The organism is Streptomyces sp. NRRL WC-3626, from assembly GCF_000718785.1.
Classification (GTDB): Bacteria; Actinomycetota; Actinomycetes; order Streptomycetales; family Streptomycetaceae; genus Streptomyces; species Streptomyces edwardsiae.
This window is the reverse complement of sequence record NZ_JOCA01000004.1, coordinates 1-57,445: the sequence shown is the minus strand read 5'-3', so window position 1 is coordinate 57,445 and position 57,445 is coordinate 1. Positions and strand designations below refer to the sequence as shown.

Annotated in this window: 50 protein-coding genes and 1 pseudogene (1 of these 51 cut by a window edge); 22 read left to right on the top strand and 29 right to left on the bottom strand. The window is 72.4% G+C overall.

The window, feature by feature from the left end; translation table 11 throughout:
* Together IF28_RS0107985 and IF28_RS0107980 are read right to left on the bottom strand one after the other, a co-directional pair.
* On the bottom strand, window positions 1-32 hold the beginning of the coding sequence (locus IF28_RS0107985) for an alpha/beta fold hydrolase (protein WP_030215993.1). The gene continues 847 nt to the left of window position 1, outside the view; the window shows 32 of its 879 coding nt (coding positions 1-32); the start codon lies at window positions 30-32; its stop codon lies off the left edge, out of view.
* Window positions 33-547: 515 nt separating this feature from the next.
* Window positions 548-1,240, bottom strand: a complete 693-nt coding sequence (locus tag IF28_RS0107980; protein ID WP_030215990.1) for a metal-dependent transcriptional regulator — start codon at window positions 1,238-1,240, stop codon at window positions 548-550.
* A gap of 226 nt (window positions 1,241-1,466) precedes the next feature.
* Here IF28_RS0107980 and IF28_RS0107975 point away from each other — a divergent pair, with 226 nt between their 5' ends.
* On the top strand, window positions 1,467-2,222 hold the full coding sequence (locus tag IF28_RS0107975; RefSeq protein WP_030215986.1) for an SIS domain-containing protein: 756 nt from the start codon (window positions 1,467-1,469) through the stop codon (window positions 2,220-2,222).
* Between the two features lie 89 nt (window positions 2,223-2,311).
* On the opposite strand, the gene IF28_RS0107970 is transcribed toward IF28_RS0107975, so the two are convergent.
* The 3 genes from IF28_RS0107970 to IF28_RS0107960 all read right to left on the bottom strand — a co-directional run bounded on the left by IF28_RS0107970 (window position 2,312) and on the right by IF28_RS0107960 (window position 5,734).
* Window positions 2,312-3,706, bottom strand: coding sequence for a PAS domain-containing protein (locus IF28_RS0107970; protein WP_037892882.1), 1,395 nt, complete (start codon window positions 3,704-3,706; stop codon window positions 2,312-2,314).
* A 150-nt stretch (window positions 3,707-3,856) separates the two neighbouring features.
* On the bottom strand, window positions 3,857-4,306 hold the full coding sequence (locus IF28_RS0107965) for a GNAT family N-acetyltransferase (RefSeq protein ID WP_030215982.1): 450 nt from the start codon (window positions 4,304-4,306) through the stop codon (window positions 3,857-3,859).
* A 327-nt stretch (window positions 4,307-4,633) separates the two neighbouring features.
* Window positions 4,634-5,734: a citrate synthase 2 gene (locus tag IF28_RS0107960; protein ID WP_030215980.1), complete on the bottom strand. Its 1,101-nt coding sequence runs from the start codon at window positions 5,732-5,734 to the stop codon at window positions 4,634-4,636.
* 290 nt (window positions 5,735-6,024) lie between these two features.
* Here IF28_RS0107960 and pdxH point away from each other — a divergent pair, with 290 nt between their 5' ends.
* Both pdxH and IF28_RS39145 read left to right on the top strand, forming a co-directional pair.
* Complete coding sequence (gene pdxH / locus IF28_RS0107955; RefSeq protein WP_030215979.1) at window positions 6,025-6,693, top strand: pyridoxamine 5'-phosphate oxidase; 669 nt, start codon at window positions 6,025-6,027, stop codon at window positions 6,691-6,693.
* Entirely contained in the window at window positions 6,690-6,848 is a 159-nt protein-coding gene (locus IF28_RS39145) for a hypothetical protein (protein ID WP_158713668.1), read from the top strand. The genes pdxH and IF28_RS39145 overlap by 4 nt, the downstream gene beginning before the upstream one ends.
* A gap of 12 nt (window positions 6,849-6,860) precedes the next feature.
* Here IF28_RS39145 and IF28_RS0107945 read toward each other — a convergent pair whose 3' ends face one another.
* The 14 genes from IF28_RS0107945 to IF28_RS0107880 form a co-directional block, all read right to left on the bottom strand.
* A complete protein-coding gene (locus IF28_RS0107945; protein WP_030215978.1) occupies window positions 6,861-7,442 on the bottom strand; it encodes a hypothetical protein in 582 nt (193 codons plus the stop codon).
* A 34-nt stretch (window positions 7,443-7,476) separates the two neighbouring features.
* Entirely contained in the window at window positions 7,477-8,091 is a 615-nt protein-coding gene (locus IF28_RS0107940; RefSeq protein ID WP_030215977.1) for a TetR/AcrR family transcriptional regulator, read from the bottom strand.
* Entirely contained in the window at window positions 8,079-8,813 is a 735-nt protein-coding gene (locus IF28_RS0107935) for an enoyl-CoA hydratase family protein (RefSeq protein WP_030215976.1), read from the bottom strand. The genes IF28_RS0107940 and IF28_RS0107935 overlap by 13 nt, the downstream gene beginning before the upstream one ends.
* On the bottom strand, window positions 8,810-10,390 hold the full coding sequence (locus tag IF28_RS0107930) for a 4-coumarate--CoA ligase family protein (RefSeq protein WP_030215974.1): 1,581 nt from the start codon (window positions 10,388-10,390) through the stop codon (window positions 8,810-8,812). Before IF28_RS0107930 ends, IF28_RS0107935 begins: the two co-directional genes overlap by 4 nt.
* Window positions 10,391-10,425: 35 nt before the next feature.
* On the bottom strand, window positions 10,426-11,562 hold the full coding sequence (locus IF28_RS0107925; protein ID WP_030215972.1) for an acyl-CoA dehydrogenase family protein: 1,137 nt from the start codon (window positions 11,560-11,562) through the stop codon (window positions 10,426-10,428).
* 109 nt (window positions 11,563-11,671) lie between these two features.
* Window positions 11,672-13,516 carry an acetyl/propionyl/methylcrotonyl-CoA carboxylase subunit alpha gene (locus tag IF28_RS0107920; protein ID WP_030215970.1) on the bottom strand — a complete coding sequence of 615 codons (1,845 nt, stop codon included), beginning with the start codon at window positions 13,514-13,516 and terminating at the stop codon, window positions 11,672-11,674.
* 7 nt (window positions 13,517-13,523) lie between these two features.
* Window positions 13,524-15,122, bottom strand: coding sequence for an acyl-CoA carboxylase subunit beta (locus IF28_RS0107915; RefSeq protein ID WP_030215968.1), 1,599 nt, complete (start codon window positions 15,120-15,122; stop codon window positions 13,524-13,526).
* Window positions 15,119-16,801 carry an acyclic terpene utilization AtuA family protein gene (locus IF28_RS0107910; RefSeq protein ID WP_030215967.1) on the bottom strand — a complete coding sequence of 561 codons (1,683 nt, stop codon included), beginning with the start codon at window positions 16,799-16,801 and terminating at the stop codon, window positions 15,119-15,121. Before IF28_RS0107910 ends, IF28_RS0107915 begins: the two co-directional genes overlap by 4 nt.
* Complete coding sequence (locus IF28_RS0107905) at window positions 16,798-17,592, bottom strand: TIGR03084 family metal-binding protein (protein ID WP_030215964.1); 795 nt, start codon at window positions 17,590-17,592, stop codon at window positions 16,798-16,800. Before IF28_RS0107905 ends, IF28_RS0107910 begins: the two co-directional genes overlap by 4 nt.
* A gap of 130 nt (window positions 17,593-17,722) precedes the next feature.
* The gene (locus IF28_RS0107900; RefSeq protein ID WP_030215962.1) at window positions 17,723-17,983 is read right to left on the bottom strand and encodes a hypothetical protein; all 261 of its coding nucleotides are present in this window, start codon (window positions 17,981-17,983) and stop codon (window positions 17,723-17,725) included.
* Complete coding sequence (locus IF28_RS0107895) at window positions 17,980-18,342, bottom strand: DUF6247 family protein (RefSeq protein WP_030215960.1); 363 nt, start codon at window positions 18,340-18,342, stop codon at window positions 17,980-17,982. The genes IF28_RS0107900 and IF28_RS0107895 overlap by 4 nt, the downstream gene beginning before the upstream one ends.
* 83 nt (window positions 18,343-18,425) lie before the next feature.
* Window positions 18,426-19,391, bottom strand: coding sequence for an EamA family transporter (locus IF28_RS0107890; RefSeq protein WP_030215957.1), 966 nt, complete (start codon window positions 19,389-19,391; stop codon window positions 18,426-18,428).
* 168 nt (window positions 19,392-19,559) lie between these two features.
* A complete protein-coding gene (locus IF28_RS0107885) occupies window positions 19,560-21,890 on the bottom strand; it encodes a hypothetical protein (protein ID WP_030215955.1) in 2,331 nt (776 codons plus the stop codon).
* A gap of 29 nt (window positions 21,891-21,919) precedes the next feature.
* Complete coding sequence (locus IF28_RS0107880; RefSeq protein ID WP_051713674.1) at window positions 21,920-22,906, bottom strand: STM4015 family protein; 987 nt, start codon at window positions 22,904-22,906, stop codon at window positions 21,920-21,922.
* Window positions 22,907-23,068: 162 nt separating this feature from the next.
* Here IF28_RS0107880 and IF28_RS0107875 point away from each other — a divergent pair, with 162 nt between their 5' ends.
* Window positions 23,069-23,521, top strand: coding sequence for an NUDIX hydrolase (locus tag IF28_RS0107875; protein ID WP_030215946.1), 453 nt, complete (start codon window positions 23,069-23,071; stop codon window positions 23,519-23,521).
* Between the two features lie 114 nt (window positions 23,522-23,635).
* Here IF28_RS0107875 and IF28_RS0107870 read toward each other — a convergent pair whose 3' ends face one another.
* The gene (locus tag IF28_RS0107870; protein WP_030215943.1) at window positions 23,636-26,506 is read right to left on the bottom strand and encodes an FAD-binding and (Fe-S)-binding domain-containing protein; all 2,871 of its coding nucleotides are present in this window, start codon (window positions 26,504-26,506) and stop codon (window positions 23,636-23,638) included.
* 306 nt (window positions 26,507-26,812) lie between these two features.
* Between IF28_RS0107870 and IF28_RS0107865 the strand changes: the two genes are divergently transcribed.
* The 7 genes from IF28_RS0107865 to serC all read left to right on the top strand — a co-directional run bounded on the left by IF28_RS0107865 (window position 26,813) and on the right by serC (window position 33,871).
* A complete protein-coding gene (locus IF28_RS0107865; RefSeq protein WP_030215941.1) occupies window positions 26,813-28,777 on the top strand; it encodes a sensor histidine kinase in 1,965 nt (654 codons plus the stop codon).
* Entirely contained in the window at window positions 28,774-29,181 is a 408-nt protein-coding gene (locus IF28_RS0107860) for a roadblock/LC7 domain-containing protein (protein WP_030215939.1), read from the top strand. Before IF28_RS0107865 ends, IF28_RS0107860 begins: the two co-directional genes overlap by 4 nt.
* Window positions 29,178-29,525 (top strand): DUF742 domain-containing protein, encoded by a 348-nt coding sequence (locus tag IF28_RS0107855; protein WP_030215938.1) that lies wholly within the window; start codon window positions 29,178-29,180, stop codon window positions 29,523-29,525. Before IF28_RS0107860 ends, IF28_RS0107855 begins: the two co-directional genes overlap by 4 nt.
* Window positions 29,506-30,123, top strand: coding sequence for a GTP-binding protein (locus IF28_RS0107850; protein WP_030215937.1), 618 nt, complete (start codon window positions 29,506-29,508; stop codon window positions 30,121-30,123). The genes IF28_RS0107855 and IF28_RS0107850 overlap by 20 nt, the downstream gene beginning before the upstream one ends.
* On the top strand, window positions 30,120-31,355 hold the full coding sequence (locus tag IF28_RS0107845) for a cytochrome P450 (protein WP_030215935.1): 1,236 nt from the start codon (window positions 30,120-30,122) through the stop codon (window positions 31,353-31,355). The genes IF28_RS0107850 and IF28_RS0107845 overlap by 4 nt, the downstream gene beginning before the upstream one ends.
* Entirely contained in the window at window positions 31,352-32,602 is a 1,251-nt protein-coding gene (locus tag IF28_RS0107840; protein ID WP_030215934.1) for a cytochrome P450 family protein, read from the top strand. Before IF28_RS0107845 ends, IF28_RS0107840 begins: the two co-directional genes overlap by 4 nt.
* A gap of 150 nt (window positions 32,603-32,752) precedes the next feature.
* Window positions 32,753-33,871, top strand: a complete 1,119-nt coding sequence (gene serC, locus IF28_RS0107835; RefSeq protein ID WP_030215933.1) for a phosphoserine transaminase — start codon at window positions 32,753-32,755, stop codon at window positions 33,869-33,871.
* A gap of 68 nt (window positions 33,872-33,939) precedes the next feature.
* Here the strand turns inward: serC and IF28_RS0107830 are convergent, their stop codons facing one another.
* The 3 genes from IF28_RS0107830 to IF28_RS0107820 form a co-directional block, all read right to left on the bottom strand.
* Window positions 33,940-35,400: an MFS transporter gene (locus tag IF28_RS0107830; RefSeq protein ID WP_234325023.1), complete on the bottom strand. Its 1,461-nt coding sequence runs from the start codon at window positions 35,398-35,400 to the stop codon at window positions 33,940-33,942.
* 265 nt (window positions 35,401-35,665) lie between these two features.
* Window positions 35,666-36,478, bottom strand: coding sequence for an ABC transporter permease (locus IF28_RS0107825; protein ID WP_030215931.1), 813 nt, complete (start codon window positions 36,476-36,478; stop codon window positions 35,666-35,668).
* Window positions 36,475-37,437, bottom strand: coding sequence for a daunorubicin resistance protein DrrA family ABC transporter ATP-binding protein (locus tag IF28_RS0107820; RefSeq protein WP_030215930.1), 963 nt, complete (start codon window positions 37,435-37,437; stop codon window positions 36,475-36,477). The genes IF28_RS0107825 and IF28_RS0107820 overlap by 4 nt, the downstream gene beginning before the upstream one ends.
* Before the next feature lie 88 nt (window positions 37,438-37,525).
* On the opposite strand from IF28_RS0107820, the gene IF28_RS0107815 reads away from it, so the two are divergent.
* A complete protein-coding gene (locus tag IF28_RS0107815; protein ID WP_030215929.1) occupies window positions 37,526-38,296 on the top strand; it encodes a TetR/AcrR family transcriptional regulator in 771 nt (256 codons plus the stop codon).
* Window positions 38,297-38,311: 15 nt separating this feature from the next.
* Here IF28_RS0107815 and IF28_RS0107810 read toward each other — a convergent pair whose 3' ends face one another.
* Entirely contained in the window at window positions 38,312-39,298 is a 987-nt protein-coding gene (locus IF28_RS0107810) for a hypothetical protein (protein WP_030215928.1), read from the bottom strand.
* Window positions 39,299-39,416: 118 nt separating this feature from the next.
* On the opposite strand from IF28_RS0107810, the gene IF28_RS0107805 reads away from it, so the two are divergent.
* The 3 genes from IF28_RS0107805 (at window position 39,417) to IF28_RS0107795 (ending at window position 41,801) form a co-directional block, all read left to right on the top strand.
* Window positions 39,417-40,064 (top strand): GDSL-type esterase/lipase family protein, encoded by a 648-nt coding sequence (locus IF28_RS0107805; protein ID WP_234325016.1) that lies wholly within the window; start codon window positions 39,417-39,419, stop codon window positions 40,062-40,064.
* A 111-nt stretch (window positions 40,065-40,175) separates the two neighbouring features.
* Window positions 40,176-40,778: a Uma2 family endonuclease gene (locus IF28_RS0107800; protein WP_030215926.1), complete on the top strand. Its 603-nt coding sequence runs from the start codon at window positions 40,176-40,178 to the stop codon at window positions 40,776-40,778.
* Between the two features lie 30 nt (window positions 40,779-40,808).
* Window positions 40,809-41,801, top strand: a complete 993-nt coding sequence (locus IF28_RS0107795; protein WP_030215924.1) for an aldo/keto reductase — start codon at window positions 40,809-40,811, stop codon at window positions 41,799-41,801.
* 126 nt (window positions 41,802-41,927) lie between these two features.
* On the opposite strand, the gene thpR is transcribed toward IF28_RS0107795, so the two are convergent.
* Entirely contained in the window at window positions 41,928-42,500 is a 573-nt protein-coding gene (thpR, locus tag IF28_RS0107785; RefSeq protein WP_030215922.1) for an RNA 2',3'-cyclic phosphodiesterase, read from the bottom strand.
* Between the two features lie 92 nt (window positions 42,501-42,592).
* On the opposite strand from thpR, the gene IF28_RS0107780 reads away from it, so the two are divergent.
* Window positions 42,593-43,150, top strand: a complete 558-nt coding sequence (locus IF28_RS0107780) for a Uma2 family endonuclease (protein ID WP_030215920.1) — start codon at window positions 42,593-42,595, stop codon at window positions 43,148-43,150.
* Here the strand turns inward: IF28_RS0107780 and IF28_RS0107775 are convergent.
* The gene (locus tag IF28_RS0107775) at window positions 43,123-44,487 is read right to left on the bottom strand and encodes an MFS transporter (protein WP_030215917.1); all 1,365 of its coding nucleotides are present in this window, start codon (window positions 44,485-44,487) and stop codon (window positions 43,123-43,125) included. The genes IF28_RS0107780 and IF28_RS0107775 overlap by 28 nt on opposite strands.
* Before the next feature lie 36 nt (window positions 44,488-44,523).
* Entirely contained in the window at window positions 44,524-44,961 is a 438-nt protein-coding gene (locus tag IF28_RS0107770) for a MarR family winged helix-turn-helix transcriptional regulator (protein WP_030215914.1), read from the bottom strand.
* 155 nt (window positions 44,962-45,116) lie between these two features.
* Here IF28_RS0107770 and IF28_RS0107765 point away from each other — a divergent pair, with 155 nt between their 5' ends.
* The gene (locus tag IF28_RS0107765; protein WP_037892877.1) at window positions 45,117-45,299 is read left to right on the top strand and encodes a ribbon-helix-helix protein, CopG family; all 183 of its coding nucleotides are present in this window, start codon (window positions 45,117-45,119) and stop codon (window positions 45,297-45,299) included.
* A 15-nt stretch (window positions 45,300-45,314) separates the two neighbouring features.
* On the opposite strand, the gene IF28_RS0107760 is transcribed toward IF28_RS0107765, so the two are convergent.
* The gene (locus tag IF28_RS0107760) at window positions 45,315-46,766 is read right to left on the bottom strand and encodes an NCS2 family permease (protein WP_030215909.1); all 1,452 of its coding nucleotides are present in this window, start codon (window positions 46,764-46,766) and stop codon (window positions 45,315-45,317) included.
* Between the two features lie 181 nt (window positions 46,767-46,947).
* On the opposite strand from IF28_RS0107760, the gene IF28_RS36230 reads away from it, so the two are divergent.
* From IF28_RS36230 to nhaA, 3 genes are all read left to right on the top strand, one after another.
* Window positions 46,948-47,250 (top strand): DUF2530 domain-containing protein, encoded by a 303-nt coding sequence (locus tag IF28_RS36230; protein WP_030215906.1) that lies wholly within the window; start codon window positions 46,948-46,950, stop codon window positions 47,248-47,250.
* Between the two features lie 175 nt (window positions 47,251-47,425).
* Complete coding sequence (locus IF28_RS0107750) at window positions 47,426-49,831, top strand: HAD-IC family P-type ATPase (protein WP_030215903.1); 2,406 nt, start codon at window positions 47,426-47,428, stop codon at window positions 49,829-49,831.
* Window positions 49,832-50,022: 191 nt separating this feature from the next.
* Complete coding sequence (nhaA, locus tag IF28_RS0107745) at window positions 50,023-51,828, top strand: Na+/H+ antiporter NhaA (RefSeq protein WP_037892817.1); 1,806 nt, start codon at window positions 50,023-50,025, stop codon at window positions 51,826-51,828.
* A gap of 375 nt (window positions 51,829-52,203) precedes the next feature.
* On the opposite strand, the gene IF28_RS0107740 is transcribed toward nhaA, so the two are convergent.
* Window positions 52,204-55,335 (bottom strand): sacsin N-terminal ATP-binding-like domain-containing protein, encoded by a 3,132-nt coding sequence (locus IF28_RS0107740; protein WP_030215896.1) that lies wholly within the window; start codon window positions 55,333-55,335, stop codon window positions 52,204-52,206.
* A gap of 98 nt (window positions 55,336-55,433) precedes the next feature.
* On the opposite strand from IF28_RS0107740, the gene IF28_RS0107735 reads away from it, so the two are divergent.
* On the top strand, window positions 55,434-56,696 hold the full coding sequence (locus tag IF28_RS0107735) for an SLC13 family permease (protein WP_030215893.1): 1,263 nt from the start codon (window positions 55,434-55,436) through the stop codon (window positions 56,694-56,696).
* Between the two features lie 340 nt (window positions 56,697-57,036).
* Window positions 57,037-57,445 (top strand): annotated as a pseudogene (locus IF28_RS0107730) (M23 family peptidase); the annotation flags it as partial.

Here is a 57,445-nt window from a genome sequence, read left to right as displayed (position 1 = left end):
TCCGCCCCGGTCACGTCGATGCGTCGCGCCATGGTCCTGGCACCCCCCAAGCTCGCTGCCTGCCCGCTGCCTGTCGTGCTGGCCCTGCCTGTCACTACTGCCCGCAGATTATCGAAAGAGCATTCGAAAATGGCTTCCCGGCCGGCAATACCCCTCGTTCGAGTGACCCTGTTCGAGGATTGATCGCCGTGGCCCAGGGGAGATCTTCAGCGGGAGGCGGACCGCTCGGGGAAACCGGTCCGAGGGGAATGACCCTGAGAGCTCGGGGCTCCGGGTCAGCACAGGGGAGGACAGGCCCCGGCGCCATGCGGCGCCGGGGCTCCTCACATGGTCACGGCACATTCGTCCCGCCCCTCCCCTGCCGGGGTGACATCGCTGTCGGGCCCGGCCAGAGCCCCTCAGGTCATATGCCTCAGCGACAGCCTCGCACGCGAGCCCGGCGAGCGCTGCCGTTCCGCGCACTGGATCTCGGAATCGGCGCGTTCACACCCGCGGGAGTGAACGCGCCGCGCACGCCCGTACCGGCTCCCCCTCCCGGCCCGCCCGGTCAGGGCTTGGCGACGAACACGTGGGACGCCACCTCCGACTCCAGCTCGGCCGCCTCGCCGCTGCTGCCCACGAGCACCCCGCCCGCCGACTCCGTCACGCTGACCACCGAACCGGGCTGTACGCCCGCCCGGCGCAGCGTGTACATCAGCTGCGCGTCGGTCTGGATGGGCTCGCCGATCCGGCGCACCACGACCGTCTTGCCGCCGGCGCCCGGGTCGAGGTCGGCCAGCGAGACCATGCTGTCGTCCAGGAACGGGTCGGCGCCGTCCTTCTCGCCCAGCTCCTCCAGGCCCGGGATCGGGTTGCCGTACGGCGACTCGGTGGGGTGGCGCAGCAGCTCCAGCACGCGGCGCTCCACGGCCTCGCTCATCACGTGCTCCCAGCGACACGCCTCGGCGTGCACCTGCTCCCACTCCAGGCCGATCACGTCGACCAGGAGACACTCGGCGAGACGGTGCTTGCGCATCACGCGCGTCGCCAGCCGACGGCCCTCCTCGGTGAACTCCAGGTGCCGGTCGGGGGCGACGGACACCAGGCCGTCGCGCTCCATCCGCGCCACCGTCTGGCTGACCGTCGGCCCGCTCTGGTCGAGCCGCTCGGCGATCCGGGCGCGCATGGGGACCACACCTTCCTCCTCCAGCTCGAGGATGGTGCGGAGATACATCTCCGTGGTGTCGATCAGTCCGGACATACATGCCCCTTGATGAGATCTGCGGATGGCTCTGCCGGAGGCCGGCCGGCTCACCGGCGAGTGCGCTGGCCCAGGACTCAATTCTGACCCATACGACCGACAACCGGGCCTCGCTGTGAAAACGACCCGTCCACGCGGGGGATTCCACGCCATCGGACCCCGTATTGACACGGCACTGGTCCAGACCGCACGGTGATCCGCAACACTCTGCCCGAAGGGATGCCGCATGAGCGACCGCACGCCGGCCGGTCAGTTCCTCGACGCCGCGATCGATCTGCTGCGGCGGATCCGGGACGAGGAGGGCGACTCCGTCGCGGCGGCCGGCACGCTGCTCGCCGACACGGTCGCGGACGGCGGCCGGCTCTTCGCCTTCGGCGCCGGGCACTCCTCGCTCGCCGCGCAGGACCTCGTCTACCGGGCGGGCGGACTGGCCCTGATGAACCTGCTCGCCGTCCCCGGGGTCGTCGGCGTCGACGTGATGCCGGCGACGCTGGGGTCCGCGCTGGAGCGCGTCGACGGGCTCGCGGGGGTCGTGCTCGACTCCTCTCCGCTGCGCGCGGGCGACGCGCTGATCATCGTCTCCCTGTCGGGGCGCAACGCGCTGCCGGTGGAGATGGCGATGAAGGCGCGGGAACGGGGCGTGAAGGTGATCGGGGTGACGTCGGTGGCGTACGCGACGCGGACGGCGTCGCGGCACTCTTCGGGGACGTTCCTGAAGGACCACTGCGATGTCGTGCTGGACTCGCGGATCGCGGTCGGTGACGCGGAACTGACGCTGGAGGGGGTGCCGGCGCCGTTCGCTCCCGCGTCGACGGTGGTGACGTCGGCGGTGCTGCAGGCCGTGATGGCCACGGCGGCGGCGGCGCTGGTCGATCGGGGCATCGAGCCGCCACTGCTGCGGTCCGGGAACGTCGACGGGGGCCACGAGTGGAACGCCCGCGTGTTCGAGGAGTACGCGGACCGTATCTATTACCGGCAGTAGAACGTTCTTCCGCCCCCGCCGCCCCTTCCCGTCCCGAAACTGGGGCTCCGCCCCAGACCCCGCTCCTCAAACGCCGGAGGGGCTGGAAGTCAGGCCCGCTCCCCCAGCACCCCCGCCAGGTCCAGCGCGGCGGCGATGTGGACCGCCACATCCTCCGCGTACATCGCGTCCGCCCGCTCGAACGCATGCCGCCCCACCCCCCGCAGAAACGTCACAGCGCCGACCGTGCGCCCCCGGCTCCGCAGCACCGTGCACAGTGCGTGCACCGCGTCCCCCGGCCACTGCCGGTCCACGGCCCACGCGCGCGCCCCCTCCGCCCCCATGGACCCCGCGTCGGCCCGCACCGTCCCGGCCCGCTCGACGCACTGCACGGCCGGATGACCGTCCCCGTACCGCACCGGCAGCCCCGCCCGCCCCGCGAGCCTGCTGGGCCCCGGCGCGCCGGACGGGGTCGCGGCGATCCGTACGAGCCTCACCCGGTCGTCGTCCTTGGCACCCGCGGCCACCCGGTCGATCAGCGCGTGGTCGGCGAATCCGGCGAGCGCGAAGTCCAGATGGACCGTCGCCGCCTCCGCCGGGTCCTCGCACTCCGCCGCCGCACGCGCCGCCCGGTGCAGCTGCTGCGCGCGGAACCGCAGCAGCGACGCCTCCTGCTCGCCCTGCCGGTACTCGGTCACGTCCTGGAACAGCCAGCCCACCCCGAGCGGCACCGGCTCCTCCGTGAGGGGTGACGCCAGTCGCACGAACCCGCTCCGCCAGCAGCGCCGCCGCTCGCCCTCCGGCGCCCGCACACTCACCCACAGCTCGGCCGGCGCGGGCGGCGCGCCCTCCGCGAGGACATGGGTGAGGGCGCTCTCCAGCTCCTGCGCGCCCTGCGTCAGCAGCTCGCCCAGCGGCCGGCCCAGTACGGACGTACGCCCCGCGCCGAGCGCCCGCGCGGCGTGCGCGTTCACCACCGCGGGCCGCAGATCGGCGTCGATCAGGACGACACCCCAGCTCGCGTCCTCCAGCAGCGCCTCGCTCAGCGCGATGGACCGCTCCAGGTCGATCTGCGCGTGCACCTCGCTGAACGCGCAGTACACGCCCGCCGGCTTCCCGTCCGGCCCGCGCACGGCGGCGGACTGCGTGCGCACCAGCACCCGGCCGCCGTCCTTGGTCAGCAGCGCGAACTCGTTGACCTGCCGGCCCGGCGCGCCCATGGCCGACATCAGCCGCGCCTCGACCTCGTCGGCGTCCGCGCTGCGCACGGCCCAGCCGGCGAACCCGGCCCGGCCCACCGCCTCGGCCGCGGTCCAGCCGAGGATGCGCTCGGCCTCACGGTTCCAGTGCGTGACCGTCCCGTCCGCGTCGAACGCGCACAGGGCGGCGTCCATGCCGTCGAGCAGCGCGGCGAGGAGGTCGGAGCCGTCCGATCCCTCCCGCTCGGGCCCGGGCTCGTCCGGCCCCAGCTCGTCGGTGGTCCCACTACGCCTGGAAGCACTCACCTGGACCCCCTGCAGGCTGCGTCCGCACGTACGGCACGACGGTTCGCTCACTTGCAATCATTCAACTTGAACGTGACTCAGCGCACATCGAGTTCCCGCAAGATTGAGAGAATCGTTGTACGCGGCCGATTTCCCGCCCCGCTGCCGCCTTCACCCGGCACCCAGCCGCAGGTCGACCCACTCGTCGCGCTCGCCGTCGAGCACGTACCGCTCGCGTTCGGTGAAGCCCCGCGCGGCGGCGAACCGCAGTCCCTCGGCGTTGGCCGCCAGCACCACGGTCTCGATCTCCGCGGCGCCGAGCCCGCGCGCGTGCGCCAGCCCTGCCTCGTAGAGCGCCCTCCCGTGCCCCCGGCCCCGGTGCCCGGGCAGCACGCGGGCGATGACCGTCGCCACGGCCTCCTCCCCCTGCGGGGGCCGCACCGTGGAGCAGCCGACGAGCACGTCACCGGCGTACGCGTTGTCCAGCCGGAATCCGCGCGCGAGGCGTTCGCGCACGTCGTCGGGGGTCATGGCGGCGGGCGGCACGATCACGTTGTGGACGTGCCGCCACTGCTCGAGCATGGCGTCCCCGGCCACCGCCTCGATACGAAGATCATTCATCCGGCCAGCCAATCGTGCCCCCGCGCGGGGGTCAACGAAAAAAGCGGTTGATCCGACGGAAGCCCGTTCCTAAGGTGGGTGGTACTTCGGAAAGGAGGTGGTTCGGCAGATGTATGCAGACCGGACGGAAGAGGTGGCTGCGGGCCGGTAGCCCGCCGCCGTACTCGGTTCGGCGCCGGACCGGCGTGTGCGCGATACACGCAACCGGCCCAATCCACATGCAGTCACCCGACCCGCGAGTCGCCGGTACGTCCGGCCGGCTCCTCCCGAGGGAGGAACCCGACTCGCGGGTCGCCTGCGTTCTCCGAAGCCTTCGGCGCCTTCCGCTCAGCGGGCGATGTCCCCGTACCCCTCGATCTCGCGCGGGTCGCGCGTGCCCGGACCCACATAGCGGGCCGAGGGGCGGACCAGACGGCCCGTGCGCTTCTGCTCCAGGATGTGCGCCGACCAGCCGGCCGTACGGGCGCAGGTGAACATCGACGTGAACATGTGCGCCGGGACCTCGGCGAAGTCCAGCACGATGGCCGCCCAGAACTCGACGTTGGTGGCGAGCACCCGGTCGGGGCGGCGGGCGTGCAGCTCGGCCAGGGCGGCCTTCTCCAGGGCCTCGGCGACCTCGAAGCGCGGCGCGGCCAGTTCGCGCGCGGTGCGGCGCAGGACGCGGGCGCGGGGGTCCTCCGCGCGGTAGACGCGGTGGCCGAAGCCCATCAGCCGCTCGCCCTTGTCGAGGGTCTGCCTGACGTACGCCTCGGCGTCCCCGGTGCGCTCGATCTCCTCGATCATGTGCAGCACGCGCGAGGGGGCGCCGCCGTGCAGCGGGCCGGACATGGCGCCGACGGCACCGGAGAGGGCGGCGGCGACGTCCGCGCCGGTCGAGGCGATGACCCGCGCGGTGAACGTGGAGGCGTTCATGCCGTGCTCGGCGGCCGACGTCCAGTAGGCGTCGACGGCCGCGACATGCTTGGGGTCGGGCTCGCCGCGCCAGCGGATCATGAAGCGTTCGACGATGGACTCGGCCTTGTCGATCTCCCCCTGCGGCACCATGGGCACGCCCTGGCCGCGCGCGGACTGGGCGACGTAGGACAGGGCCATGACGGCGGCGCGCGCGAGGTCGTCGCGGGCCTGCTCGGCATCGATGTCGAGGAGCGGTTTCAGGCCCCAGACGGGCGCCAGCATGGCGAGCGCGGACTGCACGTCGACACGGATGTCACCGGAGTGCACGGGGATCGGGAAGGGCTCGGCCGGCGGCAGTCCGGGGTTGAACGCCCCGTCGACGAGCAGCCCCCAGACGTTGCCGAAGGAGACGTGACCGACCAGGTCCTCGATGTCGACGCCCCGGTACCGCAGGGCGCCGCCCTCCTTGTCCGGTTCGGCGATCTCCGTCTCGAACGCGACGACTCCTTCGAGCCCGGGTACGAAGTCGGACATCTGGCGGCTCCTTGTGAGGTGGGTCACAGATGGTGTTGTGGGGTGGGACGACCATGTGTCGGAGGTCGGCGCGGCTGGGCGCCCGTCCGGTGGATCCACGGTCCGTTCGAACGGGCTCGCGGTCCTGGACGTCACCCCTGTGATGCCCGGCTGGCGGTCACCCAACCGGAACAGTGGCAGCACGATATCCCCGAGTGCCATCTTTGGGGAGGGTTCGCGGCACTCAGTGCCACCACGTGACGAAGGACACCGCCCGCCCGTGGGCCGGACGCATACGGCAGGATGACGGCGTGACCGACCGAGACGCCGTTCCCCTCGATCTCGCCTCGATGCGCAAGCAGTACCGCAGCGAAGGGCTGTCCGAGGCCGACCTGGCCGCCACGCCCGTGGAGCAGTTCGCGCGCTGGTTCAAACAGGCCGCGACGGACGGCGGGCTGTTCGAGCCGAACGCCATGATCGTCTCGACGGTGGACGGGGAGGGCCGGCCCAGTTCACGCACGGTGCTGCTGAAGCACTTCGACGACGACGGGTTCGTCTTCTACACGAACTACGACTCCCGCAAGGGCCGCGACCTGGCCGGGAACCCGCACGTCGCGCTCCTCTTCCCCTGGCATCCGATGGCCCGGCAGGTCATCGTCACCGGCACCGCGCGCCGCACCGGCCGCGACGAGACGGCCGCGTACTTCCGCACCCGCCCGCACGGCTCCCAACTGGGCGCCTGGGCCAGCGGCCAGTCCACGGTGATCACCGGCCGCGCCTCCCTCGACGCGACGTACGCGGAGCTCGCGGCCCGCTACCCGGAGCACGAGCAGGTACCGGTACCACCCCACTGGGGCGGCTTCCGGGTGGTCCCGGAGACGGTGGAGTTCTGGCAGGGCAGAGAGAACCGGCTGCACGACCGCCTGCGGTACGCCGCGCAGGCGGGCGAGGGCTGGCGGGTGGAGCGGCTGAGCCCGTGAACGGGCGGGAACCCCGCGTGCGGGACGAGGAGGCGGTGCTGTCGCCGGCCGAGGCGGCGGTCGAGGCCGGCGCCCTCGCCGCGCGCGGTGATGTCACGGCGGACGACGTCGTCGACGTCATCCGCGAGGCGCGCGAGGCGCGCGAGCGGGCGTGATCGCGCGCGTTCTCACAGCTTGCCCCACACGTGCCTGATGCGGTGGCCGTCGAGGGCGCGGGAGAACCGGGTCAGGAACTCCGGCGTGAACTCGGGCCAGTTCCAGAACTCGAAGCCGAGGTGGGCGAAGGCGAAGTAGTCGTCGGCCCACCGCCACTCCGGCAGCGGGACGGACTCGGCGCAGGCGGGGCAGACGACCTGCGCCTCCCCGGTCTCGTCCCAGTCCTCCATGGCCTCGCGGAAGGGCGCCCAGGCGTCGTCGATCGTGTCCCAGGTCTCCGTGACCAGCCGCGTGGTGGCCGCGCACCGCGGGCAGGTCACCGCCTCGGGATCGCCCTGGCCGGCGTCGAAGACGGTGCGCCCCACCTCCACGGCCAGTCCGTCCCACGGCTCCCGGTCGGCGTCGTCCTCCGCCACGGCGCGGTGCCAGTTCGGGCCGGGCGGATGCCCGAGCGGCTGCCCGAGGACGCAGTCGGTCCGCTCGGCGAGGACGACGCCCTCGTCCACCAGCCACGCCACCACGCGGTCCGCGAGTTCCGCCGCCTCGTCGGGGCCGGCGTCGAGGTCGACGATCGTCTGGAAGTAGTCACCCATGCGGAAACCGTAGACCGCGCCACCGACAACGCCCTCAGCCCAGCGCCTCGTCCAGCAGGGCCGCCCACTGCGCCACGACCCGCTCCCGGCGTGCCCCGTCGTCGCTGAGGAGGTTGGCGAGGCCCAGGCCTCGGGCCATGTCCAGGAGGCCCTGGACGGTTTCCCGGGTGCCGGGGCGGGACTCGTCCGCGCCGAGGAGGTCCACGGCGATGCGGTGGCTCTCGCGGCCTACGCGCAGTTCCAGTTCGGTCACGCGCGGGCGCAGCTGTTCCTCGTTGGAGGCGGCGACCCAGAGGTGGAGCGCCGCGCGGAAGAGGGGTCCGGTGTAGAGGTCCACGAGGCCGGCGACGACCGCGCGGCGGTCGCCGGCCGCGGCGCCGTCCGGGAAGAGGGCGCGCAGGGCGGTGGAGCGTTCCTCCGCGACGTACTCGACGGCGGCCGTGAACAGGTCCTCGCGGGTGGGGAAGTGGTGCTGGGCGGCCCCCCGGGAGACTCCCGCGCGTTCGGCGACGACGGAGACCGTGGAGCCCGCCCAGCCGTGTTCGGCGAGGCAGGCCACGGCGGCCTCCAGGAGCCGCTGCCGGGTGGCCCGGCTGCGGTCCTGCTTGGGGACTCGTTCCGCACGGTCGGCCGTGCTCACACCACCCATTCCGGATCCCGTCGTTCGAAGAAGGCCGTCATTCCCTCACGCGCGTGCGCGGAGGCGAAGAGGCGTGCCGAGAGCGCGGTCAGGTCGGCCGCGTCCCGGTCGAAGGTCTCCAGCACCATAGCCGTGAGCAGCCGTTTCGTCTCGGCCAGGGCTTCGGGGGCGGATCTGCGAAGCCCGTCGAGGATGGGCGCGAGGACCTCGTCCACGTCCTCGCCGGCGGCGGTGAGCAGCCCGATACGAGCCGCCTCGGCGGAGTCGAGACGCTCCCCGGTGAGGTAGTAGCGGGCCAGCGCGCGCGGGTCGGTGCGGGGCAGCAGCGGCAGCGAGATGACGGCGGGCGCGACCCCGATCCGTACCTCGGTGAACGCGAACGTCGCCGCGTGGGAGGCGGCGGCGATGTCACAGGCGGCGAGCAGGCCGAGGCCGCCCGCGCGGACGTGTCCGGTGACCCGCGCGACGACCGGTTTCGGCAGCTCCACGATCCCCCGCAGCAGAGCCACCAGCGCCTCGGGCGCGGGCGGGTCGCGCAGGTCCGCCCCCGCGCTGAACGTGTTTCCGGTGTGGGTGAGGACCACCGCGCGCACACCGCTGTCCTTGCCGGCGTCGGTGAGCGCGTCGGCGAGTTCGCCGACGAGGGCGGCGGACAGGGCGTTGCGGCGCTCCGGGGCGTCGAGGGAGAGCGTTTCGACGCCCCGCGCGCGGGTGCGGCCGATCAGGGTCACGAGGGCTCCTTGTGCGCCGCGCGGAGTTCGCGGCGCAGGATCTTTCCGGAGGCGGCGCGCGGGACGCCGTCGATGAAGGTGACGTTCCGGACCCGCTTGTAGGGGGCGACGTGCTCGGCGACGTACATCATGATCTCGCCCGCGGAGAGCTCCGGGGCGGACGGCTGACGGACGACGTACGCGTGCGGGGCCTCGTTGCCGTCCTCGTTGTAGACGCCGATGACGGCGGCGTCGGCGACCCCGGGGTGGGTGAGGAGCAGTGCCTCGAGTTCGGCGGGGGCGACCTGGAAGCCCTTGTACTTGATGAGTTCCTTCACGCGGTCGACGACGAAGAGCCAGCCGGCCTCGTCGACGTGGCCGATGTCGCCGGTGTGCAGCCAGCCGTCCTCGTCGATCATGGCGGCGGTGGCGTCGGGGCGGCCGAGGTAGCCCTTCATGACCTGGGGGCCGCGGATGAGGATCTCGCCGGACGCGCCGGGGCCGAGGTCCTCGCCGGGGTCGTCCAGGGAGACGATACGCATCTCGGTACCGGCGATCAGCTTGCCCACGGTCCCCGCGGGCGCCTGCGCCATGGCCTCCAGGGGGACGACGTGGGTGCCGGGCGACAGCTCCGTCATGCCGTACGCCTGCCCGACGGGCGGCAGTCCGAGCCGCCGCGAGCAGGCGGCGGCGAGGGCCGCGTCCAGGGGTGCGGCGGCGCTGACGACGTACTTCAGCGACGACAGGTCGTACTGGGCGACCAACGGGTGCTTGGCGAGGGCCAGGACGATCGGCGGGGCGACGTACAGGCCGGTGATGCGGTGGTTCTGGATGGCGGCGAGGAACGTCTCCAGGTCGAAGCGCGGCAGGACGACCACGGTCGCGCCCTTCCGCAGGGGGGCGTTCATCAGGGCCGTCAGGCCGTAGATGTGGAAGAACGGCAGCACCGCGAGGATGCGGTCGCCGGGGCCCGCCGTGATCAGCGGCTCGAGCTGCGCGAGGTTGGTGGCGATCTGGCGGTGGGTGAGCATCACCCCCTTGGGGATGCCGGTCGTACCGGAGGAGTACGGCAGCGCGGCCACGTCCTCGACGGGGTCGATGTCGACCATCGGCTCGGGCGCGGCGGAGGCCAGCATGTCGATCAGGGAGCGGTGTCCGGCCGCGCTGTCGCAGACGAATATCTCCTCGACCCCGCCCGCCAGTTCGGCGGCCCTCCGCGCGGTCTCCAGCAGCGGTGACACGGTGACGATCCAGCGGGCGGCGCTGTCCTTCAGCTGCTTGCCGAACTCCTCCGCGGTGGCGAGCGGGTGCACGGTGGTGACGGAGGCGCCCGCGCGGGTGGCCGCGTAGAAGGCGGTGGGGAAGGCGATCGTGTTGGGGCTGTGCAGGGCGAGCACGTCGCCCTTGCGCACGCCGGCCTCGGCGAGGGCGGCGGCGACCCGCCGGTGGAACCGGTCCACCTGCTCGTAGGTGAGGGTGGTGCCGTCGGTGCCGTCGATCAGCGCCGGGGTGCTGCCGTACTCGGCGGCGCGGGCCAGTACGGCCTCGTGGATGGGCAGTTCGAGGGGCGGGACGTCTGCGTACTCGCTGCGGAACATGGTTCCTCCAAACGGCCGGGACGGCTCGTGAGGGCCTAGTACGACTTGGGCAGGCCCAGGGTCTGGTGGGAGACGTAGTTGAGAATCATCTCCCTGCTGACCGGTGCGATACGAGACACGCGCGCGGCCGTTATCAGCCGGGCGAGTCCGAACTCGCGTGTGAGGCCGTTTCCGCCGAGGGTGTGCACGGCCTGGTCGACCGCCTTCACACAGGCCTCGCCGGCCGCGTACTTGGCCATGTTGGCGGCCTCGCCCGCGCCCACGTCGTCCCCGGCGTCGTACAGGTGGGCTGCCTTCTGCGTCATCAGGCGGGCGAGTTCGAGTTCGATGTGCGCCTGGGCGAGGGGGTGGGCGATCGCCTGGTGGGAGCCGATGGGGGCCTTCCACACCGTGCGCTCACGCGCGTACTCGACGGCGCGGGCGAGCGCGAAGCGGCCCATGCCGATCGCGAACGCGGCCGTCATGACGCGTTCGGGGTTGAGTCCGGCGAACAGCTGCAGCAGTCCGGCGTCCTCGTCGCCGACGAGCGAGTCGGCGGGCAGCCGTACGTCGTCCAAAGTCAGCTCGAACTGCTTCTCGGCGGAGTCGAGTTCCATGTCGATCTGCCGGCGCTCGAAACCCGGTGCGTCGCGCGGGACGATGAACAGGCAGGGCTTGAGGCCTCCGGTGCGGGCGTCCTCCGTGCGGCCGACGACGAGGGTGGCGTCGGCGATGTCGACACCGCTGACGAACACCTTGCGGCCGGTGAGGATCCAGTCGGTGCCGTCCCTGCGGGCGGTGGTGGTGATGCGGTGGCTGTTGGAGCCGGCGTCGGGTTCGGTGATGCCGAAGGCCATCATGCGGCTGCCGTCGGCGAGGGCGGGGAGCCAGGCCCGCTTCTGCGTCTCGGTGCCGAAGCGGGAGATGACGGTGCCGCAGATCGCCGGGGAGACGATCATCATGAGGAGGGGATTTCCCGCGGCGCCCATCTCTTCGAGGATCAGGGAGAGTTCGGTGATGCCGGCGCCGCCGCCACCGTATGCCTCCGGCAGGTTGACGCCGATGTAGCCGAGCTTGGCGGCGTCCTGCCAGAACAGGCGGTTGTCGGCACCGGGGGTGCCGGGGTGGTTCTTCGCGAACGTGGCGACTGCTTCGCGGAGGGCCTTGTGCTCTTCTGATTCGATCACCGGCATGAACGCTCCTGAGAGAGAAGGGCTTCGGGTCGTCGGGAGGGCGCGGGTTCGTCGTGGTTACTCGCGCTCGTGCGGCGGCAGCCGCATATCGGCACAGTCCCGCGCCCCTTCAGGGGGTTTCCTCCACGACCGCCAACAGGGTGCCGGGCTCCACTTGCTGTCCCGGGATCGCGTGGAGGGCGCTCAAGACTCCCCTGGCCGGGGCGGTGATCTTGTGTTGCATCTTCATCGCCTCCAGCCACAGGAGGGGCTGGCCGGCTTCCACCTCGGACCCCTCCGTCAGGCCCTCCGCCACGCGGACGACCGTGCCCGGCATGGGGGCCAGGAGGGAGCCGGGGGCGTGCTGGGCGGTGGGGGCGGGGAAGCGGGGCAGGGCGGTGAGCGGGGTGCGGCCGGCGTGGACGTGGTCGCCGTAGCGGGTGATCTCGTAGCGGTGCCGTACGCCGTCCACCTCGAGGACGACCAGGCCGGCGTCCACGTGGGTCACGCGGGCGGTGTCCGTCTCGAAGCCGTCGCGTGTGTGGCGGTAGCGGACCTCGTGTTCCTCGCCCGCCATCGCGTACCGCTTCGTCTGCGGCTGTGAGGGCAGGTTGCGCCAGCCGCCGAAGCGCGAGCGGCCGTACGCGTCGGCCAGGGCGGCCGCGAGCGGGGCGTGCGGGTCCGGGGCCGGGGTGGTGAGGGCGGGCAGATGGCGGTCGTAGAAGCCGGTGTCCATACGGGCTTGCGTGAACTCCTCGTGCCGCAGGGAGCGGACGAGGAGGTCCCGGTTGGTGACGGGACCGTGGATCACCGCGCGGTCGAGGGCGGACGCCAGCTTGCGGACCGCCTCCGCGCGGGTGGGCGCGTGGGCGACGACCTTGGCGAGCATGGGGTCGTAGTGGACGCCGATGGCGTCGCCGTCGGTGTAACCGGTGTCCAGGCGCACTGCGTCGGGCACGGCCAGGCGGTGCAGCCGGCCGGTCTGCGGGGCCCACTCCCGCGCGGGGTCCTCCGCGTAGAGGCGGGCCTCGACGGCGTGCCCGCGCGCGGGCGGAGGGCCGGCCGGGAGGGCGTGCCCCTCGGCGAGGCGGATCTGCTCGGCGACGAGATCGACCCCGAACACGGCCTCCGTCACCGGGTGTTCCACCTGGAGCCGGGTGTTCATCTCCAGGAAGTGCGCCCGCTCCCCCGCGACCAGGAACTCGACGGTCCCGGCGCCGACGTAGTCGACGGCCCGCGCGGCGCGTACGGCGAGGGCGTGCAGTTCCTCGGTGAGCTCCGCCGTCAGCCCCGGCGCCGGGGCCTCCTCGATCACCTTCTGGTGCCGGCGCTGGAGGGAACAGTCACGCGTGCCGAGCGCCCACACCGTGCCGTGGGTGTCGGCGAGCACCTGCACCTCGACATGCCGGCCGCCCTCGACATACGGCTCGACGAACACTTCCCCGTCGCCGAAGGCGCTCGCTGCCTCCGCGCGGGCGGCGGCCAGTTCGGCGTCCAGGTCCGCGAGGCGCCGTACGACGCGCATCCCGCGTCCGCCGCCGCCCGCCGCCGCCTTCACCAGCACCGGCAGGTCGGCCTCGGTGACCTCGCGCAGGGGCTCGACGCCCATCAGTTCCTTGGCGCGCGTCTTGGACGCCATCGCCTCGATCGCCGCCGGGGGCGGCCCGATCCACACGAGGCCCGCGTCCTGGACGGCCCGCGCGAAGCCGGCGTTCTCGGAGAGGAATCCGTAGCCGGGGTGCACGGCGTCGGCGCCCGCCGCGAGGGCGGCCTTCACGATCAGATCGTCGCGCAGGTAGGTGTCGGCGGGCGCCGACCCCGGCAGGCGTACGGCGCTGTCGGCCACCCGCGTGTGGAGGGCGTTCTCGTCGGCGTCCGAGTGCACGGCGACGGTTCGGATTCCCAACTCACTGCAGGTGCGGGCGATCCGGCAGGCGATCTCGCCCCGGTTCGCGATCAGCAGGGAAGTGATCATCGGTCCCTCACATCCGGAAGACGCCGAAGCCACCGCGCGCGCCCTCGTAGGGCGCGGTGTGGACGGCCGACAGGCACAGGCCGAGGACGGTGCGGGTGTCGCGCGGGTCGATGACGCCGTCGTCGTACAGCCGCCCGGACAGGAACATCGGCAGGGACTCGGACTCGATCTGCTGCTCCACCATGGCGCGCAGCGCCGCGTCCGCCTCGTCGTCGTACGGCCGTCCCTTCGCCGCCGCCGACTGGCGGGCGACGATGGACAGCACGCCGGCGAGCTGCTGCGGGCCCATGACGGCGGACTTGGCGCTGGGCCAGGAGAAGAGGAAGCGCGGGTCGTAGGCGCGGCCGCACATGCCGTAGTGCCCGGCGCCGTAGGAGGCGCCCATCAGGACGGACAGGTGGGGGACCCTCGAGTTGGCGACCGCGTTGATCATCATCGCGCCGTGTTTGATGATGCCGCCCTGTTCGTACTCCTTGCCGACCATGTAGCCGGTGGTGTTGTGCAGGAACAGCAGCGGGATGTCGCGCTGGTTGGCGAGCTGGATGAACTGGGCGGCCTTCTGGGACTCCTCGCTGAAGAGCACCCCCCGGGCGTTGGCGAGGATGCCGACGGGATAGCCGTGGAGAGTCGCCCAGCCGGTGGTGAGGCTGGTGCCGTAGAGCGGTTTGAACTCGTCGAAGTCGGAGGAGTCGACGATCCGTGCGATGACCTCGCGCGGGTCGAAGGGGATCCTGAGGTCGCCCGGGACGATGCCGAGCAGCTCGTCCGCGTCGTACTCGGGCGGGGCGGCCGGACCCGGATCGGCGTACGCCTTGCGGTGGTTGAGGCGGGCGACGACCCTGCGGGCCTGGCGCAGCGCGTCCGGTTCGTCGACGGCGAAGTAGTCGGCGAGGCCCGACACGCGCGCATGCATCTCGGCGCCGCCGAGGGACTCGTCGTCGCTCTCCTCCCCGGTGGCCATCTTCACCAGCGGCGGCCCGCCGAGGAACACCTTCGCCCGCTCCTTGACCATGATCACGTGGTCGGACATGCCGGGGATGTACGCGCCCCCGGCGGTGGAGTTGCCGAAGACGACGGCGACGGTGGGGATGCCGGCCGCCGACAGCCGGGTGAGGTCCCGGAAGATCGCGCCGCCGGGGATGAATATCTCCTTCTGGGAGGGCAGATCGGCGCCGCCGGACTCGACGAGGCTGATGCAGGGGAGCCGGTTGGCGAGCGCGATGTCGTTGGCGCGCAGGGCCTTCCTCAGGCTCCAGGGGTTGCTGGCGCCGCCGCGCACGGTCGGGTCGTTGGCGGTGATCAGGCACTCCACGCCCTCGACGACCCCGATGCCGGTGACGAGCGAGGCGCCCACGGTGTATTCGCTGCCCCAGGCGGCCAGCGGGGACAGCTCCAGGAAGGGCGTGTCGGGGTCGAGGAGCAGCTCGATGCGCTCACGCGCGAGGAGCTTGCCGCGCTTTTGGTGCCGTTCGACGTACTTGTCGCCGCCGCCCGCGAGGGCCTTGGCGTGCTCGGCGTCGAGTGCGGTGAGCTTGGCGAGCATGGTGTCGCGGTGCGCCCGGTACTCCGGGTCGGCCGTGTTCAGGGCGGATGCGAGGACCGTCACAGGAGGGCCTCCGGGATGTCGAGGTGCCGGGAGCGCAGCCATTCGCCGAGCGCCTTGGCCTGCGGGTCGAAACGGGCCTGCGCGGCGACGCCCTCGCCGAGGATGCCCTCGACGAGGAAGTTGAGGGCGCGCAGGTGGGGCAGGACGTGCCGGGTGACGGGCAGGTCGCGGGCCTCCGGGATCAGCTCCCGCAGCCGCTCGACGGTCAGCTCGTGCGCGAGCCACCGCCAGGCGTCGTCGGAGCGGACCCAGACGCCGACGTTGGCGTTCCCGCCCTTGTCTCCGCTGCGGGCGCCGGCGACGAGGCCGAGGGGGGCTCTCGTCGTGGGTCCCGTGGGCAGCGGCTCGGGGAGCGGGGGTTCCGGTACGTCGGTGAGTACGGCGGTGTCATGGGGGGCGGCCACGGGGACACGGCGTCCGTCATGGAGGACGGCCACATGGTCGACGTCGCCATGGGGGACGTACACATCCTCGAAGACTCCGTAGGGGGAGCCCTTGCCCGGTGGCGCCATGACATGGAAGCCGGGATAGCTCGCCAGGGCGAGTTCGACGGCGGCGGCGCTCAGCACCCGTCCGACCTTCTCCTGGGCCGGGTCCCGTACGACGAGCCGCAGCAGCGCGCTGGCGGTCTCCTCGGTGCCGGCGTCGGGCCGGTCGGTGCGGGCGAGTTCCCAGCGGACCTCGGCGGGCGGTGACTTGGCGAGCGCGTCGCCCAGCTGCTCCTTCACGAGGCCGGCCTTGGCCTCGATGCCGAGCCCGGTGAGCACGAACACGACCTCGTCGCGGAACCCGCCGAGCCGGTTGAGTCCCGCCTTGAGCGTCGGCGGCGGGGCCTCTCCCCGCACCCCTTCGACACGCACCCGGTCGGGCCCGTCCTGCCGCAGCCGTACGGTGTCCAGCCGCGCGGTGACGTCCGGCCCCGCGTACCGGGCGCCGCCGGTCTCGTACAGCAGTTGCGCGGTGACGGTGCCGACGTCGACGAAGCCGCCGGTGCCGGGGTGCTTGGTGATGACGCTGCTGCCGTCGGCGTGGATCTCGGCGAGGGGGAATCCGGGCCGGCGGAGGTCGCCGGGAGGGCGCTCGCCGAAGAACGCGTAGTTCCCGCCGGTCGCCTGCGCCCCGCACTCCAGCACATGCCCGGCGACGACGGCTCCCGCGAGCCGGTCGTACTCCGTGGGCCCCCAGCCGAAGTGCGCGACGGCGGGCCCGGTGACGAGGGCCGCGTCGGTGACCCGCCCGGTGACGACCACGTCGGCCCCCGCGCGCAGGCACTCCGCGATGCCGAAGCCGCCGAGGTACGCGCGGGCGGCGAGGCTGCCGGGGTACCGCGCGGTGAGGTCGTCGCCCTCGACATGGGCGACCCGTACGGGGATGCCGAGCCGTCCGGCGAGGGCGCGTACGGCGTCGGCGAGCCCGGCGGGGTTCAGCCCGCCGGCGTTGGTGACGATCCTGACGCCCCGCTCGTGCGCGAGCCCGAGGGTCTCCTCCAACTGCCGCAGAAAGGTGCGGGCGTACCCGGCGGAGGGGTCCTTCAGCCGGTCGCGGGCGAGGATGAGCATGGTCAGCTCGGCGAGGTAGTCACCGGTGAGGACGTCGGTCTCACCGCCGGTGAGCATCTCGCGCAGGGCGTCGAAGCGGTCGCCGTAGAAGCCGGAGAAGTTCCCGATGCGCAGGGTCACCGGGCGTCCCCCGTCGACGGGCGTCCACCGCCGGGCGGGCCGGCGAAGGCCTGGGCGATGTCCAGCCAGCGGTCGGCGTCGGGGCCGTCGGCGGTGAGGGCGAGGTCGCCGCGGTGGGCGCGCTGGGTGACGAGGAGGCAGAAGTCGAGGGCGGGTCCGGTGACCCGCTGGGCGGCGTCCTCGGGACCGTACGCCCACGCCTCGCCACCCGGCCCGACGAGTTCGACGCGGAAGGGGTCGGCCGGCGGGGTGAGCCCGTGCACGCCGTAGGCGAAGTCCCGGGTGCGTACCCCGAGCCAGGCCACATGCCTGAGGCGTTCGCTGGGTGGCCTCATCACACCCATCGCGTCGGCCACGTCCTGTCCATGGGCCCAGGTCTCCATGAGACGGGCGGTGGCCATGGAGGCGGCCGACATGGGCGGCCCGTACCAGGGGAACCGCGCCCCGTCCGGTGCCTCCCGCAGCGCCTTCTCCAGCGCCGCCCGCCCCTCCCGCCACCGCGCGAGCAACTCGGCGGGCGCGGCCCGCGCGTACTCCTCGGCCCCCTCGTCGACGAACCGGTGCGGAGCGGCGAGGGCCCGCTCCACCAGCGCCCGGAACCCGTCGGCGTCGGTGACGGCGAGCAGCGCGGAGCGGTCGGTCCAGGCGAGATGCCCGATCTGATGGGCGACGGTCCACCCGGCGGCGGGCGTCTCCCGCCCCCACTCCCCGGCACCCGGCCCGGCCACGAGCCGGTCGAGTTCCTCGCTCTCCTCACGCAGATCATCGATCACGGGCGTCGGATCGGACACGTGGCGCTCCCCTCGGGACACGGACACGGCGGTGTGGCGCGGTTGCGTGGAGCATGACAGCGGAGCCCTAAACAAGCAAGCATGCTTGCATGAATTTCGCGCCTGACCTCCGCCGCCTCCCGCCGGTGCGTCAGGCGAGAGGGTCGGGGGTGACCTGCCAGATGGTGACCAGCTCCGAGCGTGGCGTGACCATGTAGACGAAGAATCCGCCGGAGACGAACGCGTGCTTCGCTCCTTCGTCCGCTCCCTGGTACGCGGGCCCGTGGACGTGGAGCGCTTCCGCCGCCCTGACCAGCTCGTCGGCCACCTTCCCCACCTCGATGAGGAATTCCGGCGGAGCGCCGTCCGCGACGGTCTCCTCGTCGGGGACGTACTCCCAGCGCCAGGTCACTCCGCGTGCACCGCCTTGGCGGCGTCGCGGTACAGGGCACTCGCCGTGGCCAGATGCGCGCGCGCCTCGTCCGTCGTGGTGGCGATCCGGGCGAGATACTCGGCACGGTGGTAGGTCCGGGCCGTGAGCGGATGGCGCTCGATCTCCAGCAAAGCAGCCCAGTGGCTGAGGTAGGCGTGTACCGGCTTGAGCGAACCGTGCTCCACCGCTTCGGCGAGCGCCTGGTCCTTCGCCTGGTCGTACGCGGCCAGAAGGCCGGGAGCGACGACCGTGCAGGCAGCCCGGAGGGCGCCCGGGGTCCGCTCCGGGCGAGGGATCAGCGGACGATCGCCAACGGTCTCACTGTGCTGCACGCTCATGGCACTGTTCCCTTCGCGCCTCTGGGACGGGCCGGTCACGCGACGAGGCCGGTTGATTCGAGAGACGGGAGCGACTCTAGTCCTTACGCGCTCCGCCGTGCCCGCCGATCGTCGGGAGACAACCCCGCCCCCTTCACCTGTCCCCGCCCCACCTGCGTCCGCACCGCTCCCATGCTCGCCCCGATGACCAGGGCGATGGCCGCCGCCTGCATGGCGGTGAGGGCCTGGTCGAGGATGAGGAAGCCGGCCGCGGCCGCGAGGGCGGGTTCCAGGCTCATCATGACGGCGAAGGTGGAGGCGGGCAGGCGGCGCAGGGCGAGGAGTTCGAGGGTGTACGGGAGTACGGAGGACAGCACCGCGACCGCCGCGCCCAGGGCGAAGGTCGTCGGGTCGAGGAGTTTCGTGCCGGCCTCCACGATGCCCAGCGGCAGGAAGAGGACCGCCGAGACGGCCATGGCGAGGGCGAGCCCGTCCGCCTGCGGGAAGCGGCGCCCCGTACGGGCGCTGAAGACTATGTAGGCGGCCCACATGGCGCCGGCCCCCAGTGCGAAGACCACACCCAGTGGATCGAGGCCGCTGAAGCTCCCGCCGCCGAGGAGGAACACCCCGGCGAGGGCGAGTCCGGCCCACACCAGGTTGACCGCGCGCCGGGAGGCGAGGACGGACAGGACGAGCGGGCCGAGGACCTCCAGGGTGACGGCCAGGCCGAGCGGGATACGGGCGACGGACTGGTAGAAGAGGCCGTTCATCGCGGCCATGGTGATCCCGAAGACGACCACCGTGCCCCAGTCGGTGCGCGAGTGTCCGCGCAGCCGGGGCCGGCACAGCACCATCAGGACGAGCGCGGCCACCAGCAGTCGCAGTGTCACGACCCCGAGCGCGCCGGCCCGCGGCATGAGGGTCACCGCCAGCGCCCCGCCGAACTGCACGGAGACCCCGCCGGCGAGCACCAGCCCGACCGGCCCCAGGGAGCCCCGCCCGTCGGGGGCGGCGTGCCCCGTCCCGGATGCGGTGGGGGACGGGGTGGCGGTGGTGCTGGGCGTGGTCACGGGGCTTCCTGGGGACTCGGTGCGGGGAGGGGGCTCCTGCCGGGCTTCGTGCATCACAATGCACTGCCCGGTCCAGAGTACTAGCCTTCAGGGTGCGAAGGACAGGACCGTAACGCATCCATGTGCCTGACGATGGGCCCTCACCCCGCCCCGGTCAAACCGTTTCCGTCATACGGACCGTCCCGCTCGCGGGGTACGGGGAGCCGGCCGGCGGGTCGGGTAGTCGAGGTCCGGTACCTCGATGTCCAGTTCCCGCAGCCGGGCGGCCACCTCGGCCGGACTGCGGCCCGTGCGCGTCGCCACGGAGAGGACCTCGGCCGTGTCCGCGGACCGGGGATCGTCCGGCATGACCTCCAGCAGCACCAGGTCGTCCACCCGGAGCGCGGACGGCACGTCGGCGGCGTGGCCGAGCAGCCGCAGCCGTTCCGCGATCTGCCGCGGGTCCCGGCCGGTGATCCGCGCGGCACGCAGTACGTGCTTCCACGACGGGTCCGTCCCCCAGCGCAGCCACGGCCCCCGGGCGTCCAGGTTCTCGCTGAGCAGGACCATGTCCCCGTCCTCGAAACCGCCCGCGTCGGGCAGCTCCCGTTCCCCGTACCCGAGGGCCGCGCGGCGGGCGTTGACGTCCTGCGGGGTACGGCCGAGCACCTTCGCGAGGAGCAGTGTGTGTCCCAGGCCCTCCGACCCCCAGGGCCAGGGCGCGCGACCGTCACCGTTCGCGCTGCAGATCGCCTCGTCGTCGGGGTGCGGTGCCACCTCCGGCGTGTAACCGAGGGCGATCAGCCGCCGCGAGATGTCGTACGGGCTCACGTCCGCGCGGTGGGCGGCGCGCAGGATGTGGTACGCGGACACACCGGTCAGGGGGAGGAGGTCGCCGCCCGGCTTGGCATCCTCACTGATCATGACGAGGTCCGCGGGGTGCGGTGTGTCCGGCAGCCCGTCCGGCACGTCGTGGAATCCGAGTGCGCGCAGCCGTCGTACGATCCCGGCCGGACCGATGCCCTCGGCGTGGGCCCGCCGCACCACGAACGGGACCGGGACGGTCTCGTCCGGTGCCAGCCAGCCGGTGTCGGTCGCGATCAGGTCGGCGTCGCCCTCGGTGACGGAGTCCGGCAGCGGACCCTCCGGGAGGACGACGTCGGTGTAGCCCAGTTCGCGGTAGCGGACGGCGGCCTCCCGCGGGCCGGTGCCCGTGGCGGCCGCGGCCCGCACGAGACGGCCGTAGGGCACGGTGTCGCCGAGGACCGGCGTGCTCCCGTCTCCGCGTTCGCTGATGAGCAGGAGGTCGTCGTCGGTGAGACGCAGATCGGGTATCGCGGGCAGCCGGGAGTAGCCGAGTTCCGTCAGCCGGGCCAGGACCGACGCGGTGCTCGCGCCCCGGGCATGGGCGTTGTGGAGGATGTGCCCGACGGGCACGGGTTGTGTCCGGGAGAGCCAGTTCCCGGCGCCGGCGAGGGTCCGGCCGCTGATGAGCGGGCGGTCGCTCTCCGTCGTCCGGGCGGGGAGCTCCTCCTCGGGGACGGTGAAGCCGAGCGTCCGCAGACGCCGCGCGATCTCGGCGGGCGCCTTCCCGGTCGCGGCGCCGGCCGCGACGAGGTGGGGGAACCGGTCGGGGTCGTCCTGGGCGAGCCAGGTCCGCCCGCCACCGCCCCAGCCGTGCCCCAGGAGCTCGGTCTCCTCACCCGTCACCGAGTCGACCAGCGGGCCCTCGGGCAGCCGGTGGTGGCCGAGCCGGCCGAGGCGGGCGGCGACCTCGTTGGGGTCCCGGTCATGGGCCTGGGCGAAGCGCAGGACGTGGTGGAGCGGTACGGGCTCGTCCCCGGCGGGCAGCCAGGGTGCCTGCCCGTCCAGTTCCCGGCTGACCAGCAGTACGTCGTCGGCGGTGACCTCCGCGGCCCCGGGGTCGACCCGGTAGCCGAGCCGGCCGAGCCGCTCGCAGGCCGCCACGATCGCCGACGCCGCCTCCTGCGGCTTCTTCGGCATCTGGCGTTCGAGCGCCGCCAGGACGTGGACGAGCGGTACGGGGTCGTCGTCGGCGATCCAGCGCCCGCCTCCGTCCCGGCGTCGGGCCAGGTCCCGGTCGGCGTCCGTGATCTCGTCCGGGAAGCTGCCGGGGTCGGGGGCCGGGAAGTCCAGTTCGGCGAGCCGGGCGGCGACCACGGCGGGCGGCAACTCCAGGCGCCGGGCGACCGACAGGACGTGGCCCCTGAAGCTGTGGTCCTCGGGCGTGATCCAGGGCTGGAGGCCGTCGCCGTCACGGCTGATCATCATCGCGTCGTCGTCCGTGACGGAGGCCAGCTGCCCGGCCGGGGGAACCACGTACCCCAGCTCGGTGAGCCGGGCGGCGATCTCCTCGCGGTCGCCGTTGCGTCCCGCCGCGCGGATGAGGTGGCACAGCGTCACGGGTTCGGCGGGGTCCAGCCAGGGGGCCTGGTAGTTCAGTGCGCGGCTGACGATGCGCCGGTCGGTGTGGCTCAGGGAAGCGGGGTCGTTCGGCACGGTTGCCTTTCGGTGGGGAATCGGGAGGTTCACTCGGACACGGCGACGTAGCGGGTGTCGTCGTCCTCGTCCTCGTCGTCCTCGTCGCCGTGTCCGGTCAGGTCGACCCGTACGCCCGCCGGCTCGAGGGCGTCCCAGAGCCGCAGCATCATGGCGTCGCTCAGGTAGTGGTGGTGCAGGTCGAGGAAGCGCAGGTGGGTGAGCGGCTGCCCGCCCAGCAGTGCCTCGGCGCCCTCGTCGCCGAGCACGCCCATGGACAGCCGGAGGGATTCGAGCCGGGCCACGACCGGGGCCTGCGCCACGGCGGCCGCTATCTCGTCCTGGAACCGGCTGTTCTGCAGCCCCAGATGGAGCAGTGAGGGCAGCCGCTCACCGGTGAGGAACGGCTGGAGGTCCCCGAGCGTGGTGTCGCAGCCGTACCACTCGTCGCCCAGCCACAGCTCCAGATACTCGAGGTTCGGCAGCTCGGACGCGGCCACGTTGCGCGTGACCGAGGCGGGCAGCCCGCCGGTCTCGAGGCGCAGGGTGCGCAGACCCTCGTGACGGATGACGGGGAACCCGAGGCCGTTGCTGCCGCGCACACCGAGTTCCCGCAGGCCGGGGTACGCCTCCAGGACGGGGGCGACGTCGCACTGCTCCATCCAGGAGAGCTCGCTCTCCTCGAAGTGCACGTCACCGAGGAACAGCGCCTCGAGCCGGGGCAGCCGGTCGCGCAGCTCGACGAGCGCCTCGATCAGGTACTCGCCCATCCCGTCCGACCCGAACCACGGGGCGCCGAGGACGAGCGCGCGCACCTTCTCCAGCGGCACGTTCGCGACGAAGCGGTCCCAGTACACGTCCGTGTCCTCGTCGTCCTCCCGCTCGCCGACGCGGACGCACCATGCCACGGAGGCGGGGTCGTCCGGCAGGGGGCGGGGCGAGGACGCCTGGGGGAAGGTCAGGACCGGAAGCCCGTGGAAACGGTCCAGATGGTCGACGGAACGGGGATGGCGGGGCACATCGGCCAGCAACTCCATTGAATTCCTTGCGTGTTGCGACGATTGAAGTGCGACCGTTCTAGCAGCAGCCGGTGACACCGGCGCCGTGCGCGACGCGGGCGGCCGGTGTCCCGGGCATCTCGGCGGGTACCGTTTTTCGGGCAGCCCCCCTACCCGCCCCACCACACCCCCCGAGGTCCCGTGCGACGACTCCTGGTCCGTCTCTGGCGGCTCCTGCGCCCTGTGCAGAGCCGCATCATGTGGTTGCTCCACGCCAAGTTCGTGGTGGGCGTGACCGGTGTGGTCCGCGACGACGAGGGCCGGGTCCTGCTGCTCCGGCACCGGATGTGGCCACCCGGCCGCCAGTGGGGCCTGCCGAGCGGCTTCGCCCACAAGGGCGAGGACTTCCGGGCGACGGTGGTGCGCGAGGTCAAGGAGGAGACGAACCTCGACGTGGAGGTGGGCCGCCTGGTCATGCTGAACAGCGGCCTGCGCACCCGCGTGGAGGTGGCCTACGAGGCCCGCCTGCTCGGCGGCGACCTCCGCCTCGACCCCTTCGAGATCCTGGAAGCCCGCTGGTGCGACCCGTCCGACCTCCCGGAGGGCACCCAGCCGGTGTGCGGCCCCCTGATACGGGGCGAGACGACTCCCTGAGCGCGGACCGTCCGCGGGGCCGCACCGTGGAGTGTCACGTCTTTCCGGCTGTCCCCTCGGCCGGGTACGACGGGACGGCGCCGGCCGACGAGCACCGTCCCGCACATCCACTCGTCACGGGAGAGCGGCGTCCAGGACCTCCGCCAGGTGCCGGCCCCGGACGCCCGCCAGCTGTTCCAGCTGTGTCCGGCAGGAGAAGCCGTCGGCCAGGACGATCGCGTCGGACGGTGCTTCGCGTACCGCCGGGAGGAGCTGGTCCTCCGCGCAGGCCGCCGAGACCTCGTAGTGGCCGGCCTCGAAGCCGAAGTTGCCCGCCAGGCCGCAGCAGCCGCCCGCCAGTTCGCCGGTGAGGCCGGCCGCCGTACGGAGTCCGCGATCGGGCGCGTCACCCAGGACCGCGTGCTGGTGGCAGTGGGTCTGGCCGGTGACCGGACGGTTCAGGGACGGTGGGGTCCAGTCCGGGGCGTGCCGTTCCAGCACCTCCGCGAAGGTCAGGACCCGGGCGGCGAGCAGGGCCGCGCGCGGGTCGTCGTGGAGGAGTTCCGGGGCGTCCGTGCGCAGAGCGGCGGCGCAGCTCGGTTCGAGGACGACCAGGGGGGCGTCCGTGGCGAGCACCGGTTCCAGGAGGTCGAGCGTGCGGCGCAGGACCGTACGGGCACGGTCGAGCTGTCCCGTGGAGATGTACGTCAGGCCGCAGCAGACCCGGCCTCTGCGGGCCGTCAGCAGGGAGAGGGCCGAGCGGGTGCGGGCGTCACCCACGGGGCGGCTCCCCGGCCGCAGGGTGGGAGGCAGCGCGACCCGCAGACCCGCCGCCTCCAGGACCCGTACGGCCGCCCGGCCCACCGACGGCGACAGGTGCTCCGTGAAGGTGTCCGGCCAGAGGACCACCAGCCCGCCGTCGCCCGAGCGCCGTCCTCCCCGCCCTCGCCACCACCGCGTGAACGTCTCCCCCGCCACCCGGGGGATCTCCCGCTCCCCCGCGATCCCGCCGAGCCGTTTCGCCGCCCGCGCGAGCGGGCGCACCGAGGCGAGGGCGTTCACCGCCCCCGCGGTCCGCGTCCGCGCGACCCAGCCCAGCCACACCGGCAGCCACCCCATCGCATAGTGCGCGGCCGGCCGGCGGCGGCCTTCGTAGTGGTGGTGGAGGAACTCCGCCTTGTACGTGGCCATGTCGACCCCGACCGGACAGTCCGAGCGGCAGCCCTTGCAGGACAGGCACAGGTCGAGGGCGTCCCGTACCTCCGTGGACCGCCAGCCGTCGGTGATCAGCTCGCCCGCGAGCATCTCGTGCAGCAGGCGGGCGCGCCCGCGCGTGGAGTGCTCCTCCTCCCCCGTCGCGCGGAACGACGGGCACATCACCGCCGGCCCCGACACCGTCGTCGTACGGCACTTGGCGACGCCCACGCAGCGGCGTACCGCCGCCGGGAAGTCGCCGCCGTCGGCGGGGTAGCCGAAGACGACGTCGACCGGTTCCCGCGGGAGGACGGAGAAGCGGAGGTCCGTGTCCAGGGGGGCGGGGCGGACCAGCATGCCGGGGTTGAGGAGGTCGTCCGGGTCCCAGACGGCCTTCACGCGCTCGAAGAGGGCGACCGTCTCCGCCCCGTACATGCGCGGCAGCAGTTCCGCACGCGCCCGGCCGTCGCCGTGCTCCCCGGAGAGCGAGCCGCCGTGGGAGACGACCAGGTCGGCCAGGTCCTCCGAGAAGCGCCGGAAGCGGGCGACGCCGACGGTGGTCAGCAGGTCGAAGTCGAGGCGTACGTGGATGCAGCCGTCCCCGAAGTGCCCGTACGGGGTGCCGCGCAGGCCGTGTTCCGTCATCAGGGACCGGAAGTCGCGCAGATACGCGCCGAGGCGGGCGGGCGGCACCGCGCAGTCCTCCCAGCCGGGCCAGGCCTCCGTGCCGTCCGGCATGCGGGTCGCCGTACCGCTCGCGTCCTCCCGGACGCGCCACAGCGCGCGCTGCCGGGACGGGTCGGTGACCACCAGGGAGTCGACGACGTCCGCCGCGCGGACGATCGTCTCCGCACGCGCGCGTGCCTCCGCCTCCGTGTCCCCGCCGGTCTCCACGAACAGCCAGGCCCCGCCGCGCGGGAGGTCCGCGGCGGACGACACGGGCACCAGGTCCGCCGCCATGCCCTCCACCGTCAGCGGCCCCCACGGCAACAGGCCCGCCGCCGCCTGAGCCGCCCCGCTCTCGTCCGCGTACGCCAGCACGGCGAGCGCACGCGCGCGTGGTGCCGGTACGAGATCGACGACCGCCTCCGTGAGCACGCCCAGCGTGCCCTCCGAACCGCAGAGGCTGCGGGCGACGTCCGCGCCCCTCTCGGGCAGCAGGGCGTCCACCGCGTAGCCGGAGATACGGCGCGGCAGGTCCGGGAAACCCGTGCGCAGGCGGGCGAGTTCGCCGTCGACCAGGTCGCGGAGCCCGGCCGGGGCGCCCGCCCAGGCACGTCCCGGACGCAGCCGTTCCCCGCGCGGGGTCACGACCGACAGTTCGCGCACGCTGTCGGCCGTCGTGCCCCAGGCGACCGAGTGGGAACCGCAGGAGTTGTTGCCGATCATGCCGCCGAGGGTGCAGCGGCTGTGGGTGGAGGGGTCGGGGCCGAAGCGCAGGCCGTGCGGGGCGGCGGCCTCCTGGAGGCGGTCGAGGACCAGGCCCGGCTGGACGACGGCCGTGCGCGCCCCCGGGTCGAGGGACAGCAGACGGTTCATGTGCCGTGTGAAGTCGAGTACGACGCCGATACCGGTCGCCTGACCCGCGATGGACGTGCCGCCGCCGCGTGGCACCACGGGCACCCCGTGCGTCCGGCACACCGCCAGCGCGGCGGCGACGTCGTCGGCGTCCCGCGGGGCGACCACGCCGAGCGGCACCCGGCGGTAGTTGGAGGCGTCCATGGTGGTCAGAGCCCGTGCGGTCGTGCCGAAGTCGACCTCGCCGCGCACGGCCGCCCGCAGTCCGGCCAGCAGTTCCCGGTGATCCGTCATGGTCTCAGGATGCCTCCGGGGGGCCGGACGCGGCGGACGGCGCACCCCTCACGGTGCGTCCGGAGCGTTCCCGCGGCCCGTGCGGGATGTGTTCATTACCGAAATTCGAAGCGGAATCTTCCCAAGTCGATCACGAACTCTCATATAGTGACCGCGAGTTGCGCGCAGTTGTCGGACGGCGTTCGAAAAACAGACCCCGCATCAGGTCCGGCATCACCGCGCAACCGCCGAGGGCCGCCCGGACACGACGGCGCGCGCCCCCGGACCGACCGAGGATGACCGAGGACCCGACGAGGACCCTGATTGATGACCTCCCCCCTGCTCCCCGGCGACCGACCCACCCCCCGTAGCCTGTTGCCCGTTCCCCTGCTCACCGCGGCAGTCTCCGCGGCCGGGGTCCTCGCCGCCCTCCTTCTCGTCCCGGACGCGGCGATCGGCTCCGTCATCGTGGTCGGGGCGGCCGCCGCCGTACTGCTGTGCGCCGCCGCCGCGACGGCCGCCTACGCCGTACTGTCGGCGCGGGCGGCCCGGGCCCGGCTGGAATCCGTCACGCAGGACGTCGGCCGGCTGCTCCAGGAACGGTCGCGGCTGACGGAGGAGTCCCGCCGTCAGCACGAGCGGCTGACCGGTGAACTCACCCGGGAACGTGCCCGGTTGTCCACCGAGCTGGACCGGGAGCGGGCCCATCTCGCCGAGGCCCTGGCCGCCGAGCGCGACCGGCTGAACGAGGAACACGTCTCCGCGATCGCCCGGTTGACGCAGGAGCACGCCGACGAGTGCGCCCGGCTCACCGACGCGCACACCGCCGAACTGACCCGGGCCGCCGAGCGGCACGCCGAGGAGCTCCGCCGCGTCCTGGCCCAGCACGCCGACGACGCCGCGCGGCTGACGCTGCAGCACACCGCGGAACACGACCGGCTGGAGGACGAACGCGCCCGCCTCGCACAGGAGGAGGCACGGCTCGGCGCGGAGAACACGCGGCTGACCGTCCGGCTCCGCGAGGCCGACAGCGCCCGCGCCGCCGCGCTGGCGGCGACCGCCAACGCGGCCGGCCGGATGCAGGCCCTGTCCACCGGCATGCTCGCCGACCTGCGCGCGATGGAGGAGAAGCACCACGACGAGGAGGTCCTCGCCGACCTGCTCCACCTCGACCACCGCACCGCCCAGGCGGGCAGGCTCGCCGACTCCGTCGCCGTCCTCACCGGCGCCCGCTCCGGCCGCCGCTGGGCCCGGCCCATCGCCATGGAGTCGATCCTGCGCGGCGCCATGGGCCGGATCAGCGGCTACCAGCGGGTCCGCGTCCACTCCGCCAGCGACACCGCGGTCGCCGGGCACGCCGCCGAGGGCGTGATGCACGCCCTCGCCGAACTCCTCGACAACGCCGCGAACTTCTCGCCGCCGTCCGCCGAGGTCCATGTGTACGTGGAGGAGGTACCGGCCGGCGTCATCGTGTCCGTCGAGGACAGCGGGCTCGTCATGGGCGAGGCCCAGCTGCGCCGCGCCGAACGCGCGGTCTCCGGCGAGTCCGCCGAACTCGGCGGCCTCACCGGCACCCGGCTCGGCCTCGGCGTGGTCGGCCGGCTGGCCCGGCGGTACGGGCTCCGGGTGTCGTACCGTCCCTCGGCCCGCGGCGGCACGGGTGTGCTGATGCTCGTCCCGCAGGACATCCTCGTGACGCCGGACGCGCCGACGCCGTCGCCCTCCCCCGCTTCGGCGGGCATGCCGTCCGTGCCGGCCAGTCCCGCCGCCCTCGTCGAAGCCGAGGCCGCCGCCGCACTCCCCCGCCGCGGGGACGACGGCCGCACGGAGACCGGCCGCACGCGGACCGGCCGTCCCGAGCCGGAGACCGGCCACGTCACCGCGCGCGGCGACGCCGGCCAGGCCCCCGCGGACGGGGTGACCTGCCCCGGGAGCGCCCTCTCGTACGCCGCCTCCCGCGCCGGCGCCGACCTCGACCCCGACCCGGTGCCGACCCACGAGTCCGCCGGCCGGGACTCCGACGCGCCCCCGCTCGTACTGCCCCGCCGCAGCCGGGGCCGGACCCTCGCCGAAGCGGAGCGCACGCGCCCCAGCGGCCGTACCGGCACGCCCCGGCCGGCCCCGACGGCCGAGGAGACCAAGGCGCGCACCGCCCGCTTCAGCAGCTTCCGCCAGGCCGTCCGTCCGCCGACCCCCGACGACACGGCCGACCCGGACAGCGGCACCACCCCCGAACCGACCCCCGAGACACAGCCCACCCCCACGACCCCGGAAGGCGACACCACCTCATGACCGGCACGACGACCGCCGACGAGAAGCTGACCTGGCTGATAGAGGGCCTGCTGGAGCGCACGCCCGGCGCGCGGCACGCGCTCGTGCTGTCCAGGGACGGCCTGAAACTGTGCCGTACCCCGGAACTCTCCGCCGACCAGGCGGACCAGCTCGCCGCGATCGCCGCCGGCATCCAGTCGCTGTCGCACGGCGCGTCCGTCGAGTTCGGCGACGGCAGCGGCGGCGTGCGCTCGGCGATGACCGAGTTCTACGGCGGTGTGCTGTTCATCGTGGAGGCCGGCGAGGGCGCGCACCTGGCCGTCGTCACCGCCGAGGACGCGGACGCCGGACTCATCGGGCACAACATGAGCGAGCTCGTGGAGCAGATCGGTGAGCACCTGACCGCGCAGCCGCGCACCTCATGAGCAGGCCCGGCAGGGACGACGCCCCGGACCGGCTCTACACCCTCACCGGAGGGCGCAGCCGGTCCGGCCCCGACAACCCCTTCGACCTGGTGACGCTCGTCGTCGCCGAATGCGATCCGGTGCCCGGCATGCAGTCCGAGCACGCGGCGATCCTGCGGCTGACCGAACGCCCCACGGCGGTCGTGGAGATCGCCGCCGTGCTGAAGCTGCCCGTGAGCATCACCCGGATCCTGCTCTGCGACCTGCAGGCGGCGGGCCGGGTCAGTGCCCGTCACCCCCGCAAGGCCGCCGTACCCGACCCCGACATCCTGGAGCAGGTGCTCGTTGGACTCCGCAACCTCTGAGACGCGTACGCCGCTGGGCGCGTCGGCCGACAACGGCCTCAAGATCGTGGTCGTGGGCGGCTTCGGCGCCGGCAAGACGACGATGGTCCGCTCGGTCAGCGAGATCCGTCCCCTCAACACCGAGGAGACGATGACCCAGGCCGGGGAGGCCGTGGACGACACCAGTGGGGTGAGCGGCAAGACCGCGACCACCGTCGCCTTCGACTTCGGCCGCATCACCCTCGACACGCGCAATGTGCTGTACCTGTTCGGGGCGCCCGGCCAGGAGCGCTTCTGGTTCCTGTGGGACCGGCTGTTCTCCGGCACGCTCGGCGCGGTCGTCCTGGTCGACACGCGGCGCATCGACGACTCCTGGTACGCCATCGACCGGCTGGAGAAGCACGGCACGCCGTTCATCGTGGCGTGCAACGACTTCGGCGGCGACACCTTCACCCCCCAGCAGATCCGCGAGGCCCTCGACCTCGATCCGCATGTACCGCTGGTCAACTGCGACGCGCGGTCCCGGGAGTCCAGCAAGATCGTGCTGATCACGCTGGTGGAGCACATCCAGGCCCTGTACGCCGACCCGGCCCGAGCACCCCGTCAGGAGCTGGTGTGAGTCCCGCCTCCGTCCCCAACGCCGTCCCGCTCAGCGGACTCGTCCTCCAGGACGACCCCGCGCGCGTGTACCGGGAGATGCGCCGCGAACACGGCAGTGTCGTCCCGGTGCTGCTGGACGGCGACGCCCCGGCGTGGCTGGTGCTCGGCTACCGCGAACTGCACCAGGTCACCGGCGACCCGGTGCTGTTCAGCCGCGACTCCGACCTGTGGAACCAGTGGGACAGCATCCCCGACGACTGGCCGCTGCTGCCGATGATCGGCCGTAAGCAGCCGTCGATCCTCTACACCGTCGGCGAGCGGCACCGCGAGCGGGCCGGAATGCTGGTGGCCGCGCTGGAGGCCGTCGACCCGTACGAACTGCGCGGTTACGCCGAGAAGTTCGCGGACGAGCTGATCGACGGGATCTGCCCGCAGGGCAGCGCCGATCTGATCGCCGAGTTCGCGATGCTGCTGCCGGTGCGGGTGCTGGCCCGTATCTTCGGCTTCTCGGACGAGGAGGGGCCGGGCCTGGTCACCGCCCTCAACGACATGATCGACGGCCGGGACCGGGCGATCTCCGGCCAGACCCATCTGTTCACGTCGATGACGGAGCTGGTTGCCTCCCGCAAGGGCGCGCCCGCCGACGACGTGGCGTCCAGGATGCTCGCCGACACCTCGGGCTTCACCGAGGAGGAGATCGTCCAGGACATGATGGTGATGCTGGCGGCCGGCCATCAGCCGACCGCCGACTGGATCGGCAACTCCCTGCATCTGATGCTCACCGACAGCCGGTTCGCGGCCTCCCTGTTCGGCGGCCGCAACAGCATCGCCGAGGCGATGAACGAGGTGCTGTGGGAGGACACGCCGTCCCAGGTCATCGCCGGCCGCTGGGCGTCCCGCGACACCCAGCTCGGCGGGCGCAGGGTCCGCGCCGGGGACATGCTGCTGCTCGGTCTGCAGGGCGCCAACTCCGACCCCCAGGTGCGTACCGACGGCTCGGCGCTGACCGGCGGCAACGGCGCCCACTTCTCCTTCGGCCACGGGGAGCACCGCTGCCCGTTCCCGGCGCAGGAGATCGCCGAGGTGATCGCCCGGACCGGCATCGAGGTCGTACTGGACCGGCTGCCGGACATCGACCTCGCGGTGCCGGCCGCGGACCTGACCCGCCGCCCGTCGCCGTGGCTGCGCGGACTGTCCGAACTCACGGTCACGTTCACACCCACTCCCGCCCTTGGAGGCTCGCTCGCATGACGGCTGGTACGGACACCACCACGACCGACACCGAACAGACCCGTATCCCGCTCGACCCCTTCGTCTCCGACCTGGAGGCGGAGAGCGCCGCGCTGCGGGCGGCCGGGCCGCTGGCCGCGGTGACGCTGCCGGGTGATGTGCCGGTGTGGGCGGTGACGCATCACGCCGAGGCGAAGAAGCTGCTCACCGACCCGCGGCTGGTGAAGGACATCAACGTGTGGACGGCCTGGCAGCGCGGGGAGATCGCCCCCGACTGGCCGCTGATCGGGCTGGCCAACCCGCCCCGTTCCATGCTCACCGTGGACGGTTCCGACCACCGCCGGCTGCGCACCCTGGTCGCGCAGGCGCTCACCCCGCGGCGGGTGGAGCGGATGCGGGAGCGGATCACGGAGCTGACCGAGGGCCTCCTCGACCAGGTGGCCGCCGAGCCGGGCGACACGGTCGACCTGAAGGCGCTGTTCGCCTACCCGCTGCCGATGTACGTCGTCGCCGACCTGATGGGGCTGGCGGAGGAGCGGCTGCCGCGGCTGAAGGAGCTGTTCGAGAAGTTCTTCTCGACGCAGACCCCGCCGGAGGAGGTCATCGCGACGCTGACCGAGCTGGCCGGGATCATGGCCGAGACGGTCGCGCACAAGCGGGAGCACCCGGGCGACGACCTGACCTCGGCGCTGATCCAGGCGTCGGAGGACGGCGACCGCCTCACCGACCAGGAGATCGTCGCGACGCTGCAGCTGATGGTCGCGGCCGGCCACGAGACGACGATCTCCCTCATCGTCAACGCGGTGGTCAACCTCTCCCTCCACCCCGAGCAGCGCGACCTCGTGCTGTCCGGCGCGACGGACTGGTCGGCGGTGGTCGAGGAGACGCTGCGGTACGCCACGCCGACCTCGCACGTGCTGATCCGGTTCGCCACGGAGGACATACCGGTGGGCGACAAGGTCCTGCCGGCCGGGGACGCGCTGATCGTGTCGTACGGCGCGATCGGCCGCGACGAGCAGGCGCACGGGCCGTCGGCGGGCGTCTTCGACATCACCCGTGAGATCTCCCAGCGGCACATCTCCTTCGGCCACGGCCCGCACGTGTGCCCGGGGGCGGCCCTGTCCCGCCTGGAGGCGAGTGTGGCCCTGCCGGCCCTGTACGCCCGCTTCCCGAAGCTGGACCTGGCGGTCCCGTCGGCGGAGCTGCGCAACAAGCCGGTGGTCACCCAGAACGACCTGTACGAGCTGCCGGTGCGGCTCGGCGGGTGAGCGACGCGGGTGGCGGACGAACCACCCCCCGGTCCGTCCGCCACCCGCCCCTCCTCCTGTCCCTCCCCCATTCCCACCTCCGGTTCTTTTTCCGTCTCAGCGGACGGACGATGTTGCGCCGGGGTTTCGCTCAGCCGCTAGGCTCCGTTCGTGGCTGATATCCAGATTCCCGCTGACATCAAGCCCGCCGACGGACGTTTCGGCGCGGGTCCCTCCAAGGTACGGACGGAGGCGCTGGACGCCCTGGCCGCGACCGGCACGTCCCTGCTCGGCACCTCCCACCGCCAGGCCCCGGTGAAGAACCTGGTCGGCACGGTGCGCGAGGGCATCCGTGAGCTGTTCCGGCTTCCCGACGGCTACGAGGTGGTCCTCGGCAACGGCGGCTCCACCGCGTTCTGGGACGTCGCGACCCACGGACTGATCGAGAACAAGTCGCAGCACCTCAACTTCGGCGAGTTCAGCTCCAAGTTCGCCAAGGCCGCGAAGCTCGCCCCGTGGCTCGCCGAGCCCACCGTCGTCGCCTCCGACCCGGGCACGCACCCGGAGGCGGTCGCCGAAGCCGGCGTGGACGTCTACGCGTTCACCCACAACGAGACCTCCACCGGCGTCGCCATGCCGATCCGGCGCGTCGCCGGCGCCGACGAGGGCTCCCTCGTCCTGGTCGACGCCACCTCCGGCGCGGGCGGCCTCCCGGTCGACATCGCCGAGACGGACGTCTACTACTTCGCCCCGCAGAAGTCCTTCGCCTCCGACGGCGGCCTGTGGATCGGCGTGTTCTCCCCGGCCGCGATCGAGCGCGCCGAGCGGATCCACGCGTCCGGCCGCCATGTCCCGGAGTTCTTCAGCCTGCCCACGGCGATCGACAACTCCCGCAAGAACCAGACGTACAACACCCCGGCGCTGGCCACCCTGTTCCTCCTCAACGAGCAGCTGGAGTGGATCAACGGCCAGGGCGGACTCGCCTGGTCCACGGCCCGTACGAAGGACTCCTCGTCCCGCCTGTACACCTGGGCGGACGAGTCCAAGTACGCCACCCCGTTCGTCACGGACCCGGCGAAGCGCTCCCAGGTCATCGGCACGATCGACTTCTCGGACGAGATCGACGCCGCCGCCGTCGCCAAGGCCCTGCGCGCCAACGGCATCGTGGACACCGAGCCGTACCGCAAGCTGGGCCGCAACCAGCTCCGCGTCGCCATGTTCCCGGCGATCGACCCGGCGGACGTCGAGGCCCTGACGAAGTGCGTCGACTACGTCATCGAACAGCTGTAGGCACATCCCGCACGATGCGCGAAGGGCGCCCGGTGGATGGTTCACCGGGCGCCCTTCGCGGCGTCGGGTCAGCCGGCGTGCACCGGGACCTCGGCGGTTTCCCGCGGCGTCGGCGTGGGGCGGGTGCCGCGGAGCATGGTCGCGGCGACCAGCGCCCCGGCGACCAGGGTGACGGCCGTGGCGAGGAACACCGCGGAGTAGCCGTCGGTGAGGACGGCCGCCCGGTCGCCGCCGGCCGCGGCGGACCGTTCGGCGGCACTGAGGTAGACCGTGGTGAACACCGACAGGCCCACGCAGCCGCCGATCTGCATGGCGGAGTTGACCAGCGCCGATGCCGCGCCCGCGTCGTGGGGGCGGACGCCGGTGAGAGCGACGTTCTGGACCGGGATGATCACGAACGCGATTCCGGCGCCCACCACCACCAGGCCGCCGAAGACCTGGGTCCAGTAGCTGCCGTCGGGGGTGACGAAGCTCAGCCACAGCATCCCGGCCGCGGCGATCAACGGCCCGCCGGTCAACAGCACACGGGGGCCCCACAGCGGCAGCAGCCTGGCGGCCACGGGTGCGGTGACCATGGTGGCGAAGGTCATCGCGAGGGCGGCGAGGCCGGCCGGCAGCGGAGAGAGCCCGAGCACGAGCTGAAGGTGGAACATCAGGTAGAGCGTCATCCCGATGAAGACGGCGCCGATGGCCGCCTGGATCAGGAACGCTCCGGCGCGGACCCGGTCGCGCACGATCCGCAACGGCAGCAGCGGCTGCGCGACGCGGGACTCGATCCGCACGAACACCGCGAGCAGCACCAGACCGGCGGCGAGGAAGCCGATGGTGTCCGGCTCGGTCCACCCGGACTCGGCCAGGGTGAACCCGTAGACCAGGGCGGCCAGTCCGAGGGTGACGGTCAGGGTGCCCGGGATGTCGTACGCGTCGTCCCCGTCGACCCGGCTCTCCGACACGCACAGCAGCGCGCCGACCAGGCCGACGACGGCGAAGACGATGTTGACCAGCAGGCACCACCGCCAGTCGGCGTACTCGGTCAGGACACCGCCCAGCGCCAGGCCCACCGCGGCGCCGGTGCCGGCGACGGTGCCGAAGACCGCGAACGCCGTCCCCCGCTCGCGCCCGGCCGGGAACGTGACCGTCAGCAGCGCGAGCGCCGCGGGCGCCAGCAGTGCCGCGAACACGCCCTGCAGACCGCGCGCCGCGATCAGTTCGGTTCCGCTCTGCGCGAGACCGCCCCATACGGAGGCGGCGCCGAACCCGAGCATCCCGACCATGTAGCTGCGCTTGCGGCCCCAGTAGTCGGCGACGCGTCCGCCCAGCAACAGCAGCGCGCCGAACGTCAGGACGTAGGCGGTGACGACCCACTGCCGCTCGGTGTCGCTCAGCCCCAGTTCGTGCTGGGCCTGGGGCAGGGCCACGTTGACGATCGTCGCGTCGAGCACGACCACCAGCTGCGTCAGCGCGATCACCGCGAGCGCCCACCACCGGCGGGGGTCGGGAGCTGCGGGTGAGGACGGCAGGCCGGACATGAGGAAACCTCCGGGGTTCTGTCTAGGAGCGCCGGAGGTTTCGAGCCTCGGACCAGACCACCGGACGGCGGGTCTGACCACCTCGGCCGTGGGGCCGAGCAGAACTCCAGTCTAACCACGGGACCAGGTCCCTCCGGGGCCACCGACCGCCGTGACGCGGTTCACAGACGCCCGTACGGCCCGTCCCGCCGGCCGGGCGGGACAGGCCGTATGTCAGCCGGTCAGCGGGTGGACCGCGACGGGGGCGGCCCCCGGTGACCGTCCCTCACCGGCTCAGCCGCTGGAACCTCCGTACGGCCAGCGGCAGGAAGACCGCCGTCAGGACGAGGGGCCACACCCCCGCCATCAGCAGCGCGTGCCGCTCCACCCAGGAGTCGCCGCCGCCGACCGGGGTGCCGAACAGGTCGCGGGCCGCGGCGGCCGTGGAGGAGATCGGGTTCCAGGAGGCCACCCAGCCCAGCCAGTCGGGCATCAGCTGCGGGGCGACGAAGATGCTGGAGATCATCGTCAGCGGGAACGCGACCGCGAACAGGCCGCCCGCCGCCTCCGGGTTGGGCACCAGCAGGCCCAGCCACACCCCGATCCAGATCAGCGAGAACCGCAGCCACAGCAGCAGCCCGAAGGCCGCGAGGAAGCCCCAGCCGCCGTCCGGGCGCCAGCCCATGGCCAGCGCGGTCAGCATCAGGATGGCCAACTCCGCGCAGGCGACGACGAGATCGGTCACCCCGCGCCCCGCCACCACCGCCGAGGACGCCATCGGCATGGAGCGGAACCGGTCGATGACCCCCTTGGTGGAGTCGTACACGACGACGGTCGCGGTGTTGATGAAGCCGAACGCCATCGTCATCACGAACATGCCCGGCATCAGGAAGTCCTTGTAGTCCCCTCCTCCGGGGACCGTCATCGCGCTGCCGAAGACATAGCCGTAGAGGAGGACGGAGAGGATCGGGAAGCCCAGCTGCCAGGCGATGTTGACCGGCTGGCGCCGGTAGTGGGTCAGGCCCCGGCGGACGATGTTCCAGCAGTCCGCGACCGCCCAGTAGGCGGGGCCGTGCGCGGCCGGTGCGGTGGTGCTCATGCCGCCGTCTCCTTCTCCGTACGGTGTCCGGTCAGGCGCAGGAACACGTCGTCGAGGCTGGGCCTGCGCAAGCCCAGGTCCTCGACCCGTACGCCCTCGTCCTGGAGGGTGCGCGCCACCTCGGTCAGCGCGGCCACCCGGTCGGTCACGGGGGCGTGCACCCGCAACTCGGTTTCGTCCGACTCGGGTTCGCCGTCGGCGACCCGGGCGACCACCTTCACCGCGCGCGGGATGTCGGAGCGCTCGGCGACGACGACCTCGATGCGGTCGCCGCCGATCAGGTTCTTCAGCCCGTCCGGGCTGTCGTCGGCGATGGCACGTCCCTGGTCGATGACGGTGATCCGGGAGGCCAGCCGGTCGGCCTCCTCCAGGTACTGCGTGGTCAGCAGCACGGTGGTGCCGTCGGCCACCAACGCCCTTACGGAGTCCCAGACCTCACCGCGGCTGCGGGGGTCCAGTCCCGTCGTCGGCTCGTCCAGGAAGAGCACCGCCGGGGCGAGGATCATCGAGGCGGCGAGATCGAGGCGGCGGCGCATGCCGCCGCTGTAGCCGCCGACGCCCTTGTCCGCGGCGTCGGTCAGGCCGAACCTCTCCAGCAGTCCGGCCGCCCGCGACGCGGCCCGCCTGCCGCCGAGGTGGAACAGCCTGCCGAACATCTCCAGGTTCTGCCGCCCGGTGAGCACCTCGTCCACGGCCGCGTACTGCCCGGTGAGCCCGATCCGCGCCCGCACCTCGCGCGGCCTCTTGGACACGTCGAGCCCGGCGACCGTGGCGCGGCCGCCGTCGAGGCGGATCAGCGTCGACAGGATGCGTACGGCGGTGGTCTTGCCGGCTCCGTTCGGTCCGAGCAGTCCGTGCACCGTGCCCTCGCGGACGGCGAGGTCGAAGCCGTCGAGGGCGCGCTTCTCGCCGTAGCGCTTCTCCAGGGCCTCGGCCCGGACCGCGTAACCGTCGTTCATGGGTCCCCCCTTCCAATAACTGGGTACACCGTACCCGATTGCGCGTACACCGTACTCAGTTTTTTGAGGGCGGATCTAGAATTCCCCCATGACGAGCGGTTCGGGCGGTACGGAGACCAGTGGGAGCGGCGACATCGGCCGCACCCTCGACCTGCTGTGGGACACCGGTCCGCGGCCGAGCCGCGGCCCGAAGCCGGGGCTGACGCTGGACCGCATCGTGGAGACGGCGATCGAGGTCGCCGACCGGGACGGGATCGGCGCACTCTCGATGCGCCGCATCGCCACGGAACTCGGCACCGGAACGATGTCCCTGTACCGCTACGTCCCCGGCAAGGGCGAGCTGCTCGACCTGATGCTGGACCGGGTGCAGCGGCCCTCGCAGGACGCGGCGGCGCTCGGTGACGGCGGCTGGCGCGCGGCGCTGGAGGCCCTGGGGCACGCCACCCTCGCGCTGTACCGCCGGCATCCGTGGCTGCTGGAGGTCAACCAGTCCCGCCCGATCCTCGGCCCGAGCGCGCTGGAAGGCATGGAGAAGGTGCTCTCCCGGATCAAGCCGATGGGACTGTCGGACCCCGAGCTGCTGTCGGCGATCATCATGATCGACGGGTATGTGGTCGGGGCCGCGCGGACCCTGCTGTACCAGGAGCAGGCCGAGCGCGGCTCCGGGCTGACGGACGCGCAGTTCTGGGAGGCGCAGCGGCCGGCCCTGGAGAAGGCCATGCTCAGCGGGCGCTATCCCGTGCTGGCCGGGCTGTCGGAGGACACCTTCGCCTCCGGTTTCGACCACTTCGGGTTCGGGCTGCGGCGGATCCTGGACGGCCTGGAGGTGTTCGTCGCCGCCCGGCGGGCCACGGAGTGACGGAGACCCGCGGGCTCAGCGGCGGCGGCGCAGTCGCCTCAAGCCGAACAGGAGCGCGACGAAGGCGCCCGCCGCGACCAGGGCGCCGACCTTGACGGTGCCGCCCTCGCCGTCCGCCGCCGTGTTCTTCCCGTCGGACGCGCGAGCGCCCTCGCCGCCGCCCCCGCCGTCCCCGCCCGGTACGTCCCGGGCCTCCACCGGGCTTTCGGTGCCCTCGCTGCCGTACATCAGGCGGGAGCCGTCGGCGGAGTAGGTGACGGACTCGCCCTGCCCCTGGAGCGGGACGCTCAGCCGGCCCTCGCGTTTCGGCTCGCCGCCGTTCCAGGAGTAGTGGATGCCGCCGAAGTAGCCGCGTACGGCGAGCTGCCGGCCGTCCGGGGAGAGCGCGGCGTCGGTGGCCCACAGGCCGATGGGGGCGACCGGCCGGAACACGTTGCCGCCGGACGCCGACAGTTCGGCGGGTCCCTCGTACAGGTGCCCGCCGTCCTCGTTCTTGTCGATGATGTAGACCCGTCCGGTCTTCGGGTGCACGATCATCGACTCGGCGTCCCGGGGCCCGTCGGAGTACTTCACGACGTACTGCGTGGCCCGGACGGTCGCGTCCTCGAGCTTCTTCGGCTCGGGCAGTTCGTAGATCCACACGTAGGGCCAGGTGCCGCCGAGGTTGTCGCCGATGTCCCCGACGAAGATCTTGTTCCCGGGGCCGATGGAGATGGCCTCGACGTCGCGCGGGGTGCCGATGCCGGTGAGGGTGAGGCGGGCGACGGTCTCGCCGGTCGCGCTGTCGACGGCGTAGAGGTAGGGGCCGTCGTCGCTGTCGTTGTGGGTCCAGTAGACGCCGGGGTGGAGGCGGGACGCGGCGAGTCCGCTGGACTCGGTGATGCGCGCGTCCTTGATCGTGAACCCGTCGTTCCCGTCGGCGGCGGAGGTGGCGGACGCGGCGGGCATGGCGAGCGCGCCCACGAGGAGGGTCGCGGCGATCAGGGCGAAGGGTCGGCGCATGTGCCAAGAGTGCCACTGATCAAGGCACTTCAGGGCAGGTGTCCGGGCTCACATCGCGGCGTTCCGGCCGATCGTCCATGATGATCGGGTGCTCAGGTTCATGCCCGTAGGTGACTCCATGACGATCGGGAGCGCGGGTGAACACACCTGGCGTCACCGGCTGTGGCAGCACCTGTGCACGGCGTACGGCGGCCCGTTCACGCTGGTCGGCCCGCGTGAGACGCTCCACGACCCGGTGACGGACGCCCCCACGTCGTACGCGTACGCCGATCCGGACTTCCCCCGCGCCCATCTGGCCGGCTGGGGCGAGGGCTGGCAGCACATGACCCCGCTGATCGGCGACGCCGTACGCTCCTGCCGCGCGGACGTGCTGCTGGTGTCGCTCGGCCTGATCGACCTGGGCTTCTACACGAACGCGGAGCAGACGGCGGAGAACGTCCGCGCGTTCGTCACCGAGGCGAGGGCGGCCAGGCCGCGTATCCGCGTGGCCGTGCTGCCGGTGATCCGGAACATCCGGGTCGAGGCGGATGCGACCTTCGCCGAACAGGTCACCGACTTCAACGACCTCCTGGCGAAGACGATCACCGACCTGGACGCCCCCGCCTCCCCCCTCCTCCTGGTCCCGCCCCCACCGTCGTACGACTTCCACACGGACACCTACGACGGCACCCACCCCAACGAAACCGGCGAGCACAAGATCGCGGGCGCTTTCGCGGAGGCGATGTGGCGGGAGTGGGACCTGGGCGGGCCGTACGAGGCGGGGTAGCCGCCGGACGGCTACTGGCATATGCGCCCGGTCCCGTGTCCCGCTCACCGTGCGTATCGTTGTACCGCGCGGTGGTATTCGTCCGTGGGGCAGCCGGGGAGGAGCGCCACGATGACCGTCGTAGACGACAGGATCTCCATGGCCGACGTCAACAGGCAGCGCTTGGACGAGTGGTTCGAGCGGCTGGAGCGGATGCCCGTCCCCGAAGGATTCCGGGTCGAGATCGTCGGGGGCACCGTCTACATGACACCGCGGCGGGACACTCATTGGGAGATCATCCGTCGGATCGTGCGGGCCGTGGAGGACAGGTTCGGCATGGATGTCCGGGTGTTCTCGGACGTCCGCATCGACTTCCCGGGCCATGAGAACGGACTCTGCCCGGACGTCGCCGTGCTCCGCGCCTCCGCCGAGAAGGACTACGAGGGCCGTTGGCGGTACGAGGACGTCGAGTTCGCCTTCGAGGTCATCTCCGAGGGCACGGCCGCCAACGACTACGGCCCGAAGAAGGCCGCCTACGCGACCGCCGAGGTCCCCCTCTACGTCATCGCCGACCCCTACCAGGGCCGCTGCTACGTCTACACCGACCCGAAGAACGGCGACTACGTCACCCGCACGAGGGTGGACTTCGGCGACGACATCGACCTGACGGGCACCGTGGCCGACCTGACCGTGAGCACCGCGGCCTTCCCCCGGGACCGGTCTCCTCTTGCATAGAGCGCACTCCAAGCCGTTGGCTTGGTGACCATGAGGTACACGCAGCTCGGACGCACGGGACTCAAGGTCAGCCGGCTCGTCCTCGGGACGATGAACTTCGGTCCGCAGACCGACGAGGCCGACAGCCACGCCATCATGGACGCCGCGCTGGACGCGGGACTGAATTTCTTCGACACCGCCAATGTCTACGGCTGGGGCGAGAACAAGGGCCGCACCGAGAGCATCATCGGCAGCTGGTTCGCCCAGGGCGGGGAGCGCCGCGACAAGGTGATCCTCGCGACCAAGGTGTACGGCAACATGGCCGCCGACGGCGAGGCGTGGCCCAACCACGACAAGCTGTCGGCCGTGAACATCCGGCGGGCCGTCGACGCCAGCCTGAAGCGGCTCGGAACCGACTACATCGACGTCTACCAGTTCCACCACGTCGACCGGAACACGCCGTTCGATGAGATCTGGCAGGCGATCGACGTCCTGATCCAGCAGGGCAAGATCCTCTACGTCGGTTCCTCGAACTTCCCCGGCTACAAGATCGCCCAGGCCAACGAGACCGCGGCCCGGCGCGGCGGCACCATCGGCCTGGTGAGCGAGCAGTGCCTCTACAACCTCGCCGAGCGCCGCGCCGAGATGGAGGTCGTCCCGGCCGCGCGGGAGTACGGCCTCGGGGTCATCCCGTGGTCGCCGCTGCACGGCGGGCTGCTGGGCGGTGTGATCAAGAAGGAGGTCCAGGGCGGCCGGCGTGCCTCCGGACGGGCCGCCGACACCCTGGCCGACCCGGCGTCCCGCGCGCAGATCCAGGCGTACGAGGACCTGCTCGACAAGCACGGTGTCGAGCCGGGCGAGGCCGCGCTGGCCTGGCTGCTCACCCGTCCGGGCGTGACCGGCCCGATCGTCGGCCCGCGCACGGCCGAGCAGCTCGCGTCCGCGCTGCGGGCGGTCGAGCTGGAGCTGAGCGAGGAACTGCTGACCGCACTGGACGAGATCTTCCCGGGCCCGGGCCCGTCACCGGAGGCCTTCGCCTGGTAGCGGCGCGTACGGGGAGGGCGGCGGCGTCAATTGCCCAGCGCCGCCGCCAGCGCCACCACGAGGAACATCAGTACGAGCACACCGGCCATGATCCGGTTACGGGTCTTCGGGTCCACGCCGTCGAGCCTAACCGGCCGCGCCCAGTGACCGGCGGGCGACCGCCTCATAGCGCGGCTGCTCGCCCGGCACTCCGGACGTCGGCAGGCTGCTGCGCACCAGCACCAGCTCGTCCACCGTCCAGGTCCGGCTGCGGAAGGCGTCCAGGACCTCGAGGTACGGGCGTACGTCGACGGCGTCCCGGCTGCGGGCCACCGTGAGGTGGGCCTTGTAGCGCCGGTGCTCGTCCATCGGCACGCCCGCCTTCCGCGCGGCCGCCTCCGCCCGTCCGGCCAGCAGCCGCATCGTGTCCAGTTCCCCCTCCGCACCGGCCCACAGCGCCCGGCCCCGTCCGAACTGGCCGCCGCCCCGCACCGCCAGCCGGAACGGCCGGGTCCGCGCGGCGGCCCGCTCCAGCCGCGCGGTCAGCTCCGGTACGAGGCCGTCGTCGACCTCGCCGTAGAAGGCGAGGGTGAAGTGCCAACCGGCCCGCTCGGTCCACCGCATCCCGTCGGCGCCGGGGAGTTCCGTCAGTCGTCCCACCTCGGCGGCGAGCTCATGGACCACGTCCTCCGGCGGCAGCACGGCGGCGAAGAGTCTCATGGGTCCAGTCTGCCTGGGCGCACCCCTGTCACCCATACGTCGTTCTCCAGCCCGACCGCGCTCGTCGGGAGCGCTGGACGGAGAGGATTGTGATGACCGGGACGGCCGACAGCGGGCCACTCACACTCGACGCGATGTTCGAGTGGCTGGAGGGCGTGGTCCCCGAGGGGTACAAGTCCGAGATCGTAGGAGGGCACATCTTCCTGACGCCCCAGCGCGACACCCACTGGGACATCACCATCGGTATCCTCGAGCAACTGCGCCCCAGGTATCCGCTGAAGCGCCTGCTGTCCGACGTCCGCATGGACTACCCCGGTCATCTCAACGGCTTCGCCTCCGACGTGGTGGCCCTCGCCGAGGGACCCGGCCGGCGCGCCGAGTTCGTCGCCGAAGTGATCTCCCGGGAGACGTCCGGCAACGACTACGGCCCCAAGAAGGCCGCCTACGCCGCCGCCGGCGTCCCGGTGTACCTGATCGTCGATCCGTACACCTGCGAGTGGCACCTGCACACTCTGCCGCATGAGGGCGAGTACCACGGCCACGTCCGCTTCGGCTTCGGCACGGTGATCGATCTGACCGGCACGGCCGTCGGCCTCGTCATCAGGACCGACGAGTTCCCCCGCTACGCCGCCGGTGCCAGCGCCTCCTGACGCTCGCGCGGAACGAACCGCAGCCGTGGGGTGCCGCGGTGCCAGCCCACCGAGAGGCGGAGGCCGCCGGCCCTCGCCAGGATCAGGCCGATGACGGCCGCCGCGGTCATCGCGACCGCGCCGCCGGCCGCGAAGCCGACGCGGGCGCCGTAGGTGTCGGTGATCCAGCCGACGATGGGGGCGCCGACCGGGGAGCCGCCGAGGAAGACCATCATGTAGAGGGCCATGACGCGGCCGCGTACCGCAGGGTCGGTGGACATCTGGATGCTGGTGTTGGTGGTGACGTTGACCGTCATGGAGAACAGGCCCAGCGGGATCATCAGCAGGGCGAACATCCACAGCCGCGGTGACGCGGAGGCGAGGATCTCCAGCCCGCCGAAGGCCAGCGCGGCCAGGATCAGCAGCCGCAGCCGGGCCGTGCCGCGCCGGGCGGCGAGCAGGGCGCCGGAGACGGAGCCGACCGCCATCAGGGTGTTGAACATGCTGTAGACGCCCGCGCCCCCGTGGAAGACGTCGTCGGCGAAGGCCGAGAGGTAGACGGGGAAGTTGAAGGCGAACGTGCCGATGAAACCGACCAGGACGATCGGCCAGATCAGCTCGGGCCGCCCGGTGACATAGCGCAGGCCCTCCCGCAGCTGCCCCTTGCCGCGCGGGGCGCGCTCGACGGCGTGCAGCTCGCGGGCGCGCATCATCAGCAGGCCGGTCAGCGGGGCGATGAAGGACAGCCCGTTGAGGAGGAACGCCCAGCCGGTGCCGACGCCGGTGATCAGCAGACCCGCGACGGCGGGGCCGACCAGGCGGGCGGACTGGAAGTTCGCGGAGTTCAGGCTGACCGCGTTCTGCAGCTGGCCGGGGCCGACGAGCTCGGAGACGAAGGACTGGCGGGCCGGGTTGTCGACGACGGTCGCGAGACCGAGGGCGAAGGCGGCGACGTAGATGTGCCAGACCTCGACCCGTCCGGTCAGGGTGAGGACGGCGAGCGCGAGGGCGGTGAGGGCCATCGCGACCTGCGTGACGAGCAGCGTGGGCCGCTTGCGCAGGCGGTCGACGAGGACGCCGCCGTAGAGGCCGAAGAGGAGCATCGGCAGGAACTGCAGGGCCGTGGTGATGCCGACGGCGGCCGAGGAGCCGGTGAGGCTGAGCACCAGCCAGTCCTGGGCGATGCGCTGCATCCAGGTGCCGATGTTGGAGACGACCTGTCCGATGAAGAACAGGCGGTAGTTCCTGATCCGCAGCGAGGAGAACATCGAGTTCTTACGGGCGGGGGGTCCGGGGGCGGGCAGGGTGTCGTGGGGGTCAGGTGCGGGGGCGGAAGCTGCTCCGGATCCCGTACTCAAAAGGGCTCGCCTCCTGGCTGCTGCGGTGCTCGGTGCTCAGATGTGTGCGAGTTTCTCCAGCACGGGGGCGGCGGCGCGGAGTTTCGCCCACTCGTCCTCGTCGAGGTCCTCGACCAGTGATGCCAGGAACGCGTTCCGCCTGCGGCGGCTCTCCTCGAGCATCGCCTCGGCCCGCTCGGTCTGCGTGACGACCTTCTGGCGCCGGTCGTCGGGGTGCGGTTCGAGGCGGACCAGTCCCTTGGCCTCCAGCAGGGCCACGATGCGGGTCATCGACGGCGGCTGGACATGCTCCTTGCGGGCGAGCTCGCCCGGGGTGGCGCTGCCGCAGCGGGCCAGGGTGCCGAGCACCGACATCTCGGTGGGGCTGAGCGACTCGTCGACACGCTGGTGCTTGAGCCGACGGGACAGCCGCATCACGGCGGATCGAAGGGCGTTCACGGCGGCTGCGTCGTCGCCATGGCTGAAGTCCGGCATGTTCTTTAGCGTAACTCATTACTCTCGCTAAAGACCACTCGGAGCACACGGGCTCGCCCGTGACTCCCGCCACCGGCACGCCGTATCACTCGAATGAGTGATCCATCCTCGAATCGTGGCGCACCACACCGGGCTGTGCAGCGACCCTCATGCGCATGGGGACAGAAGTGTTCAGCCTGCGGATAGACCACGAACTGCTCGAACGGCTCCGGGAGCATGCCGCCAAACGCGGCATGAGCGTCCAGGACTATGTCGTCCGGACGCTCATGCGCGATGACTTCGACCAGCGGTTCCAGACCGCCGTCGAGGAGACGGAGAGGTTCTACGGGGTCACCTGAGCCCCCGCGGCCGGATCAGGTCAGGCCCAGCGCCGGCATCAGGTAGTAGAAGGCGAACACCGCCGCCACCACGTACATCGCCGACGGGACCTCACGGCCCCGGCCGGCGGCGAGCCGCAGCACGGCGAAGGCGATGAAGCCCATGCCGATGCCGTTGGTGATCGAGTAGGTGAACGGCATCATCAGCATGGTCACGAACGCCGGGATGGCGATCGTGTAATCCGCCCAGTCGATCTCCTTGACCGAGCCCGCCATGATCAGGAAGCCCACCGCGACCAGCGCCGGGGTCGCCGCCTGGGACGGGACCATGGTGGCGACGGGCGTGAGGAACAGCGCCAGGGTGAACAGTCCGCCGGTGACGACGTTGGCGAAGCCGGTCCGCGCGCCCTCGCCGACACCGGCCGTGGACTCCACGAACGCGGTGGTGGCCGAGGAGGAGCTGGCGCCGCCGGCGGCGACCGCGACACCGTCGATGAACAGGACCTTGTTGATGCCGGGCATCTGGCCCTGCGCGTCGGTCAGCTTGGCCTCGTCGGAGACGCCCATGATCGTGCCCATCGCGTCGAAGAAGCACGACAGCAGCACGGTGAAGACGAACAGGACACCGGTCAGCACACCGACCTTGCCGAAGCCGCCGAACAGGCTGACCTCGCCGATCAGCCCGAAGTCGGGGGTGGCGACCGGGTTGCCGGGCCAGGTCGGCGTCGTCAGGCCCCAGGAGGGGATGTCCGCCACCGCGTTGATGATCACCGCGAGGACCGTCATCGCGACGATCGAGATGAGGATCGCGCCGGGCACCTTGCGCACGATCAGCGCCAGTGTGAGCAGCGCGCCGAGGATGAAGACGAGGACGGGCCAGCCGTCGAGGTGGCCGCCGACGCCGAGCTGGAGCGGGACGGTGGTCTGGGCGACGTCCGGGATACGGGTGACGAAGCCGGAGTCGACCAGGCCGATCAGCAGGATGAACAGGCCGATGCCGATGGCGATGGCCTTGCGCAGCCCGTGCGGGACGGCGTTCATCACGCGCTCGCGCAGGCCCGTGGCGACCAGCAGCATGACGACGAAACCGGCCAGCACCACCATGCCCATGGCGTCCGGCCAGGACATGCGCGGCGCGAGCTGGAGCGCGACGACGGAGTTCACGCCGAGGCCGGCGGCGAGCGCGATCGGGACGTTCCCGATGACACCCATGAGCAGCGTGGTGAACGCGGCGGTCAGGGCGGTCGCGGTGACCAGCTGGCCGTTGTCCAGCTGGTGGCCGTACATGTCCTTCGCGCTGCCCAGGATGATCGGGTTCAGCACGATGATGTACGCCATCGCGAAGAAGGTGGCGAAGCCGCCGCGGATCTCACGCGGCAGGGTGCTGCCGCGCTCGCTGATCCGGAAGTAGCGGTCCAGGGCGCCGGACGCGGCACCGGACCCCGGCTGCTCGGGGGTGGGGGCCTTGGTGGGGGCCGACGGGGACATGCGGGGACCTCATCACCGGCGGGCCTCCCCCGACGCCCTTTGGTGTTTTCTACGAAGATAAATGGCCAGAGACAAACGGATTCAGTATGAACATATAACGCCGTCCCCGCTATCTCCGCGCGTAGACGGGCGTGGCAGCGTGCGGTGCCCGTCACGTGCGCGGCCCTCGTAAGCTGTCCGCATGGCCGGGCTTATTTCGGGATCCCCCGAGCACGAGGCGCCGGAGCCCCTGGAGGGCCCCGTGGTCGCCACCATCGTCGGCGGCACGATCATCTGGTTCGTGCTGTTCCTGGTGCAGCTGCCGTTCTACGGCTGGTTCGACGACCACGGCCACACCTGGTGGCTGTGGACCTGCCTGGCCGGCGGCGGGCTCGGCTTCATCGGCATCTGGTACGTCCGCCGGCGCGACGCCGCGATCAAGCGGGCGGAGGCGGCGGAGGCGGCACGGGTGCCGGGACAGTCCGCGGCCCCGTCGGCGGACTGAGCGCGACGGCTCCCGCGCCGCGGCCGACCGGCCGGCGCCGGGCGGCCGCCCTCCGTAGCACCGTCGTACGCCGTACGACCACGGCACTACGGCCGTTGCGCGGCCGTCCTCCCCAGGTCGGATCTTCCGCCCATCGGGTGGGTGAAGCGCCGAATCCGCACGTAACGTCGAATGCATGACGCATCTCGAGGCGGGCGACCGGGTCGATGCCGTACAGCCCGCCAGGGTCACCTCACCGGTGACCGGGCTGACCTCGGCGGAAGTGGCGCAGCGGGTCGCGGGCGGGCAGATCAACGACGTACCGGTGCGCAGCAGCCGGTCCCTCACCGAGATCGTCCGGGCGAACGTGTTCACCCGGTTCAACGCGATCATCGGCGTGCTCTGGGTGATCATGCTGGCGGTCGCGCCGATCCAGGACAGCCTGTTCGGCTTCGTGATCCTCGCCAACACCGGGATCGGCATCGTCCAGGAGTGGCGGGCGAAGAAGACCCTCGACTCCCTCGCGGTGATCGGCGAGGTACGGCCCACGGTGCGCCGGGACGGGAAGGCGGCGGAGATCGCCACCTCCGGGATCGTGCTGGACGACCTGATCGAGATCGGGCCGGGCGACAAGGCCGTCGTCGACGGGGTGTGCGTCGAGGCGGACGGTCTGGAGATCGACGAGTCGCTGCTCACCGGTGAGGCCGATCCGGTGGTGAAGCAGCCCGGTGACCGGATCATGTCCGGCAGCTTCGTCGTCGCGGGCGGCGGCTCCTTCCAGGCGACCCGGGTGGGGCGCGAGGCGTACGCGGCGCAGCTCGCCGAGGAGGCGTCCCGGTTCACCCTCGTCCACTCGGAGCTGCGGACCGGGATCTCCACGATCCTCAAGTACGTGACGTGGATGATGGTCCCGACCGCGATCGGTCTGATCATCAGCCAGCTGGTGGTCAAGGACAACGAGCTGAAGGACTCGATCGCCCGTACGGTCGGCGGGATCGTGCCGATGGTTCCCGAGGGGCTGGTGCTGCTCACGTCCGTCGCCTTCGCGATCGGCGTGATCCGGCTGGGCCGTAAGCAGTGCCTGGTGCAGGAGCTGCCCGCGATCGAGGGGCTGGCCCGCGTGGACACGGTGTGCCTGGACAAGACGGGCACGCTCACCGAGGGCGGCATGGACGTCACCGGGCTGCATGTGCTCGGGGACGGCGACGAGGCGTACATACGCCGGGTGCTGGGCGAGCTCGGCTCGGCGGACCCCCGCCCGAACGCCTCGCTGAGGGCGATCATCGACGCCTACCCGGACACCACGGACTGGCGCCTCACCGACACCCTGCCCTTCTCCTCCGCCCGCAAGTACAGCGGCGCGACGTTCGACGAGGGTGCGGGCGGGGAGGCCGTGACCTGGCTGCTGGGGGCGCCGGACGTGCTGCTGGAGCCGCGGGACCCGGCGCTTGCCGAGACCGTCCGGATGAACGAGGAGGGGCTGCGGGTACTGCTGCTCGCCCGGGTCCGCGAGGGCGTGGACGTCGACGACCCCGAGGCCGCGCAGGGCGTGCGGCCGGCCGCGCTCGTGGTGCTGGAGCAGCGGCTGCGCCCGGACGCGGCGGACACCCTGCGCTACTTCGCCGAGCAGGACGTCCGGGCCAAGGTGATCTCCGGGGACAACGCGGTGTCGGTCGGCGCGGTCGCCGCCAAGCTGGGCCTGTCCGGTACGGCGGTGGACGCGCGCGGGCTGCCCGCGGACCGGGACGCCATGGCCGGGGCGATGGACGAGGGCACGGTGTTCGGGCGGGTCACCCCGCAGCAGAAGCGGAACATGGTGGGCGCGCTCCAGTCGAGGGGCCGTACGGTCGCGATGACCGGGGACGGCGTGAACGACGTACTGGCGCTGAAGGACGCGGACATCGGCGTGGCGATGGGCTCCGGTTCGGAGGCCACGCGCGCGGTCGCGCAGATCGTGCTGCTGAACAACAGCTTCGCCACGCTGCCGTCGGTGGTGGCGGAGGGACGGCGGGTGATCGGCAACATCACCCGGGTCGCGACGCTGTTCCTGGTGAAGACGGTGTACTCGGTGCTGCTGGCGGTGCTGGTGGTGATCTCGCAGGTGGAGTACCCGTTCCTGCCGCGCCATCTGACGCTGCTGTCGACGCTCACCATCGGGGTCCCGGCGTTCTTCCTCGCCCTCGCGCCGAACAAGGAGCGGGCGCGGCCGAACTTCGTACGGCGGGTGATGCGGTACGCGATCCCGGGCGGGCTGGTGGCGGCGCTGGCGACGTTCGCGACGTACCTGCTGGCGCGGGAGTACTACACGGGGGCGGGGTCGCTGGAGGCGGAGACGAGCGCGGCGACGCTGACGCTGTTCCTGATCTCGATCTGGGTGCTGGCGATCATCGCCCGGCCGTACACCTGGTGGCGGATCGGTCTGGTGGCGGCGATGGGCGGGGCGTTCGTGGTGGTGCTGGTGGTGCCGTGGCTCCAGCACTTCTTCGCGCTGAAGCTGGTGGGCATGACCATGCCGTGGACGGCGGCCGGTGTCGCGGTCGTCGCGGCGGGGATGCTGGAGCTGCTGTGGCGGCGGGTGGACCGGCGGCTCCCCGGAATGTGACCACGTGATGAAGACGACGCCCAGGCGGTTCGACGCTTCACCCGTGAAGTAAGTGACCATGGAGTCCCCGACCCAAGCGATCGGAGACGACACACCTGATGAAGCCGCGCGGAAAGAAGACCGACAACTCGCAGTCCCGGTCGCGGAGAAGCGAACTGGCGGCCCAATTGTCCGCGCCCGTGAGGGCCTTCATGGCGACCGAGGCAGGCAGTGCCGGACTGCTGCTGATCGCCGTGGCAATCGCCCTGTTCTGGGCGAATTCACCCTGGTCGGAGGCGTACACATCTCTTTGGCACACTGAGGCGTCCGTCACACTCGGCGACGCCCGGCTGTCGATGGACCTGGGTCACTGGGTCAACGACGGGCTGATGGCCCTCTTCTTCTTCGTCATCGGTCTCGAAGTGCGCCACGAGCTCTCCGTGGGCTCGCTGAAAGAGCGCCGCAAGGTCGTGATCCCCGGCCTCGCCGGGATCGGCGGCATGCTCGTGCCGATCGTGCTGTACCTGGCGATCGCGCCCGGAGGTGAGGCCGCCAAGGCCTGGGGTGTCGTGATCGGCACCGACACGGCGTTCATGCTGGGCGCCCTCGCCGTGGTGGGCCCCCGGTTCGTCACCCAGTTGCGGGTCTTCCTGCTCGCCATCACCGTCATCGACGACATCGTGGCCGTCACCGTGATCGGCGTGGTCTACTCCGGCAGCATCAACGTGCCGGAGCTGATCGCCGCGCTGCTCCTCGGCGTGGTCCTGTCCGCGCTGACCCGCTTCGGGGTCTGGCGGTCCGCGCCGTACGTGCTGATCGTCCTCGTGATGTGGCTCGCCACCCTCAACGCCGGCCTCCACGCCTCCATCGCGGGCATGCTCGGCGGTCTGCTCATCCCGGCCCGCAAGCCCTCCCGCGAGGGGGTGGAGCAGGCCGCGCGGCTCTTCCGCGCCTTCCGCCAGTCGCCCCGCGCGGACGTCGGCAAGACCGCCCGCAAGGGACTGCAGCAGGCCGTCTCCGTGAACGAGCGGCTGCAGACGGTCCTGCACCCCTGGTCCAGCTATGTCATCGTGCCCGTGTTCGCGCTGGCCAACGCCGGTGTCGACCTGCGCGACGGGGTTCTGACCAACGCCCTGGGCTCCGCCCTCACCTGGGCCGTGGTCGTGGGCCTCGTCGCCGGAAAGGTCATCGGCATCTGGGGCGGCGCCGCCCTCGGTACCCGGTTCGGCCTCGGCAGGCTCCCGACCGGGGTGGCACCGGGCCACGTCCTGGGCGGCGGCGCGCTGTCCGGGCTCGGGTTCACCGTCTCCCTGCTGATCGTCGGGCTCGCCTTCCAGGATCCGGTCGCCCGCGCGCAGGCGACGGTCGGTGTGCTGCTCGCGGCCGTGTTCGCCACCCTCGCCGGCTGGCTGATCTTCCACCTGGCCGCGGTGCTGAAGGGCCAGACGGACGCGGACCTTCCCCGCTACCTGGACCAGCCGGTCGACCCGGAGCGGGACCACATCCTCGGTCCCGTGGACGCGCCCCTGACCCTGGTGGAGTACGGCGACTTCGAGTGTCCCTTCTGCGCCCGCGCCACCGGCGTCACCAAGGAACTGCGGCAGCGTTTCGGCGACCGGTTCCGCTACGTGTTCCGGCACCTGCCGCTGCCCGACGTGCACCCGCACTCCGAACTCGCGGCGCGGGCGGCCGTCGCCGCCGACAACCAGGGGCGCTTCTGGGAGATGCACGACCTGCTCTACGCGCACCAGGACGAACTCGAGTACGAGGACACGGCGGGGTACGCGTCCGAACTCGGCCTCGACGTCGAGAAGTTCCTCCGCGATCTCGACACCGACGAGACCGCCGAACGGGTCCGCACGGACGCGGCCGGCGCCGAGGCCAGCGGGGTCCGCGGCGCACCGACGTTCTTCATCGGCAACCGCCGACACACGGGCCCGTACGACGCGGAGACGCTGGCGCGTGCGCTGGAGGCGTCCGGGGAGGAGTCGGGGGCGACACGGCTGTCGGCGGAGTAGCCGGGCGACCCGGGCGACCCGGGCCCCGGCACCCCGGAGCCTGCCGGTGTTGGTAGCGGGCGGGGGTGTCTGCGCAGCCCGGCGCCTGCGGGGTGCCGTCGCGCCCACCCGTGCCGCCCTGCGGCACGACTGCCCGCGGAGGGCGGAGGCGACACGACCGACCGCGGAGGGCGGGGGCGGGACGGAAGCCGGCACGACTGCCCGCGGAGGGCGGAGGCGACACGACCGACCGCGGAGGGCGGGGGCGGGACGCAGGCCGGCACGACTACCCCCTCCGCCCCGCGGCACGACCGACCGCGGAGGGCGGGGGGCGTCGCGTTTGCCCTCCCACCCTGCCCCTGGGCACCGGCGGCCGGGCGGTCGGCGAGGTGGTGGTCAGTCGAACCAGCGGTCCCGGGACAGTTCGTCCGTGCGGGACGGATCCTCCAGCAGCGCCGCCACCTCGAAGCGCCGCGGCCACTGGCCCGCCGCCCAGGCGAGCCCCGCCGCCACCCCCTCCAGCGTCGCCGCGTGCAGGACCCCGTCGTCCGTCAGCCGCCAGTCGATCTCCACGCCGTCCACGACGAGTTCCTCGTGCTCGACGTACACGGCCGGGGTCCGCGACCCCAGCAGCACCCGCACCGGCTCCGGTACGTCGTGCTCCGCGCCCTCGGAGTCCACCTCGCCGGTGACGGACTCGCTCAGCCGCCGCACCTGGAACAGCTCCGCCAGCTCCGCGGCCCGCGCCGGCCGGACCGGCAGCAGCGGCACACCGGAGGTGAACGGCAGCAGGTCGGGCGAGTCGACGACCACCGCGTCCGCCGCGTCCACCACCTCCACCCGCCCGTCGACCACGGCCCGCAGATCGTCCGGCAGGGTCACCTGCTCGGGGTCCAGTTCCGCCAGCGCGCCGTAGAGCGCGTGGAGCTGGGCCGCCGTGACCGGCCGTCCGGCGTCGGCGAGCCGGTCCAGCAGTTCCGCCGCACCGCCCGGTTCGTCCAGCAGCGCGGCCACCGACGTCCGTACGCCCAGCGCCCGCAGCACCTGCTCGTCCTCGAACCCGCTCGCGTCGGCCTCGTCGTACAGGCCGCGCAGCAGCGGGTCGCCGCCGGCCGCGCGCAGTCCGGCGGGGCGCCGCCCGCCGATCACCGGGTGCCCGCGCAGCCACCACGCGGTGTACGGCCGTACGACCTCGTGGGTGCCGTCGTGCAGCAGGATCCGGACCGGCTGGACGAGCGCGTCGCGCAGCGGGGGCCGGGACAGCAGGGCAAGGGCCTCGGGCCACCGGTCGTCGTCCACGAGGTCGAGGTCGCGCACGGCGACGATCTCGGTGGCGACGGGCGGGACGGGGCTGTCCGGGAAGCGGTCGAGGACGTCCTCGCTCCACACGTCCACGGCGTCCAGCAGACCCGCGTCGTCCGGCTCGGCGAAGTCCCCTTCGCGGGGCTCCAGTTCGTCCGGGTCGAGGACGACGTCGGTGGCGCGGATCAGTGCGAAGCCGACCAGCACCCCGCAGGCGGCGAGCGGCTGTTCACCCCACCTGTCGGCCAGTTCGGCGTCCACGGAGGCGAGTTCACCCTCGCGCATGACCTGGGCGAACGGCCCGCCGGGGAAGACGAGTTCGCAGGCCGGGGAGAGTTCGCCGTCCTCGTCGGGGAGGGCGAGCGCGCCCAGCCAGGGCTCGTCACCGGGTTCGAGGCCCGCGTCGCGCACCAGCGCGAGGACGGTGTCGGCGAGTTCCTCGGCGTCCGGGGCGTCCTCCTCCCAGTTCAGCCCGCCCTCGTCGTCCAGTGAGGCGGCGACGGCGGCCCGCACCTGGGGGGTGGTGAGGACGGCGCGCGGGGTGGCGGGGAGCGCGCCGAGCTTCTCCAGGAGGGGGTGGGCGGCGTCCGGGTGCGCGACCTTCAGCCCCAGCCGGGCCAGCACCTCGGGGTCGATCCGGGCGGCCTCCGTGCCGGGCAGCAGCACCTGCCGGGGCCCGATCGCCGTACGCCCGTCGGCCAGGGGGACGGGAAGCCCGGACAGCCGGTCCGGGTCGACCCCGGCGAGGCTGTCGTACAGCCGCCGCCACCAGTCGGGGGACTTCTCCAGACCGGCCAGCCGGTCGATCGCGTCGGTGAGCGGCACCCGGGCGACACCCAGCGTGCGCAGCTCGGCACGGCGTTCGAGCCCGGCGGGCAGCAGGGTGGGCAGGACCTCGGCCAGTACCCGTACGGTGTCGGCGCCCGCGCTCTCGACGACCTCGGCGTCCCGGGGCCGCAGGGACTCGGGCAGCTCGGAGTCGTCGTGCTGCCCGTCCCGCTCCGCGGCGGGCGGCAGGAAGGACGTACGCGGCAGCCGTTCGAGGATCGCCCGGCGCAGGGCCCCGTCCAGTTCGCCCTTGCCGAGCGGGCCGGGCACGAGGTCGATGAGGCCCGCGGTCACCGGGCGCCAGTCGGCGAGGAGCCCGGTGTAGGCGTCGGCGGCGCGCTGTACGAGGAAGTCGGTGAGCGGGCCGGGCGCGGCGTGCCGGCGGGTGGAGTCCAGCGGGAGGGACGCGATGAGGAGGGCGGGCACGCCGAGGGGCTCGTCGCTCGGGGTGGGCGCGTGCACGACGGCGCCGGTGCGGGGCCGGGCGGGGGTGCCGTCGCCGTCCACGGGGACGGCCCAGGTGACCGACCAGAACGGCCGCAGCCGCTCCTCGACCGGCCGGCCGGCGAGCAGGTCGGGGGTGAGCGGGCCGTGCTCGGCGGCGGTGCGCCAGCGGGTGGTGCCCTCCCGGGAGTCCTCCACGACGGTGAGTCCGTCCTCGTCACGGCGGCTGACCGTACGGGGCTCGGTGTCCCCGATCTCGACGACGACCTCTTCCAGGCCGGGCAGGGCGAGCAGCAGGGCGTCGTCGACGGCGTTCAGCAGCCGCTCGGCGAGGTCGGCGGCGGCGGTGTCCCGCAGGGGAAGGATGACGGCGGTGTCGTACGGGCCGGGCGCGGTGCCCTCGGCGGCGAACGGGAGACGCAGCAGCGGTACGTGCCCGTCCCGGCGGCGGACCTCGTCCCCCAGGCCGGGACTGTGCCGGGCGGTGTCGTCCGCGAGCTCCCGTGCCTCGGCCAGCGACCAGCGGATCCCGCCGTGCCGGCCGACGACGGCGGGCTCGTCGGTGACGGCGAGGACGGCGGCGAAGCCGACGCCGAACCGTCCCACGGCCCGGTCGGGGGCGTCCCGCTTGGCGGAGGCCCGCAGCGTGGACAGCGACTCGACGCCGGCCGCGTCCAGCGGCGCGCCGGTGTTCGCGGCGACGAGGACGTCCTCGCGCAGGGTGAGCCGCAGCCGGCCCGGTACGCCGGCCCGGGCGGCGGCGTCGGCGGCGTTCTGCGCCAGCTCGACGACGAGACGGTCCCGGTAGCCGCCGAGGACGAGGTCCTCCTCCGCGTTGGCGTCCTCACGGAAGCGGGCGGGACTGGTGGCCCAGGCGTCCAGGACTCCGCGTCGCAGACGTGCCGTACCGAACGGATCGGCTCCCTCGGCTGCGGGCCGCACGAACTTGCTCACGTTCATCTCTCCTCATCGGCCCTCATCGGCGTGAGGTCGAAGGTACCGCCCCGCGACACCCCGGGGACGCGGTGTCCATGTCCCGCCGCACCCTGTGGATGATCAGCACTGTGCTGCTCGAGTCGCTGTCCGTCGCCGCCCTGGCCGTGGTGCTGGTGTGTGCCGTCGTCCGTCCCTTCCGCTGGCCGGAGGCGGCGTTCGCCGTGCCCGCCGCCGGCCTCGTGGTCGCCACCGGCGCCGCCCCGCTGGACGCGGTACGGGAGGAGGCCGCCCGGCTCGGGCCGGTGATCGGCTTCCTCGCCGCCGTACTGGTGCTGGCGAAGCTCTGTGCCGACGAGGGCCTCTTCCACGCCTGCGGGATCTGGATGGCCCGCTGGTCCCGCCACCGGCCGCGCAGACTCCTCGGAGCCGTCTTCGCGCTCGCCTCGCTGATCACCGCCGCGCTCAGCCTGGACGCCACCGTGGTCCTGCTGACGCCGGTGGTGTTCGCCACCGCCACCCGCATGGGCGCCCGCCCGGCACCCCATGTCTACGCCGGCGCGCACCTGTCCAACACGGCGTCCCTGCTGCTGCCGGTGTCCAACCTGACGAACCTGCTCGCGTTCGCGGCGACGGGGCTGAGCTTCACGCGTTTCGCGGCGCTGATGCTGCTGCCGTGGCTGGCGGCGATCGCCGTGGAGTACGCCGTCTTCCGCCGCTTCTTCGCCGCCGACCTGGACGCGCCGCCGACCGCGCCCAGGACGCCGGAGCAGCCGCCCGAGCTGCCGCTCTTCGCCCTGGTGACGGTGGCCGCCACGCTCGCCGGGTTCGCCGTGGCGTCCGCGCTCGGCGTCGACCCGGCGTGGGCGGCGGCGGCCGGCGCGACCGTGATGGCCGTACGCGCCCTGTCCCGCCGCCACACCACCCCGGCGGCGATCCTCCGCTCGGCCGACCTGCCGTTCCTCGCGTTCGTCCTCGCGCTGGGCGTGGTCGTACGGGCGGTCCTGGACCACGGTCTGGACGACGCGCTCGGCGCGATCCTCCCCGACGGCACGGCCCTCCCCGCCCTGCTGGGCATCGCCGCCCTGGCCGCCGTACTCGCCAACCTCATCAACAACCTGCCCGCGGTCCTCGCCCTCGCCCCGCTGGCCGCCCCGTCCGGGCCCGGCGCGGTCCTCGCGGTGCTGCTCGGCGTCAACATCGGCCCGAACCTCACCTACGCGGGCTCCCTGGCCACCCTCCTGTGGCGCCGTATCGCCCACCACCACGCCCACGAGGTCAGCCTCAAGCGCTTCACGCTGCTGGGCCTGGCCACCGTCCCGGCGGCGCTGGTGGCGTCGACGGTGGCGCTGTGGCTGTCACTGGAGCTGCTGGGCGGCTGATTCCACCGGGATCCCGGAGACCCAGGCCACATCGGGGCGGGGCGCCCGGTGACAAGCGGCACAGGCGGAACGGTGCCCACTACCCGGAATAGTGGTGATGCGAGGGATCCCAAATCGGACATTTGGTGCGCAGAGCTGACCGATCGGCTTGAAATGGGGCTTTCGCCCCGACCGGACCCGTCCGTCAAGAGACGTGGATCTCACGCCCGATGTACGACGTTTCGTCGTAGGTCACACCTTTGCGGCTTTTGGGCGGGGGCGGTTACCACTGGAACAGCCAGCGCGGCACGGACTCGTTCCACCGCCGGCTTCCCCCGCCCCCTCACCCAAGAGGTTTTCGATGTTCGAGCGCGTCACGTCCCGTTTCCCCCGTACGACCGACACCCGCACCCGCGCCGCCGTCCTGGCCGCCGGTCTGGGCGCCACGGTCGTCCTGGGAGCCGGGGTCGCGGTCGCCGCCGCCGAGAACACGGCCGTGTCCGGCAGCGCCACCGCTGTCCAGGCGCAGGCCGCCGCTCAGGCCGAGGCCGCGAAGACGCAGGCCGCGAAGGCTCAGGCCGCCAAGGCCACCAAGGCCGCCGCCGCCAAGAAGCAGGCGTCCTGGGTCTCCCCGGTCAAGAGCTACCAGCTCTCCGCGAGCTTCGCCGCGGACGGCGGCATGTGGGCGCACAAGCACTCCGGCCAGGACTACGCCGTCCCGACCGGCACGAAGGTCATGGCCGCGCACGGCGGCACCGTCGTCAAGGCCG

Coding starts and splice junctions, on each gene's coding strand:
- IF28_RS0107980 (WP_030215990.1), bottom strand. CDS start 1,240: ATGTCCGGACTGATCGACACCACGGAGATGTATCTCCGCACCATCCTC.
- IF28_RS0107975 (WP_030215986.1), top strand. CDS start 1,467: ATGAGCGACCGCACGCCGGCCGGTCAGTTCCTCGACGCCGCGATCGAT.
- IF28_RS0107965 (WP_030215982.1), bottom strand. CDS start 4,306: ATGAATGATCTTCGTATCGAGGCGGTGGCCGGGGACGCCATGCTCGAG.
- IF28_RS0107960 (WP_030215980.1), bottom strand. CDS start 5,734: ATGTCCGACTTCGTACCCGGGCTCGAAGGAGTCGTCGCGTTCGAGACG.
- IF28_RS0107945 (WP_030215978.1), bottom strand. CDS start 7,442: ATGGGTGACTACTTCCAGACGATCGTCGACCTCGACGCCGGCCCCGAC.
- IF28_RS0107940 (WP_030215977.1), bottom strand. CDS start 8,091: ATGGGTGGTGTGAGCACGGCCGACCGTGCGGAACGAGTCCCCAAGCAG.
- IF28_RS0107930 (WP_030215974.1), bottom strand. CDS start 10,390: ATGTTCCGCAGCGAGTACGCAGACGTCCCGCCCCTCGAACTGCCCATC.
- IF28_RS0107925 (WP_030215972.1), bottom strand. CDS start 11,562: ATGCCGGTGATCGAATCAGAAGAGCACAAGGCCCTCCGCGAAGCAGTC.
- IF28_RS0107920 (WP_030215970.1), bottom strand. CDS start 13,516: ATGATCACTTCCCTGCTGATCGCGAACCGGGGCGAGATCGCCTGCCGG.
- IF28_RS0107895 (WP_030215960.1), bottom strand. CDS start 18,342: ATGAGCGTGCAGCACAGTGAGACCGTTGGCGATCGTCCGCTGATCCCT.
- IF28_RS0107880 (WP_051713674.1), bottom strand. CDS start 22,906: ATGGAGTTGCTGGCCGATGTGCCCCGCCATCCCCGTTCCGTCGACCAT.
- IF28_RS0107870 (WP_030215943.1), bottom strand. CDS start 26,506: ATGACGGATCACCGGGAACTGCTGGCCGGACTGCGGGCGGCCGTGCGC.
- IF28_RS0107865 (WP_030215941.1), top strand. CDS start 26,813: ATGACCTCCCCCCTGCTCCCCGGCGACCGACCCACCCCCCGTAGCCTG.
- IF28_RS0107860 (WP_030215939.1), top strand. CDS start 28,774: ATGACCGGCACGACGACCGCCGACGAGAAGCTGACCTGGCTGATAGAG.
- IF28_RS0107855 (WP_030215938.1), top strand. CDS start 29,178: ATGAGCAGGCCCGGCAGGGACGACGCCCCGGACCGGCTCTACACCCTC.
- IF28_RS0107840 (WP_030215934.1), top strand. CDS start 31,352: ATGACGGCTGGTACGGACACCACCACGACCGACACCGAACAGACCCGT.
- IF28_RS0107830 (WP_234325023.1), bottom strand. CDS start 35,400: ATGTCCGGCCTGCCGTCCTCACCCGCAGCTCCCGACCCCCGCCGGTGG.
- IF28_RS0107825 (WP_030215931.1), bottom strand. CDS start 36,478: ATGAGCACCACCGCACCGGCCGCGCACGGCCCCGCCTACTGGGCGGTC.
- IF28_RS0107820 (WP_030215930.1), bottom strand. CDS start 37,437: ATGAACGACGGTTACGCGGTCCGGGCCGAGGCCCTGGAGAAGCGCTAC.
- IF28_RS0107815 (WP_030215929.1), top strand. CDS start 37,526: ATGACGAGCGGTTCGGGCGGTACGGAGACCAGTGGGAGCGGCGACATC.
- IF28_RS0107810 (WP_030215928.1), bottom strand. CDS start 39,298: ATGCGCCGACCCTTCGCCCTGATCGCCGCGACCCTCCTCGTGGGCGCG.
- IF28_RS0107805 (WP_234325016.1), top strand. CDS start 39,417: ATGACGATCGGGAGCGCGGGTGAACACACCTGGCGTCACCGGCTGTGG.
- IF28_RS0107800 (WP_030215926.1), top strand. CDS start 40,176: ATGACCGTCGTAGACGACAGGATCTCCATGGCCGACGTCAACAGGCAG.
- IF28_RS0107795 (WP_030215924.1), top strand. CDS start 40,809: ATGAGGTACACGCAGCTCGGACGCACGGGACTCAAGGTCAGCCGGCTC.
- thpR (WP_030215922.1), bottom strand. CDS start 42,500: ATGAGACTCTTCGCCGCCGTGCTGCCGCCGGAGGACGTGGTCCATGAG.
- IF28_RS0107780 (WP_030215920.1), top strand. CDS start 42,593: ATGACCGGGACGGCCGACAGCGGGCCACTCACACTCGACGCGATGTTC.
- IF28_RS0107770 (WP_030215914.1), bottom strand. CDS start 44,961: ATGCCGGACTTCAGCCATGGCGACGACGCAGCCGCCGTGAACGCCCTT.
- IF28_RS0107765 (WP_037892877.1), top strand. CDS start 45,117: ATGGGGACAGAAGTGTTCAGCCTGCGGATAGACCACGAACTGCTCGAA.
- IF28_RS0107760 (WP_030215909.1), bottom strand. CDS start 46,766: ATGTCCCCGTCGGCCCCCACCAAGGCCCCCACCCCCGAGCAGCCGGGG.
- IF28_RS36230 (WP_030215906.1), top strand. CDS start 46,948: ATGGCCGGGCTTATTTCGGGATCCCCCGAGCACGAGGCGCCGGAGCCC.
- IF28_RS0107750 (WP_030215903.1), top strand. CDS start 47,426: ATGACGCATCTCGAGGCGGGCGACCGGGTCGATGCCGTACAGCCCGCC.
- nhaA (WP_037892817.1), top strand. CDS start 50,023: ATGGCGACCGAGGCAGGCAGTGCCGGACTGCTGCTGATCGCCGTGGCA.
- IF28_RS0107735 (WP_030215893.1), top strand. CDS start 55,434: ATGATCAGCACTGTGCTGCTCGAGTCGCTGTCCGTCGCCGCCCTGGCC.